47 protein-coding genes and 1 pseudogene (1 of these 48 only partly in view) are annotated in these 57,671 nt (G+C 33.7%); 15 read left to right on the top strand and 33 right to left on the bottom strand.

All coding sequences use genetic code 11. The features are described 5' to 3' along the window. Positions 1–175: 175 nt before the first annotated feature. Positions 176–1,519 (bottom strand): hypothetical protein, encoded by a 1,344-nt coding sequence (locus B2C77_RS00700; RefSeq protein WP_077701868.1) that lies wholly within the window; start codon positions 1,517–1,519, stop codon positions 176–178. A gap of 105 nt (positions 1,520–1,624) precedes the next feature. After that, positions 1,625–2,689, bottom strand: a complete 1,065-nt coding sequence (locus tag B2C77_RS00705) for a hypothetical protein (protein WP_077701869.1) — start codon at positions 2,687–2,689, stop codon at positions 1,625–1,627. A gap of 547 nt (positions 2,690–3,236) precedes the next feature. On the opposite strand from B2C77_RS00705, the gene B2C77_RS00710 reads away from it, so the two are divergent. The 4 genes from B2C77_RS00710 to B2C77_RS21915 all read left to right on the top strand — a co-directional run bounded on the left by B2C77_RS00710 (position 3,237) and on the right by B2C77_RS21915 (position 5,226). After that, the gene (locus B2C77_RS00710; RefSeq protein WP_077701870.1) at positions 3,237–3,611 is read left to right on the top strand and encodes a hypothetical protein; all 375 of its coding nucleotides are present in this window, start codon (positions 3,237–3,239) and stop codon (positions 3,609–3,611) included. A gap of 46 nt (positions 3,612–3,657) precedes the next feature. Next, entirely contained in the window at positions 3,658–4,245 is a 588-nt protein-coding gene (locus B2C77_RS00715) for an LURP-one-related family protein (protein WP_077701871.1), read from the top strand. 369 nt (positions 4,246–4,614) lie between these two features. Continuing rightward, positions 4,615–4,764 (top strand): TetR/AcrR family transcriptional regulator, encoded by a 150-nt coding sequence (locus B2C77_RS21910; protein ID WP_237342815.1) that lies wholly within the window; start codon positions 4,615–4,617, stop codon positions 4,762–4,764. Between the two features lie 108 nt (positions 4,765–4,872). Then, a complete protein-coding gene (locus tag B2C77_RS21915; RefSeq protein ID WP_254843909.1) occupies positions 4,873–5,226 on the top strand; it encodes a TetR-like C-terminal domain-containing protein in 354 nt (117 codons plus the stop codon). An 81-nt stretch (positions 5,227–5,307) separates the two neighbouring features. Here B2C77_RS21915 and B2C77_RS00725 read toward each other — a convergent pair whose 3' ends face one another. Then, a complete protein-coding gene (locus B2C77_RS00725; RefSeq protein ID WP_077701872.1) occupies positions 5,308–6,333 on the bottom strand; it encodes a restriction endonuclease in 1,026 nt (341 codons plus the stop codon). A gap of 177 nt (positions 6,334–6,510) precedes the next feature. On the opposite strand from B2C77_RS00725, the gene B2C77_RS00730 reads away from it, so the two are divergent. After that, on the top strand, positions 6,511–6,759 hold the full coding sequence (locus tag B2C77_RS00730) for a hypothetical protein (RefSeq protein WP_077701873.1): 249 nt from the start codon (positions 6,511–6,513) through the stop codon (positions 6,757–6,759). Between the two features lie 85 nt (positions 6,760–6,844). After that, positions 6,845–7,546: an aspartate/glutamate racemase family protein gene (locus B2C77_RS00735; protein WP_077701874.1), complete on the top strand. Its 702-nt coding sequence runs from the start codon at positions 6,845–6,847 to the stop codon at positions 7,544–7,546. A 515-nt stretch (positions 7,547–8,061) separates the two neighbouring features. Here the strand turns inward: B2C77_RS00735 and B2C77_RS00740 are convergent. The 5 genes from B2C77_RS00740 to B2C77_RS00760 all read right to left on the bottom strand — a co-directional run bounded on the left by B2C77_RS00740 (position 8,062) and on the right by B2C77_RS00760 (position 13,022). After that, on the bottom strand, positions 8,062–8,493 hold the full coding sequence (locus B2C77_RS00740) for a hypothetical protein (protein WP_077701875.1): 432 nt from the start codon (positions 8,491–8,493) through the stop codon (positions 8,062–8,064). Between the two features lie 7 nt (positions 8,494–8,500). Further along, positions 8,501–9,040 carry a LytTR family DNA-binding domain-containing protein gene (locus tag B2C77_RS00745; protein ID WP_077701876.1) on the bottom strand — a complete coding sequence of 180 codons (540 nt, stop codon included), beginning with the start codon at positions 9,038–9,040 and terminating at the stop codon, positions 8,501–8,503. A 12-nt stretch (positions 9,041–9,052) separates the two neighbouring features. Beyond that, the gene (locus tag B2C77_RS00750; protein ID WP_077701877.1) at positions 9,053–10,516 is read right to left on the bottom strand and encodes a nitrilase-related carbon-nitrogen hydrolase; all 1,464 of its coding nucleotides are present in this window, start codon (positions 10,514–10,516) and stop codon (positions 9,053–9,055) included. A 225-nt stretch (positions 10,517–10,741) separates the two neighbouring features. Continuing rightward, positions 10,742–11,965 carry an MFS transporter gene (locus tag B2C77_RS00755; protein WP_077701878.1) on the bottom strand — a complete coding sequence of 408 codons (1,224 nt, stop codon included), beginning with the start codon at positions 11,963–11,965 and terminating at the stop codon, positions 10,742–10,744. A 13-nt stretch (positions 11,966–11,978) separates the two neighbouring features. After that, positions 11,979–13,022: an ArsR/SmtB family transcription factor gene (locus B2C77_RS00760; RefSeq protein WP_077701879.1), complete on the bottom strand. Its 1,044-nt coding sequence runs from the start codon at positions 13,020–13,022 to the stop codon at positions 11,979–11,981. Positions 13,023–13,937: 915 nt separating this feature from the next. Here B2C77_RS00760 and B2C77_RS00765 point away from each other — a divergent pair. The 3 genes from B2C77_RS00765 to B2C77_RS22425 all read left to right on the top strand — a co-directional run bounded on the left by B2C77_RS00765 (position 13,938) and on the right by B2C77_RS22425 (position 17,383). Then, positions 13,938–14,705, top strand: a complete 768-nt coding sequence (locus B2C77_RS00765) for a DUF2599 domain-containing protein (RefSeq protein ID WP_077701880.1) — start codon at positions 13,938–13,940, stop codon at positions 14,703–14,705. A gap of 1,104 nt (positions 14,706–15,809) precedes the next feature. Continuing rightward, positions 15,810–16,655, top strand: coding sequence for an ABC transporter ATP-binding protein (locus B2C77_RS00775; protein ID WP_077701882.1), 846 nt, complete (start codon positions 15,810–15,812; stop codon positions 16,653–16,655). After that, a complete protein-coding gene (locus B2C77_RS22425) occupies positions 16,652–17,383 on the top strand; it encodes an ABC transporter permease (protein ID WP_077701883.1) in 732 nt (243 codons plus the stop codon). The genes B2C77_RS00775 and B2C77_RS22425 overlap by 4 nt, the downstream gene beginning before the upstream one ends. 97 nt (positions 17,384–17,480) lie before the next feature. Here B2C77_RS22425 and B2C77_RS00785 read toward each other — a convergent pair whose 3' ends face one another. From B2C77_RS00785 to B2C77_RS00795, 3 genes are all read right to left on the bottom strand, one after another. Next, positions 17,481–19,571: a peptidase domain-containing ABC transporter gene (locus tag B2C77_RS00785; protein WP_077701884.1), complete on the bottom strand. Its 2,091-nt coding sequence runs from the start codon at positions 19,569–19,571 to the stop codon at positions 17,481–17,483. Positions 19,572–19,585: 14 nt separating this feature from the next. After that, on the bottom strand, positions 19,586–22,603 hold the full coding sequence (locus B2C77_RS00790; protein ID WP_077701885.1) for a type 2 lanthipeptide synthetase LanM family protein: 3,018 nt from the start codon (positions 22,601–22,603) through the stop codon (positions 19,586–19,588). Between the two features lie 66 nt (positions 22,604–22,669). Next, positions 22,670–22,858, bottom strand: coding sequence for a plantaricin C family lantibiotic (locus B2C77_RS00795; protein WP_077701886.1), 189 nt, complete (start codon positions 22,856–22,858; stop codon positions 22,670–22,672). 150 nt (positions 22,859–23,008) lie between these two features. On the opposite strand from B2C77_RS00795, the gene B2C77_RS21505 reads away from it, so the two are divergent. Next, the gene (locus B2C77_RS21505) at positions 23,009–23,176 is read left to right on the top strand and encodes a class II lanthipeptide, LchA2/BrtA2 family (RefSeq protein ID WP_164085413.1); all 168 of its coding nucleotides are present in this window, start codon (positions 23,009–23,011) and stop codon (positions 23,174–23,176) included. Positions 23,177–23,247: 71 nt separating this feature from the next. Then, entirely contained in the window at positions 23,248–25,938 is a 2,691-nt protein-coding gene (locus tag B2C77_RS00800; protein WP_077701887.1) for a type 2 lanthipeptide synthetase LanM family protein, read from the top strand. On the opposite strand, the gene B2C77_RS00805 is transcribed toward B2C77_RS00800, so the two are convergent. The 3 genes from B2C77_RS00805 to B2C77_RS00815 form a co-directional block, all read right to left on the bottom strand. Next, positions 25,921–26,928, bottom strand: a complete 1,008-nt coding sequence (locus tag B2C77_RS00805) for a sensor histidine kinase (RefSeq protein ID WP_077701888.1) — start codon at positions 26,926–26,928, stop codon at positions 25,921–25,923. The two genes, B2C77_RS00800 and B2C77_RS00805, sit on opposite strands and share 18 nt — an antisense overlap. A gap of 9 nt (positions 26,929–26,937) precedes the next feature. Beyond that, on the bottom strand, positions 26,938–27,612 hold the full coding sequence (locus tag B2C77_RS00810) for a response regulator transcription factor (RefSeq protein WP_077701889.1): 675 nt from the start codon (positions 27,610–27,612) through the stop codon (positions 26,938–26,940). A gap of 676 nt (positions 27,613–28,288) precedes the next feature. Next, positions 28,289–29,404: an IS4 family transposase gene (locus tag B2C77_RS00815; protein WP_077701890.1), complete on the bottom strand. Its 1,116-nt coding sequence runs from the start codon at positions 29,402–29,404 to the stop codon at positions 28,289–28,291. Between the two features lie 333 nt (positions 29,405–29,737). Between B2C77_RS00815 and B2C77_RS00820 the strand changes: the two are divergent. After that, positions 29,738–30,485: pseudogene (locus tag B2C77_RS00820) on the top strand (class I SAM-dependent methyltransferase). 175 nt (positions 30,486–30,660) lie between these two features. Here the strand turns inward: B2C77_RS00820 and B2C77_RS00825 are convergent. The 3 genes from B2C77_RS00825 to B2C77_RS00835 all read right to left on the bottom strand — a co-directional run bounded on the left by B2C77_RS00825 (position 30,661) and on the right by B2C77_RS00835 (position 33,278). Continuing rightward, positions 30,661–31,725, bottom strand: coding sequence for an alpha/beta hydrolase (locus tag B2C77_RS00825; protein WP_077701891.1), 1,065 nt, complete (start codon positions 31,723–31,725; stop codon positions 30,661–30,663). 124 nt (positions 31,726–31,849) lie between these two features. Next, positions 31,850–32,200, bottom strand: a complete 351-nt coding sequence (locus B2C77_RS00830; RefSeq protein ID WP_077702141.1) for a DUF2200 domain-containing protein — start codon at positions 32,198–32,200, stop codon at positions 31,850–31,852. A gap of 112 nt (positions 32,201–32,312) precedes the next feature. Beyond that, complete coding sequence (locus B2C77_RS00835; protein ID WP_077701892.1) at positions 32,313–33,278, bottom strand: helix-turn-helix transcriptional regulator; 966 nt, start codon at positions 33,276–33,278, stop codon at positions 32,313–32,315. Positions 33,279–33,383: 105 nt separating this feature from the next. Between B2C77_RS00835 and B2C77_RS00840 the strand changes: the two genes are divergently transcribed. After that, positions 33,384–33,917, top strand: coding sequence for a dihydrofolate reductase family protein (locus B2C77_RS00840; RefSeq protein ID WP_101933167.1), 534 nt, complete (start codon positions 33,384–33,386; stop codon positions 33,915–33,917). Between the two features lie 6 nt (positions 33,918–33,923). Here the strand turns inward: B2C77_RS00840 and B2C77_RS00845 are convergent, their stop codons facing one another. The 3 genes from B2C77_RS00845 to B2C77_RS22275 all read right to left on the bottom strand — a co-directional run bounded on the left by B2C77_RS00845 (position 33,924) and on the right by B2C77_RS22275 (position 34,867). Further along, on the bottom strand, positions 33,924–34,124 hold the full coding sequence (locus B2C77_RS00845; protein ID WP_077701894.1) for a hypothetical protein: 201 nt from the start codon (positions 34,122–34,124) through the stop codon (positions 33,924–33,926). A gap of 75 nt (positions 34,125–34,199) precedes the next feature. Next, positions 34,200–34,403 carry a DUF2651 family protein gene (locus B2C77_RS22655; protein ID WP_497012653.1) on the bottom strand — a complete coding sequence of 68 codons (204 nt, stop codon included), beginning with the start codon at positions 34,401–34,403 and terminating at the stop codon, positions 34,200–34,202. A gap of 341 nt (positions 34,404–34,744) precedes the next feature. Then, the gene (locus tag B2C77_RS22275; protein ID WP_303046171.1) at positions 34,745–34,867 is read right to left on the bottom strand and encodes a hypothetical protein; all 123 of its coding nucleotides are present in this window, start codon (positions 34,865–34,867) and stop codon (positions 34,745–34,747) included. Here B2C77_RS22275 and B2C77_RS00855 point away from each other — a divergent pair. Together B2C77_RS00855 and B2C77_RS00860 are read left to right on the top strand one after the other, a co-directional pair. After that, on the top strand, positions 34,866–36,359 hold the full coding sequence (locus B2C77_RS00855; protein WP_077701896.1) for an aldehyde dehydrogenase family protein: 1,494 nt from the start codon (positions 34,866–34,868) through the stop codon (positions 36,357–36,359). The genes B2C77_RS22275 and B2C77_RS00855 overlap by 2 nt on opposite strands. A 522-nt stretch (positions 36,360–36,881) precedes the next feature. Continuing rightward, positions 36,882–38,072, top strand: coding sequence for a coenzyme F420-0:L-glutamate ligase (locus tag B2C77_RS00860; protein WP_077701897.1), 1,191 nt, complete (start codon positions 36,882–36,884; stop codon positions 38,070–38,072). Positions 38,073–38,557: 485 nt separating this feature from the next. Here B2C77_RS00860 and B2C77_RS00865 read toward each other — a convergent pair whose 3' ends face one another. The 13 genes from B2C77_RS00865 to B2C77_RS00925 all read right to left on the bottom strand — a co-directional run. Continuing rightward, positions 38,558–39,028, bottom strand: coding sequence for a DUF1648 domain-containing protein (locus B2C77_RS00865; protein ID WP_077701898.1), 471 nt, complete (start codon positions 39,026–39,028; stop codon positions 38,558–38,560). 257 nt (positions 39,029–39,285) lie between these two features. Next, positions 39,286–39,456, bottom strand: a complete 171-nt coding sequence (locus B2C77_RS00870; protein ID WP_077701899.1) for a FeoB-associated Cys-rich membrane protein — start codon at positions 39,454–39,456, stop codon at positions 39,286–39,288. 17 nt (positions 39,457–39,473) lie between these two features. Beyond that, positions 39,474–41,486 (bottom strand): ferrous iron transport protein B, encoded by a 2,013-nt coding sequence (gene feoB, locus B2C77_RS00875; RefSeq protein ID WP_077701900.1) that lies wholly within the window; start codon positions 41,484–41,486, stop codon positions 39,474–39,476. A 3-nt stretch (positions 41,487–41,489) separates the two neighbouring features. Then, positions 41,490–41,711 carry a FeoA family protein gene (locus B2C77_RS00880; protein ID WP_077701901.1) on the bottom strand — a complete coding sequence of 74 codons (222 nt, stop codon included), beginning with the start codon at positions 41,709–41,711 and terminating at the stop codon, positions 41,490–41,492. Between the two features lie 429 nt (positions 41,712–42,140). Further along, complete coding sequence (locus B2C77_RS00885) at positions 42,141–45,329, bottom strand: DEAD/DEAH box helicase (RefSeq protein WP_077701902.1); 3,189 nt, start codon at positions 45,327–45,329, stop codon at positions 42,141–42,143. Positions 45,330–45,331: 2 nt separating this feature from the next. After that, positions 45,332–46,132: a hypothetical protein gene (locus B2C77_RS00890; protein WP_077701903.1), complete on the bottom strand. Its 801-nt coding sequence runs from the start codon at positions 46,130–46,132 to the stop codon at positions 45,332–45,334. 251 nt (positions 46,133–46,383) lie between these two features. Continuing rightward, positions 46,384–49,725, bottom strand: coding sequence for a DEAD/DEAH box helicase family protein (locus tag B2C77_RS00895; RefSeq protein WP_077701904.1), 3,342 nt, complete (start codon positions 49,723–49,725; stop codon positions 46,384–46,386). 9 nt (positions 49,726–49,734) lie between these two features. Next, the gene (locus B2C77_RS00900; protein ID WP_077701905.1) at positions 49,735–50,871 is read right to left on the bottom strand and encodes a restriction endonuclease subunit S; all 1,137 of its coding nucleotides are present in this window, start codon (positions 50,869–50,871) and stop codon (positions 49,735–49,737) included. Beyond that, positions 50,868–52,334 (bottom strand): type I restriction-modification system subunit M, encoded by a 1,467-nt coding sequence (locus B2C77_RS00905; protein WP_077701906.1) that lies wholly within the window; start codon positions 52,332–52,334, stop codon positions 50,868–50,870. Before B2C77_RS00905 ends, B2C77_RS00900 begins: the two co-directional genes overlap by 4 nt. 659 nt (positions 52,335–52,993) lie before the next feature. Then, the gene (locus tag B2C77_RS00910) at positions 52,994–53,665 is read right to left on the bottom strand and encodes a restriction endonuclease (protein ID WP_077701907.1); all 672 of its coding nucleotides are present in this window, start codon (positions 53,663–53,665) and stop codon (positions 52,994–52,996) included. 282 nt (positions 53,666–53,947) lie between these two features. After that, positions 53,948–55,141 (bottom strand): IS256 family transposase, encoded by a 1,194-nt coding sequence (locus B2C77_RS00915; protein ID WP_077701822.1) that lies wholly within the window; start codon positions 55,139–55,141, stop codon positions 53,948–53,950. Between the two features lie 452 nt (positions 55,142–55,593). Continuing rightward, positions 55,594–56,118, bottom strand: a complete 525-nt coding sequence (locus tag B2C77_RS00920) for a hypothetical protein (protein WP_176087249.1) — start codon at positions 56,116–56,118, stop codon at positions 55,594–55,596. Positions 56,119–56,273: 155 nt separating this feature from the next. Beyond that, on the bottom strand, positions 56,274–57,671 hold the 3' portion of the coding sequence (locus B2C77_RS00925; RefSeq protein ID WP_077701909.1) for a DEAD/DEAH box helicase. Its footprint extends 1,500 nt past the window's final position; the window shows 1,398 of its 2,898 coding nt (coding positions 1,501–2,898); its start codon lies beyond the right edge, outside the window; the stop codon is at positions 56,274–56,276.

The raw sequence follows: 57,671 nt of genomic DNA on the forward strand, positions 1-57,671 counted from the left end.
CCAGCGTCTTTTTGTCAGTTGAATTATGATAAACACTTATTCATTTTGTATATTTTACAGTTGTAATTTACAGAGCATTACGCTACACAAAACGTTACAATATCGAATAAAAAGGATTTACTTTGAAAAGAGTAATGCAAATTATTGCACTTCCATCTTTAAAAATTATCAAATTTTATATTGTAATATCTACATAAGATGGGTTTTCTTCTAATAAATATGTCCGCATAGAATCTCTTGGCAAAATATGTTCAACAAAGCGGTTCCAATCTACTATATAGTTACTTTTATTCCAGGAGTTATGATATTCATGATATCGCGACAACTTACTCGTTTCCGTATTTTTTGTGTGATTTATATACCCCTGCAAAATGGCAGACATGTCCTTCTGAAAAGATCCGTTCACATCTACAGCATCTAAGTTACCAACGAGGGAAGCCATGATGTCTTGAACAAGTTGGTCATTCCAATCCATACGATATGCTTCCTCATTCCTTACAAACGGATCATTTCGCATACGCTTGATATAATCTGCCGCTTTTTCATTTTGCTTGTCTACAAATTCCTGAAATACCATATCGAGTTTCGATTGGAGCCCGTCCCGCATTTCATAGTTGTCTTTGATGAGGGCATATTTCATAGCTTGAAACCCAAGCTCAACACCAAATTCCTCTTCCGATTTATGCTTGTTTCCACCTAATGGACGAGACCTATAATCAACATACTGCATTTCTTTCACCAATGTCCCAATAGCCATTAACTCATCCATATTATATCCGCTTTCCTTTGTTGATGTATTATTCGAAAGCTTCTCTCTATAAGAAGACTGCAATTGTTGAGCCATATACGTATTATCTGCTACCAACCACTCATTCGGGGTCCCTTTTATACCAGCAAAATCTTCATTTTTTTGTATAAACGTTGTATATTGCTCTTTGCGCTGTTGAAATAAATCTTTAATACTAGCACTGATCATTTCAGCTTCCTCATTCACACCATGCTCACTCAAAAAGCTACCCGTCATACGTGAAAATTGTTTCGCATAACTATCCACATGATTATTGATAATAGAATCAAGTTTTTTCAAATATTCTTCCCGTTCAGACCCAGTAAAACTCTGTTTTATTCGGAACTGGCTATAAGCATATTGGGAGGCAATATGATCCATATCTTTAACTAATCGATCTAATGTAGCATAACTAGGAGTTCGATTGGTTAGATCCATCTGTAAACGATCCCAATTTATATCCACATTGTTTAAATCGTCTTCGGTTAATGCTAAAACATCTTCTCGATTACGCTGTATTCTATCTCCTGTTATCTTGCCGTCACTTGTTCGAGATAGGTTCACTAAAATGGGGGACATCAACCTTCGTAATGCATGCTCCTTCGCTTCGTCTGTCGTAGTTTTATATGCTTCCAATTTGCTTATACCAAAGGGGTTCGTATTAAATGGTTTTTTCTGTTCAGCCACTATACTGTTGTTGCTGTATACATTTAAAAAATGATTGATTTGCATGGACCTTTCCACCTTTTTAGTGAATTAGCAATTCTAAATATACATGAACGTCACAATATTTATTGTTAAAACTCCTTGCCCTTTACTTCATTAAATGGTTATGTTTTAATTCAAAAATTCTATCGTAGGAATAGACTCAACACCACTTGCATAGTAAAAATTTAGAGCACTGAAAAAATCGATAGAACGTCCCTTGTTTACATCGAAAACGATTATATGATCCCCCCAATTAATGAGATCATCATCATCTAACCTTCTAGGAGTTGTTTTTCCAATTGTATCAACAAATGAGTCTTCATATTGTGTTGGCGGGCCTGATCTAAAGGATGAAACATGGTGCATAAATAAAGTTTCTTTATCTAAATATACTAATATTGCGTTATCAGAGCTAGCATAATCTGATTGGTAACTGACAGGACCTGCAATTGATTTAACTTTTGCATCAGAAACGCTGTGTGTCCGTTGATTATAATTTCCATCCCAACTAAAATAATATTCACGTTCCCAATCCAAATGTGAATTACTTCCATCAACAGTAAGAACATAATTACCATTTGAATAAACTTCTCTATTTGGATAAAGTAATATTGCTTGCAACAATGAAGGAGAAGTAGAAATTATACTTGTTGCACCTGATGGATTAGTTGCATTCATCTTAATTGTATAATTATCCCCCATTGTTTCAGTAGAATAGACTCTTAGCGCCCAATCACCAGCTATTAATTGACTATTGGCTACTATATTTCCCGGCGAACCGCTTATAGAAGTAGGGTATGCTGTTTCTGTTTCCCAATCAACTTTATAGAGTTCCACAACGTAATCTGGATTATCCGTCTCTATTTCAAAAAGTATACTTCTATCATCAGAAACATTAAAAAACCAAAAGTCATCTGGGTCCGTTTCCACTAAGGAATCATTAAAGAACATTCGGTCCCCCGAAATATTATAATTAGATTTAATAGACGCAGGTTTCTTTACAGGAACTCCCTTTGTTTTATCCAATACTGGCACTTTATCATTAAACTCCACATGTTGATTGCTCAAGTGTGGTTTTACATTAAAAGCTTTAAAATCCACTTCTGCTCCATAAGTCGTTAATGATAAAGAAAATAAACCCACCATTAAAGTAATTATAAAAACAATGATGGAGGACTTTCGTTTTATACTCATATCGGAACTCCTTTCTAATAATATATTAATATTTATATCGGTATAATTTATTCAAAATTAAATATTTTATTTAACATTTTTAAATATTGAAATTTATTTACAAATCGTTTAAACTATTTTTCACCTATATTTAAATAATATCTCTTTGCTAAATTGAACTGCCGCTCCTTTCAAAGGTTGCTTTGTTCCTAATTGATTAGGAGCTAAATTTTCCCATGTGAAATCATTTCCATTTGAAGTGATAGACGAGTTTCGCAACAGGGAAGGAACGTTTTGTGTGAGGGTGAGACAAATTCGCACGGAGGATGCGGATTTTCCTGCGAGTGAGCGAATTTCTCACGAAGGTGAGCAATTTTCATTTTTAAATTTGAGGCGATTGTAGCGTTGACGGAACTCTTTTATAATATTTTCTACCTAATTATATATGGTATATCCAGTTTTAGGTGTTATCATTCCATAAAATATTCCTATATAACCAAATATAGTGTATTATTTTTACTATCAAACTGTACGCTTTGAATAATCGAAACGGAAAGGTGTGTGAAATATGAAAAAGAGAAAAATATTTATGTTACTATTTACAATAAGTATCAGCTTAAATGTATATCTAGTAGGAAAATCATTCGTAATGAAACAATTAATTGAACCTACTGCTGAGGAAGAAGTTACATTAAGTGAAATGGTACAAAAAACAGTAGAAAGTGAAGATTATAAACAATTGGCAAAGAAAGAAGATATTATAGCTATTCAAGCAGGCGTAGATAAATTTAAAGGCGGTGCATTTCCTTATACTCTAGAAGTGAGCGTTAAAACAGACAAACAGGCTTATCTATTCTATTGTACGGATGACAGATGTTCACAGGTAGAAAATGGCGGATGGACATATTCTATATATCAAGATGAAAAACCGAGGCTACCTTAAACAAAAAACAATATAGAAATGCGTATTTTCACATTGGAGGGTTCACATGTTTTTGCATTATAGTACGTTTTTCCTGCAAAAAACAACGCTATATAAGCTACAACGAAAAATCTATACAATAAGCGCAAACGACCAATTAATCGGCAAAATCGAAGAAACTCCGGCTTCCCATAAGAAAATAACGAACCAACTAGTAAAACTGGTCGCTTACCAATTCATAAGCTTTGATTTACAGGTTTTAGATAGTAACGGTCATATTTTAGGCTGGATTACTAAAAAACAGAAAGGAATAACAACCGATTTTCACCTCCTTTCCAATGAAGGAGAGCTTTTAGCAACGGTTCAACCAAAGCTAAAACTATCTACTGCAACGATGACGGTCATTGACAAAGAAAATAAGCAGCTCATACAAGCTAAAGGTGATTTTGGTGCCATTCATTACACTGTGAAAGCATGTAAAAACAACACTACGATCGCTTCTATTCAGAAACGGTCGCTTGTATACGATTCCATTCAAGATAGTATCCATCAACATGATGGTTATTATCTAACAATGGAAAAGACGGATGCCCTCACCAAGCTTGCCTTGTTAGCAATTGGCATCATGATAGATGTATATATCTATCATGTATAATACTTCTTTTTAAATCTCTCTATTAGGGAAAGATAAGTAGAGAGAGAGTTTACACGGAGGGGTATAATGAGAAGAAAACCAAAGGTAATGAGCTATATCAACGTAGCGTCGATCATTACCTTTGGTTTTCCCAGCTTACTAATTGTCTTGATGCGAAGATTAAATCTGCCAGGGATTTACATTACTAAAATTGTAAACAGGGACATAAACTAGTAAATTTTCTACTCGAAAAACCCAGAGCACTATGCAATTTTGCTCTGGGAATTAAGGTAGCAATATTCAAAAAAGCTATTCTGTTGCTAAATCAACAGATAAGTTTGCAAGCGTATGCTATCGCATTAAAAACGAACAGATGGGTGGTAAATTGTTATGAAAGTAGATCGCAGAGTTCGTAAGTCAAAAGATGCGTTAAAAACAACTCTCATACAGCTTATGAAAGAAAAGGATTTACAACAAATCACAATTACTGACATTGTTAAAGTCGCTGACTTAAATCAAGGAACGTTCTATAAGCACTAATCTATTTTAGAAGATTTGATAGAAGAGCTGATTCAAGATGTCATATCAAACCTCATACACTCGTTTCGAGCCCCATACCATAATAAAGAAACTTTCATCCTTGAAGAGATGAAGGCTTCCACCATCAAGATATTTGATCATGTCGCTCGATTCTCAGAATTTTATCCAACCATCATTCACCATGAATCTATTATGCCAGGCTTTCAAACTAAATTATGTAATGTGATTAAAGAATTAGCCTTGAAAGATTTACAGGGTGCGGAAGAAAATCATACAATCAATAAAGACTTACAGGCAAGCTATCAATCCTATGCCCTGCTAGGAATGATTATTGAATGGGTGAAAAGTGATTTTAAATACTCCACCAAATATATGGCGGAACAATTAATTTATATTCTATCGTGCAAACCTATTTCAAAAGTTTATCAAACTTCATTTACAACAGAAACAGAACAAGCGTAAAAAGACCTTCTAGTAAAATTAGGAGGTCTTTATGCTTAAGCGTTATGAAGTGCGCATGAGATGAACCAATCCTTTTTGATGCTATTCGTTATCCTCGACGTTCAACATCCATACTCTTTTTAAAGGTATTTCTGTTTTTATATCATCACTAAGTAAATCATACGTTTCAAGTAATTGCTCTATAATTTTAGCAGAATCCCATAAGCGTAATTTAAAAAACTGCTTTGGTACCTCATTTAACACGGACACTTTAAATCCGCTCCATGATACTAGTAATCCATAATCAGCGTTTACATTACTCATCGTTCCTAACAATTGATCCATCGTTGGACGACCGACTGGCGTACCATTCGTCTTCACTTGCACGCAAATTTTCGGCGAACCAAACCCTAGGGTATTAGAAGAAGCTAAAATATCAATTCCATGATCTGCTCCTTCTGGGCTACGATATGTCGTAAAACCTTTTGCCTTTAGAATCTCTTCAATTAACGCCTCCATCTTGTGTCCTTTAAACTTACGAATAATATGCTCAGAAATTTTATCCTGAATAAACTCCTCTAAGTTAACGGCCGATTCCTCTTCCGTTTCATCAATACGTGTTGTAATCGATTTCTGAACAACTTGCCAATTGTTCTTATACATTTCTTGCAATCGTTCTTCTGCATTATTTTTATGTATCTTACAAACAGTCATGAAAGCCCCTAACGAGTATAGAATGTCCTGATCAAACCTATCTCTCGGAACATCTAAAGCAAACCAACGGACATCGCGATAATGAAAGTAGGGGGATTCTGCATTCGGATCAAAACAATAATCGCCTTTAATTTCCCCAAAATGAATGGTCCGATTTAACTTGCTTGGTAACACAACCCAATCTTCTACTTTCATTCGATTTGCAATCGGGTATATTTGTGACGCCCAATTGATCGCTGTTTTTTCTTTTTCCAAACGATATTTTTTTATTAGCAAATCATATAGATCTTCTTTATTTGGATAATCTTTCAAGTTTATGTCCAAGTCTTCCCATGTTAAGTAAACACGATTATCATTTAAAAATTTATTCTCAAACTCCCCTTGAGAACCAGCTCGAAATAACCAAATACTCAATTGGTTCAACTCCTTATCTAAGTGGATGTAATAAAGCTTTTTAGAAACAAGGGCTTAGCATACACAGTTAGTAAATCAATCTATACATTAAACACCCCCACCTTCTTCAATAACCAGTACACTATCGCTCCATTATTGTAATATACTTCATTTATAAATTACTAGGGGGGGGATTTTATGAAATACGTTTACCTTGTAGTCGTGCATGTTATGAATTTGCTTCTGTTAATCACGGTTGGATTACTTGGCGTTGGTATGTTTGTAGATATTAGTGAACCTGATCATATACCAACCTTTAACCCGATTCATATAGGGCTTTTTATTTCCCTATTATTACTGTTGGTAATGAATGACGCGTACCAACTCAAGAAGAGAAAATGGATTATGTTGCTATTTGGCTCATATTCTCTTTGGGTAAAACGATAAAATTAATACTTGACGCATCCGTTTATAGATTATACGCTAAGTAAAATTCACTAACACGTATGCCCATTGGAATGGAGGAAATGGAATGAAAACTATTGGACTTATAGGCGGAATGAGTTGGGAATCTTCAGCAGAGTATTATCGAATAATGAATGAAGAAGTAAAAGAAAAGCTAGGTGGATTACATTCAGCAAAATGTTTATTATATAGTGTTGATTTTGACGAAATTGAACGTTACCAAGCGGAAGGCGATTGGGAAAGTGCGGGCGAGGCATTAGGTAAAGCAGCATTATCTTTAGAAAAAGCAGGTGCAGCATTCATAGTAATATGTACAAATACGATGCATAAAGTAATTGATTCCATTGAAAAAAGGGTAACCATTCCTGTTTTACATATTGCTGATGCAACGGCAAACCAAATACAACAATCCAATATAAAAACCGTTGGATTACTTGGAACTAAATATACGATGGAGCAAAAATTTTACAAAGCTAGAATTGAAGCGAATGGTATGAAAGTGATCGTTCCAAATGAGAAAGCACGTAACGATATCCATAGAGTTATCTATGAAGAATTATGTGTAGGGAAAATACAGCAATCATCGAAGGACTATTATAAGAATGTCATCCAACAGCTAGTTAATCATGGAGCTGAAGGAATCATTTTAGGTTGTACAGAAATTGGTTTATTAATTAAGCCTGAAGATTCAGAAGTTCCATTGTTTGATACAACCGTTATCCATGCAATTGAAGCAGTGCATGAAGCTTTAAAAAAAGAAAACTCTTAGCATAAAACTTGCTCTCTTACGCTCTGGTACCTAGCGATTTTATATACTACTAATTAAGGATAAATTGTAGTAAAAAAGGTATCAAACATATTGTGAAATTTATAACAAATAAGAAGTAATCCTGATTTTTCCCAGAAATATGTTAAAAATGTTATAAAACACAGTAAATAAGAGCAATTATAGGTCCTGTTATGAATAAATTTATCCTAAAAACTATAAGTGATAAAACCGAACTAAGAAGATAATGTGACAAAATAACCCAAAGAACGTTGGTTACCCCCAAAAGTTAGATTTTTTACTCTAACTTTCGGGGGTCGGTACCAACTTGGGTTATTTTGTATTTCCTTCACATTCAACAACTTCATCTAGCTTTAAAAATTTTCACTAGTTCTTATCTTCAATTGTTTTATATTAATTTTAAAAGTCCTCCTATAAAACTCATTATTATTTTCTTAATAGGAGATAGCTCGCCCAATAAGAGATTTCCTATACTTTAAAAAAAACCGCCAGATTACTTATTTCACATATACACGCTCCGCATGTTGTGATTTTTTCAGCTGTAAAAAGTCATTAAATCTTATCATCCGCTTGTTAAAGTAATAAATCAAAGGTAAGGAGACGAGCACGATAGCGACAGCATAGCCATAGAATTCCCATTCATACACAACAGCCAATCCTCCAAAATAAAGGTTGCCAATGACGTAAATCACTATAATTAGCATCGATGAGATCAAATATTTCGTAACAAAAGAATAGCGGTTGCTTGTTAGCACTTTGACATGAACGGCAAACGAAAGCGTGCAGGAAATGATGGCAATGAGCACACTAAACAAATAACCTTCTATATGAGTTACAAGCGATTGTCCAGTAAACAACAGCGCGAATGCCCGTATGAAGATCCCAATAAATACTGAAACAACAAGGGCTTCGATATAAAATTTTTTCATACTAATTCTACCTCATTCCTAAAAACGCTTTGAAATGTCCGACATAATTTTTCGATACTTCCACTTCTTTTTTTGAACGCTCGAATTTAAGCAATAAACGTCGGTTAAACCACGGAATAATTCGTGTAACGGCATCAATATGAACAATGAATGATCGGCTTACCTTAATAAATCGATCACTCGGCAACCGTTCCTCTAATTGATATAGCTTTTCCTTTAACCGATATACATCGGTGGCTGTATGACAAAGCACCCCTGCATCCAGCGCTTCAAAATAAAGAATGCTCGCATGATTGATAACATGGTACGCTTCATCTTTAAAACCGACAATCTTGGAAGTGGCGCTCGTTGTCGCAAATACTTGGAGCATTTCCCATAACTCATCTAACTGCTCGGGATGAAAGACGATACAGGGCAGGAAACCTGTATGAAGCCCTTCTTCCACGACATACAGGTCTGCCTTACGATATACTTCAATACCTAAAGACTGGAACTTTTCCAATACGTTATCACGTATATTATTGTTGCATACTAGTCCTAATTTCATGTGGGCTCCTTTTTATGATTCCATCTTTTTTCTACCAACAAAACGGATATACACCGTGGAAATAATTAAGATTATTATTATATAACCCGCAAAATATTTACCCCACTTTGCGTACATGGTTTCCTTACCTTCTATTGGCACTTGTCCTCGCATGACCCATTGGTCGGTGGTGAAATGATCCATTTGCGCTAATGTTTGTCCCTTATAATCCGAAATCATGGACATACCATTTACCGTTTGTGTCACCACATTGGCACCATTTTCAACCCCTCTAAAATTACCGACAATCGTATGGTACGGAGAAATCTCTTTCCAATCTGCAGATGGGATGAACAACATATCGACGTTCTTTTCACCTGCTTGATTAAGGATAGATGGGAAATCTTTATCCCAACAGATTATCCCTGACAAACGCCCGTAATCTGTATTGACATATTTAATTTCCTTGTCTCCTTCTACCGTCTTCTCAATGATATTGCCGCCATATTTAAAGTGTTCAAACGCAACCTCCCCAGACGGTTCGATCATATATAAGACATTTTCATTGGGCGAACCTTCCTCTGTAAAAACATAAGGCACCGTAACAATATAGACGCCCCATTCCTTAGCAACCTCTCGGAGACTGTCCAAGTAATCTGCTTTTTGCGTCTCATCCAGCACAGCAACCCCTTCCGAATGGTGAATAATCTTCGCTCCCGCTTTTGCCTCCGTAATCGTCATGGCGATTAATTGTTCCAGGTTTTCTTCCGTTTTCTGTAAAAAATCACTGTTTTCTTGTTCATGTAGATTAAAAATCTCTAACACATCCGAATCCGTCCGATCCAGTGTATGAATACCAGATACGGTCACTGTTTCCGTATTTGCATTGGTTACGACACGTAAACCACCTAACGTAACGATAAGCAAAAGCACTGCAGTAGTTAGTATTGCCACATTTCGCTTCTTTGCTTTCATATTATCTAAACGTAGCCAATACACAATAGATGCTGTCCACATAATCAAAAAGGTGATTCCGGTAACACCGACTACAGAGGCCACTTGCATAACTGGCAAAAACCCGTGCTGCGAGTAACCAAGAATACCAAATGTTCCAAAAGGGTTAAAATATACATTGCTAAAATCCAATAACGCATACGTACATGGTAAGATCAATGTCGCAACAAAGGAGTTCGTTTTGCGAAAGCTAAGTTGTTGTAGTACAAATGGTAAAGCATAAAGTGAACCCGCCATTGCTGGAATGTAGCTAAACATCGGGATGTCCAAACTCGGTAGCATATTATGAAAGCTCAACTGATTACTCACTGCCGTTACCACCAACAAGACAGGCAAAGCTTTTTTCCAAGACATCTTCTCAATGGCAAACAAAAATAATACCGGAAATATCCAAGCAGCTGGCGCCATTAAAAATTTGCCATTGCTCAGCACCATAAATAATCCACCTAATAACAATAGTAAAATACGCATATATATTTTCATTTTCTTCGCTCCCCTCACATGTTACTGTAAGTATAAGAACAAATCAGGAGCTAAGCATCGCAATTTCCGTAACAGGGACGAATAATACAGCGAAGCGGACAAATTGGACGGTTACAGATGAGAAAGTAATAAGACAAACTGCACGAGGTAACCAAACGCCGAAAAAAACAAATATTTAGATGATTGTTGGACAAAGATTGGAACCAAAATTCGCTCATCCTCGTTTTATGAAGCAGCCCTTTCCTCAGCATGATAGTGATTAATAAACTTGAAATACGGAAGCAGGATTCCTAATAACGAAACAACGGAAATAATCGAACCTATCCATAAATATAAAGGGCGAATTCCCCACGCATCGCTCAGAAAGCCACCAGCGATAACACCTAAAGGCATCACCCCTCTAATAATGAATAACCTTACAGAAAAAACCTTCCCCATTACATCGTGTGGTATCACTTTTTGGCATATTGTCGTATTATGAATACTAAAAATAGCCATAACCATCCCTCCTACTATTTCCGTTGCTATACCTAAGGCAATGCTCGTATTAAAAAACAAGGCGATAAATGTCAGTCCACCAATAAATAAGCTACCAAGCATGACGAGGCGACGGTTTTTCGATGTTATCTTGCCAACAAACATTGCACCTAATATGTAGCCAATGGGAAACCCAGCCATAAAATATCCGTACTCTGCATAACTTCCATTTAATTCCGCTGTGATATAAGGAAGTGTGGTAACCATCGTTACACCCACTCCAAACTGTACAACTGCCAAAAACACGCCCAACCATACTATGATTGGATTTGTAAAGAAATAAGCGACCCCTTCTAAAAACTCTTTTACCCAAGTCTTTCTCATTCCTTGATTCTTTCTAGCTTCTTGGATAAACAACAAGGCGAATCCGCTTCCAATCAATAAAACTGTTACGAAAGAAAGCGTTCGTGTTACTCCAATATACTCAATGACGAGTCCCCCTACTATCGGTGCCATGAAAGTCATAAGTCTAACTGTTCCATCTATGTAGGCATTCGCTTTCTCTAACTGCTCTTTCGTCACAATGGTAGGTAAAATTGCTTGATTTGCAGGCACATATAATGGAGTGATTAAACCAACCACCACCTGCACCATGTATACATGCCAAGGCAAAAGCGTCTCTGTCAGGATTGCAAAAAGCGGAACTAAAAAAATCATCCCTCTAATCCATTGCGAAAAGATCATCACCCATTTGCGACTCCAACGATCAATAAAAGGACCAATAAATAATTGAAGAAGCAGCGAAGGAATAAAGTATAATACCCACATACTACTTAATGCTAATGTCGAACCCGTTAATTGGTAGATTAAAACCGAATTACAAAAGGTGCCAAAAGCTCCCCCTAATTCAGATATACCATTTCCAAGCCATACAGAAACAAAAGACCGATTCCTTAAAACAGATGACTGCATGTCACTCCTCCCCTTATTTTTCTAAATATACTTCTAACTCCTTACATAGCAGCTGTATGGCGTCTTTTTTTAAACCATATTTTGCATGCAATATCTCTACTAGCTTTGCCGCTCTAAGAATTTTGAGGTGGTGGTGAATGGTAGATTTCCCAATATTTAATTGGTCTGTTAAGTCCTGTAATGTACGATTTTCTTCTGATAACAGCTTAACAATTCGAAGTCGCACCTCATCACCTAACGCTTTATGCTTCAGCACTAAGAAATTATTTGGCGTATATTTGTCATAAGGAGTAATACTTTCATTGGAAACCGGATAATAAAAAACTTTCGTTCTTTCTATATCTGCTTCAATATTCCATGGACGATAAATATATTGTGGAATTAATAAAACTTGATGCACACTTGGTTCAGGCGTGTATGTCACTCCACCAGTCGCCCACTGAACAAGTTCTTCTGGTGCTAATTTTTCTCTCATTTGCTTTTTAGCTTCATAATCATTTTTTAAAATGGTGCTTATCTCTGTCCCGTCTCGTTCTAAAACCTCTTTATACCAGCCACGCATTACATGAATAAGATGCTCCTTTAAGAATCTAATGTCGCACTTTGTCATGAATTCGATATAAGTCGGAAAAAAGGGATTATCAGCCGTTGCTTGAACCATTTTTTCCACGGAGCTCCTTTCTCCTTGAGCTGCTTTCTCTCTGTAGATTTGATAATCATTTCCGATAAACGGCAGGCATATGAACCGTAGTTCCGTTTCATCGATTGTATTAACATACGTGGTGAATTCGGATAAATCGGCAAACTCCCGTTGATGAAGTATTTGTAACAACGACTTCCATGTATTATTTTGTTCAACGAATTTGAGGTGGTCCAATAGTTCATCCGTTATAGAGTTTTTTATTTCATCCCAATATTTTTCTGGTCTTTCTAATGTCTGTAATAGTTTACTATTTGTAATTGCGGCAATACCTAAAGCGCTTTCCCAAAGAAGAGAATACGTTAATTGAACATGGTATGTCTCCCTTTTTCGACTAGTCAGTTGTAAAATATCCACTTCTCTACCTCCCACTATTATTTGGGATAGTATAACATTCATTCTGTATTTATGAAATTCTTTATTCGATGAATATTAAATAAAAAATTTACCCTATAGGAAAATAGTCCCCACCTATTCACTAGACAGAGACGTGTTATTAATTGTTTAGCTTTAGTAGGGGATCGGCATTTTCTCCCTAATCGTCTATGACCAAAAAGCTGACCTAAGTTTTTTTCGTGTAATCCATGTTGAGAAATCCCTCAAATAAATATTCCACATATTGAATTGGGTTGAATGGTCTCCAGAAGAATAAATTATCAATTTTAAGATTTCTTTAATATTTATATTATAAAGTATAAACATAATAGCCTTATTCTAATTGGCAGCGTAAAAAGTTCTATGAAAACTAGCTTAAAATAATACCTTACCGATTATTAGAGATAGAATCACAGCACCATCGCTCTTGACAAACACGAACACACTTTGCATTGGTACTGTCCTTTACCACCATTATTCGCAAAACATAAAAATTATAGGCACCATAACTTCACTATTCTTACAGCGAGCAACTGGTTTAAGCACTTTACCGTGTTCCACTTGATATTCAATGAGAAGCTTTTTTATAGTCTAGCTTTTCGAGGTTTTCAATAACAGGCATGTCGTCCCTTCAAACATACGATAAGGTTTATTGTAGGTTCATCAAATTGGGCTTTAGCAACCGATTTGCCAACTAGAATTCCTATTAATGCAAAAATTATTTTCTCTTGTAACTTGACATAATCAAGCAAATAGGAGAGAAATTGTGGTAACCTCAAATATCCTTAAAAATCAGGGGGTGTGAGTTTTTGAATTTAAATACTAGTAAATGAAGGTTTTTACAAGTTATTACTATAAAACTTTTGACAATACGTATATTATACGAGGAGGATAAGAATGACAAAAAACAAAACTTTGATAATCAGGACTTTATCACTCTTATTTTTAATTACTCTATTTATATCAAGTGACCCCACTCAAGCCCAAAATAATAATGTTATAAATTATTTCAAAGAACCGACTTCTAAAAATTTAACCAGAGCCGTTAAAGATGTAAAAGATAATGAGATTAAGGAAACAATAACTCTTGTAAAACTAGCTCAAGATAGTAGTGAAAAATTAAATTTTGTAATTCCTTTTAATCCGGAAAATGGAGAATATATTAAAATTAATAAAGGTGAAGAAGGAATCCAAGTAAACTCAGCTAATATATATAGCTCTAATGGAAACTCTATTGGCATAATTGCATTTGAAAATAAAGAAAATATAGATTTGTCCAAAGTAGATGGACATCTAGAAATACAAGTTAGTTCCCGCGAGAACACTATAGATGTAAGTTATTTAATAGCTTCTTATACCTACGAAGATTATTTTAATTCTAGTAATTGGATTGTAAGAGATAACATAACATCCTTAAGTATTAACCCTAAACCCTTACTATGGGATTCAGGAATCTTAGAGTGGACCTCTATTCGAAACGATAGTTGGGAAAAACTCCTGGATAAACATATTGATGATAGCAAATTTAGTAATCAAAATGGGATGAAAGATCAGTATTATTGTCATTTCGATTTTGCAAAGGGCAACAAAATTCCGTGGAATATAGAACCAAGTAGACCAGATGTCGGCTATATAAAAACTGTTTTGAAAGCATGCAACCCCTAATACAAAACAATAAACTGGTAAAAACGGATTTTAATACCCAATTTATTATTCAAACATTCAAACATTCAAACATTCTTATTATAAGGAGCTGTAGCCAGATACATGATATGCATTTGACTACAGCTTTTTTCTATAATTGGCTGTTCATCGTGAAATTAGTTATTTATTCATGGTAATAACAGGAAAAGATAACGGTTTTTAACCCTTAAATAAGCCTCCTTTTTCTGATTTCTTAGATGTTTTTCACGAATGATAGTACAGATTCAAGTGATCAGTTTGGATTTTCGTATGTATTTTATTGGAATTATAACCAAATGCCAGAATTAATAAATCATTTCGTACATTGCTTTTTCCTCGCGTATGAAACTTCTTCAGATAATAACTTTCTTCAGCACACCACAGTTCCTTCTACTTGAATGGAACGATTTATACGATACGTAAGCGTAAATAGTCCCCACCTATTCATTAGATGGGGGGGCGAGTGCAATCATTTATTTAGCTTTGCTAGGGACTCTGCATTTCTCTGGAATAGTTGATGATCAAGGCAATAGCTGATCTAAGTTTTCTCTATTCGTAATCAAAATCTCCACTATATCAATTTTTTTGCTGGAGAACCCACTTATCAAAGTCCAATGGAGTCAGCTCGTATTCTTGATAAATTCACTTCTTGCGTACCTAAATGGTGCAGTTTGACAATTTGTTCTTTCTTTTGAGAATGTCCCTCTTTTTCTTTTGGAAATTATTATTTTTCCTCTGATTTATTATTAAATCCAGTCTTTATAAATTTAATAAATCTGTCCAACTAAGTGTAACCTATCCAATCGAGGAATAAATTATCAATTTTAAGATTCCTTTAATATTTATATTATAAAGTATAACATAACAATCTTATTCAAATTAAAGGGGGATTTTTATGTTATTTATGGAAAAATTATTTATAACAATAACAATTATTACGTTTGTATTATCCGTTTCGTTGTTTATTATAGAAATTGTAAAAAATGGTTTTAAGCTAAGTAATTTTAAATTAGCTGCAACTCTCTTTTTTATTTACATTATAAGTATGGTTGGTTTTTTAATTATACGTAACTAGGGGGGAAATTCATGATACTTATAAAAGATGTTTCTTATCATGTTGATGGGAAATCCATTTTAAAAAAAGTAAATCTAAAATTGAATAAGGGGAAAGTGTATGGAATACTAGGACCCAACGGAGCAGGAAAAACAACGTTGTTTAAAGCACTGTTAGGTGCAATAAAGTATGAGGGGAAGGTAATTAATGATGATAGTAATACATTAATTGGGAAACTAATAGAATATCCAGCTTTTTACCCTAACCTAAGTTGTTTTGAAAATTTAAAATTACATGCATCTTATGCTCAATTAGATGACTATCAAGATATTGACAGCTTATTAAAGCTTGTAGGAATATTCAATGCTAAAAATAAAAAGTTTAAAAGTCTATCTATGGGGATGAAACAAAGATTGGGTGTTGCAAAAGCCCTAATGGGAAATCCAAATATTTTATTATTAGATGAACCCACTAATGGTTTAGACCCTATGGGAATTAAGGAAATGCGAAATCTAATAGAAAAAGAAATAAGAAGCAAAGATAGAATTGTTATGATATCCAGTCATAATTTAAATGAGATTTCCCATATAACAGATACTCTCATTTTTATAAACAACGGAAAAATAATATTAGAAATAGAAAATGAAGATAATGTTTATATTATTGGGAAACTTAAAGAAATTTCAAGTGAGCAACAGGAGGAGATAACTTTATTAAAAAACGATAAGAATGAAAATATAGCTATTTTAAGCAAAAAAAAATTTGAAGAAATGAGTCAAAATAAGACTATTTTAATTGAAGAAATTCAATATGTAGATTTAGAAAAGCTATATATTGAATTAATGTCGCTAGCCGTAACAGAGGTGAAAACGATATGATTCAGCTAATTAAAAATGAATTAATTAAAATAAGAAGTGAAAAATATATTAAATTTATTTTTATCTTAAATCTCATTCCTTTAGTATTAAATTTTGCGAATTTTACTTTAAACAAAAGAAATATGAATTTAGATAGTGGCTTTTACTTCACATTCTATAATCAATATTTTATGTTGCTTCCTATTATTACCAGTATTATCATTTCATCTATATTTTATATAGAATACAAAAATAATACTTATTTAGATTGGATAACATACAATATTTCGAGAATACAATTATTTTTTTCAAAATTGTTTGTATCGCTACTCATTATGTTAGTAATTTTTCTGTGTAATCTAGTAATTCTTTTGGTCTTTTATGGTGTAATAGATGGAGATTTTTCTAATCTATACAAAATAGTTTTATCTTTCACTACGTTACATTTAATTGTTGTCATTAGCGTTTCTCTAATCTTTTCTGTAATCATCCAACTTACAAGAAACATTGTAATAAGTATTTCCATTGGAATAGGAAGTTCCCTTATTTCTATGGTCTTAATGGCGGCCCCATTTTCATACATGATACCAATTACTTTCGGATATAGAGCTGGTTTATACTTTGTCGATAATGAATTTTATTATGAAGATCCTTTATTTTCTACCTTTGTGGGAAATGGATTAACCGGGTTACTAACATTATTTATGTTACTACTGAGTTTAAAATTAATAAATAAGAAAACCATTTGACTTTCTACGTAAGCGTAAAATAGCTCCTCTATGTAAGAAAATGGGCTATTTTACGCTTATAACTATACGCACATCACCAAGCTCATTTAAAATTAATTTAATTTAAATCAGTAACCTTTATGGTTCTCTCAGTAAAATCAACTTTTTTATTTACTCCTGGAATATAACTATGCCTATGAGTAATAAAAATAATTGTTTTATCTAACTGGAACAAATTATCTATTATAGTTTGTTCAGTTACCTCGTCCAAATTACTAGTCCCCTCATCAATTAGCAACAAATCAGAAGTACTTGATATGGCTCTTGCAATAGATAACCTTTGTTTTTGCCCCCCTGACAAGTTTGTACCATTTTCTCCAAGTAAGGTGTCGAACCCCATAGGAAAGTTCATAACATCATCATATATACAGGCTATTTTACTGCTATTTATAATAACTTCCTCATCTAATGCCTCATTAAAAAAACTAATATTTTCCTTAACTGTACCAGAAAGCAATGAAACATCTTGGGTGACCATCCCTATATTCTCTCTATAACTGCTAATATCGTATTCATCTAACTTATTTCCATTAATTAGAATTTCTCCTTTTGTTGGAAAATGAAGAGAGGCAATTATTTTTAATAATGTGGTTTTACCTTTACCGCTGCTTCCATTTATTAGGATTTTATCACCATAATTAATTTGAAGGTTTATATTCTCTAAAACATTTCTTTCTCCATAACCAAATGAGATATTCTTTAATTCTATGACCCCTTTTAAATTACTTAATTTTTTACTTCTATTTAATAATTCGCTCTCATCGTCTTCCAAAAGGATCTTATTAATTCTATTGAAAATTTCTTCAACATATTTAAAAGATTGTATACTATTAAATATAGATGAAAAAGGAGTTAAAAATCTTACAGCAATTGTGGAAAAAGCTATAGTTTCTCCTGTACTAAGACCCACAAAATCTACTTGAAAAACTCCCAAATAAATTATGAGTAATGGCAGAGCTACAGAAATTGTATAAGATGTTCCGCCTAATATTGCAGAAGTAATCATTTTTCTCTTATAGTTTGCTAGTTGCTCATAAAAAGGGTTAATAGTCCTATTATAAATTACTTTATTATTTCCTAAAGTCTTTATATAATCTATGGATTGGAGAACTGATAGGAAGTTTGTTTGAAATAGAGTTTGATTAGCCACCTCTTGATTTGTGTATAGAGTTATTCTAGGTATAACCAGTTTGGTTACCATCAATTGAATAATAACAGCTATAAAAACGATACTCGTAAGAATCGGCGAATAATATAACATAGTAATTGAAAAAATAAATATCAATGCTACGTCTAACAGTAAGCTCGTCATAACATTTGAAAGAATTTCTCTTATTACAGTTATATTATTAATTCGTGTTGATAAATCTCCTGAAGTATTTTTTTCAAAAAAACCAAAAGGTAATTTGAAAATTTTCTTTATCGTTCCATCTGTCAGGTAATTATTAATTCTAATCTGTAAGTTAACTACAAAAAAAGTCCTTGCAATATGTAAAAAAAAGACACTTAAACCCACTATCACTATTAATATTAACAAAGTGTTAGATAATAAACTATTGTGTAAAGCTCCATTATAATCTACTACATATTGAGTAAGTAGAGGTAATATTAAATTTAAAATTTGGAATAACACAGATAAAAATATAATAGCAATAATATTTTTTTTATAAGGTGTTACTATCTTTATAAGATCCTTTAAATAGCTTGTTTTTTTTAAGAAGATATTTTTATTTCTATCTTTCTTATAAATAAAAAAAACTACATTTGAAAAATTTTTGTAAAAATCCTTTTCACTAAAACTTTTTTCTCCAGTACCTGGATCAATAATATAAAAAGTACCGTTTTTTATTTTTCTAAGAATTACATAATGATTATTTTTCCAATATAACATTAATGGTTGTTTAATTTTACCTTTAATAACAAAATCCTCAATATCAGAGACCTGAAAAGCATAAAAATCTGCTTTATGCTTTTCAGTAATTATTTTAAGTTGTTGAGCTGAAATACCGTCTCGGCCAACATTATAACTATAATTAAACATATTAGTATTTACTTTACTATCTTTCCAGCTAAAAAGCATTGATAAACAAGCTAGACCACATTCGTATTGATGATTTTGTAATATAATTGGAATTTTAAAATTATACATGTTAATTACCTTTCTTACAATTCTAATTTTAATATATTAGGTAAATGAGGATTTGTAATATATAAAAGACCATAAGCAATTCCAGCTAAACCTATCATTAAATCTGGGGTCTGTATATTATTAATACCTAAACCACTTTTTATATCATTAACTTCTTTATTTTTTATAATATTATAGATAATATTTATTGGAATTGCATACTTTTCTTGCTGCTCATAGACAGTATAAAAGTCTTTTAAAATCATAGCTGTTCCTAAATCCCCGTGGCACAGACATTGAGTTCTTGAAAATCCATTTTTTAAAATTTCACTTTTTATCTTTTGGTTATCTTCAAATTCTCTTTTTTTTGAGGATATTCTATTTAAAAGAATTCCCGGGGAGCCATGACACCATGCATAAGGCGTATCTTCGTAATCATGAGATCCTCCAAGCCATTTATTTCCTAATCGCAATTTTTCTTCAAATTCATTTGCTTGCTTTATAATCTCTTTAACCTTAACATCATTCGAATTTATATCTTCAACGTATTTATTTAAAGAATAACAAATACCTGAGTTCCCGTGAGCAAATCCTGTTAAGTATTGATCAGATATACATTTCCAACTTACTGTTCCATCTACTTGGTGCTCAGCATTATTAATTAATGTATCTTTACAAATTTCTATCAAATTCTTTATTCTATAATCCTTTGTTAAATTATACAGATTGATTAACACTAGCATAACACCAGATGAACCGCTTATAATATCATTTGTTTTGTCTTTTTTAATATTTTCCTTAATACCCAAACTTATTTCAATAGCCTTTTCCTTATACTTGTTTACTTTTGTAGTTTTGTAAAAATAAACAAGTATATATATTAATGAAGAAATACCATCAAATGCTCCAATGGGATATTTATAAGGTAATCCATAGGCTGCCAATATATCATCAATTATCTGCTGAGCCTTATCAATGTATTTCTTGTTTTTTGTTACAGAATACTTTGATATATATAAAAAAGCCATCCCTGATAATCCATCATATAACTTTCCATCCATAACTAAAAGGTTCGATTTCCTTGTTCCTATATCCCCTCTTACTACTGAAGTGTACCAACTAAATGTATTATTAAATTTAGTTTGTTGTTTACTAATTTCTTCTTCTATATGAAATGCAAAGTTATATAGATAGTTTTCCTTGTCAATAATATTATTAAGAGATAAATTGGAAAAATCTTTTACAAATTGCTTATTCTTTTTTTCTGTTAATTCTTTCTCATCATCAACTAGCGAGTTAGAAATTAACTCTAATTGAAATGAAAGGTCTTCCTCAGATAGATTTTCTATTTTTTTAACAGCAAAATCAAGAGGAGTATTTTTAAAAAAATTTTTTAGGACACAACTATTATGTATTATTTCTTTGCTTGATAAACGATATTTAAAATAGGGTATATCCCCTTCTGCTAAGTCAGCAGCTTCTAACTTCGATAAATTATCGCCTTCCTCAATAAACGGTTTAATTAATAGTAGATCTCTTACTGCCCTGTTTTCCAAAAAAACTGGATGATGACTTATATTTAAAATATTTGCATAATAAATTGTTGGCTTATTTATGTATCTTAATTCTATTTCATCTTGCATCTTTTTAATAGTATTAACAATATGTTGTTTATGTTCACTAATATATTTATATCCTATTGTGAAACCTTCTTTTAGAGGTTCTATATATTCTAATTCATTAACATGTTGATTTTTATACTTCGGATGATTTTGTGAAGCTTGCAAGGTTTTATGCTCTGAAATTACTTTAACATTAGATGTTCTCTCATTTTTTATAGTTGGAACTTTTATAAAAGTCTGAGTATCTCCGCGCCTTCCTATTCCACTTATGTCAGATTTTTCATTTCCAAAAACAAAGGGCAGCACTCCTGTTGATTTTACAGAATGAGCCAATCTGTGCCGATTAATATCAGTTGCGTTTTGAAATTCATCTAATGAGCTTTTTACGTTAAATAAGCTTTCCAAATCAATAAGGACTGGACATTTACCATTAGCTATCAAATTCTCCGAATGAAAGTCTACTGCATTAAACACATATAGAAAGGATAGATGTATACCTAGCTCTGAGTAAAAGTGAGATATATCTTTTTGATTTTCAATCTCATAATAATCAATAGATTCCGACCAAAAATAGTCAAACTTATAAATATTTTTTGGGTACTTAAGAGAGTAATAATTCGAAAATTGATTGAAATGTTTTAACATTTCCTCATAAAATAAATCAATTTTTCCATTTCTTGGTTTGTAATATATTTTTTTGCCATTTAATTCAAAAGACACAACACTTTTCCCTTTATTATGTGTATCTCCTTTGTTTATTGTAATTTTTGATAAAAACACATTTTCTTGGCTTTCTTTAACGTTATAATAGTCTATTATTTCTTCTATATCATTGATAAGGTTACGTAAAAATTCATCTATATAATTTGATATTAATGTTACTTTATGTTTCATAATTGAAGTTAAACTATCATTTTCTTTTAGAATTCTTATAAATTTATTTTGTTTTGATAGGTAGTCCTCAATATATTCATTATATTGTTCTTCTTCATTATCACTTTTGAAGTCCTTTAAAATTCTTTTTTTATTAATATCGTAAATTAATGTCCTATGAGCAACAGACATTAGTAAATGTGAGATCTGCTCTGTTAAATTTTTTTCTTCATCACAAAAATCAAAGTCAACAAATTCTTTAAGTACATTGAATTTCTTAGTGAAATCGGGTCGATATAGTTCCACAAATAAATCAGTAAAAAGGAGGAGATTTTTATTATTTTCCTGAGATTCTATCTTTCTTAGCTTTAAATTATTACAATCAAACTTATCATAGTCATTATTTGGAAGATTAGATATTATGGATCTATTTTTAGAGTAATAATGTTTATATAAATATTGTAAATTAGAAATATTTAATTCCTTAAGTGCATTTTTCATGTTATTTACCGAAATACCTTTATATAAGTTATCTATAAAATAATTTAACTTTTCCATTAAAATCCCCCTTTACTTATCATTTATATTTAAGTGGTGATGGGGAGACCCCCACCACCACTATTCTTAACACCAACAGGTATGTGTCGGACAGATAGAGCATTCCCAAGTTACGGTACACCACTTTCCGTCATTACCTTGAGATATCCCCATAGGTTCCGCTGCACCACCAGAAATATTCTCTAAAGAGGCTTCTTCTAGTTCACTCAGGAAATCACCAGCAGTATTGTACAATTGTAAATCTTTTTCTTTCATAGATTAACCTCCTCTCAATTATTTGAATTTTTGTTTTTTTATGTTATTATAAAAATGCGAATAATATGTTATGAGGAAATAATACAATAATTTATTCGTTTTTGCAAATTTTGTTTTATTTCCCAATTAAAGAGAAGGGAGGGTTTTTAAATGGAAAATAAAGTAACGGCTTACAAAAAAATAAGTGTTAATGATTTAAAAGAAATTTCAGGTGGATCAAGTGAACCACAAGGAACTCCTGCTACAATCATTCCGGTTTCTCTAGCAATTTGTCCAACAACTAAATGTGCATCCGTTGTCAAACCTTGTAATGACTAACATACAATATTCAATAATAGATCGCCCCCTATTCAGGGGGCATCTATTATTTTTTTAGGAGGATTCAATTTATGAGTAACATTATTAGTATAAGAATTTATGAACAGCTTTTTTCTGAAAAGATAGATAGATACATCGAAGAAACAGAAAAAAAATTCAGTCATATACTATTAAGTAATTTTAGTAAAGATACAAAAGATATGGTCGTAGAAAAAATCGAAGTCCTAAGTGGTAAATTTATGCTCGAAGATTTTCACGAAAATTTCAAAAACAAAAAAGAAAATAATGAATGCAAAGATGCCAAAATCAATGATTACGTAAATAAATTAGACATACAATCAGATAAATTTAAAAACTTAAGATGTATCCTAGATAATAACATTACAAACCTTATGGAATTTTACAATAATATACTGAAAAATTATTGTAATAATAGAGAAGATATATTTCCTAATCAAGATGTTAAAATAAACTACATTGCTGTTGACAAGGGAGATACTCACAATAATGGAAAAACCGTAGTAGTATTGTTTTTAAATAACGGTACAAAACTTGTTTATAAACCAAGAAACCTAGAAAGCGATATCTTTTATTATAAACTATTAAAAAAATTTAATTATGATAATAACAGTAAGTTAAAAACACCTAAAATATTTAATTATAATTCCCATGCGTGGCAAGAGTTTATAGATTATACAAATTGTAATACCACCAAAGAAATTGAATCGTATTATTATCATTTGGGAATTCATATTTTCTACACATATATGTTAAGATCCAATGACATTCATTATGAAAACATAATAAGTACTTCTAATAATCCCGTTATTATTGACCTAGAAACGATTATGCAAGGTACTATCAACTTCGATCATAATCACGTAATAAAAAATAATCCCTTCTTTTTAAACGATAGCATCTTGCAAAGTTTGTTGTTTGACTACGCTACTTCTTTTAATGGAGAAGGTATAACATTTTTAGGCGGTACTACAAATCAAACATTAGCACCTAAAACCGAAGAAATTCTAGTTGATAAAAACACGGATACTATGCGTTATGTTTATAAAGAATATTTTACAAATAAAAGCATAAATATACCCAAATATAAAGAGAAATTTATGGAAATTTATTCTTTCAAAGAAGAAGTTTTGAGAGGATTTAATACAGCATATTTGTATACAGTTAAAAATAAACAAGAATTCAAAGAAATACTGTCCATTTATCCAACTTTTAATGTAAGATATGTTCTTAAGCCAACATATACCTATGCTACATATATAGAATTTTTAAAACAAAGCCATTCAAAAAGTAGCACTGAACTTTACAGTATACTTCAGAATTCAAATGTTCATTATAAATCCAAAGATATTATAACTAATTTAGAATATAAAAGCCTTTTAAACTATGATATACCTTACTTTACTGTAAATATAGATGAAAAAAGCATTAAAAGTCCAACTTCTAATGAGAAAGTAGTTTTGGATTTTTTTGATAAAACACCTAGAGAAGAGACTTCATTAAGAATAAATAAATTATCACTTATGGACTTGAAAGAGCAGTCCAATTTATTAGATTTAGCCATAGATGCATATAAAGAGAATAGTTTAAATAAAGTTGAGGTTCATTCACTTAAAAAGCTGCCTGATAAAAAAGATATTAACCATGAAATCAAAAAAATAGTTTCAAATACGGATAATTTTTCATTACTATTTAGCCTTCGCCATAATAGTAATGGGGAAGCAATTATTAGCCCTATTAGCTACAATTTATATGACGGTTTAGGAGGCATAGCGTTATTACTTAATTATTGGATAGTAAAAAATAAGAAAGATTATTTATACAGCTTAAAGGAAATAAATAAATCTATTGAAAATCTATATAAAATAGATAAAACCAAGAATTTTTCAATTTACCATGGAAAATTTTCCTATTTTAAGTATATATATATTCTTAATGAAATTTCTGAAGAAGATCTAATAAACGAAAATGTCAAAAATTTGTTAGAACTAATAAAGGAATATAATACACATATAGCTAATAGCTGGTACCCCATAGATTATATAAGCGGTCTGACTGGGATTATATCACTATTAATTGACTATTATACTTCTACCGGGCATAAAGAAATATTATATGCAATAGAAGATTTTAAAGATTTATTACTATCCAAATCTAAAGTGTCTAATGATGAGATATTTTGGAATCAGGATGCTAAAGATTTGAAAATGAATCCAGGCTTAGCTCATGGCACTTCAGGTATAGCATTAACTTTAGCAAAATATGTCCACTTCATTCATAAAGATGAACAAATTATTAATACAGTAGAAAAAATTTTAATTTATGAAGATAAAGCTTTAAGTTTTAAAGAATCCACTATTTGGTGTAACGGTCTCTCTGGCATATTACTAGCAAGAATGTTAATTCAACACTATATTCCATCTCTTAAAATAACCTACATGGAAGAACTAACAGAAATCCTCTGTCAAGACGTATCTAATTTAAATAACAGAAAAAGCGTATGTCATGGCATACATGGAAACATGCTAGTGTTAAAGGCCATAGAATTTCTTAGAGAAAATTCTTTTCCTGATATTGAACAGTGGAACAAAGGATTGCGTATACATACAATGAGCTATTCTTGGGATTCTGGCTTTTCATATCCAAATAGTAATACAGGTTTCTTTCTTGGAAAAAGTGGACAATTATTTGACATTATTCTAAATGTAAAGGATTACAAATTAGCTTTATATATTATGAGTTAAGGTTATTCTAGTACCAAACTTATCACTATTTATTGAGATTCCAAGTTCTAATAAACTGGGAATCTCCTTAATTATGGTTAGCCCTTTGCCATTAGAAAGATCTTTCTCTGGATAATCAAACCCTATACCATTATCTACAATAATCAAACGCTCGTATTTTTTCTCCTTTATCGCTTTTATTTCTACAGCACTCGCTTTTGAATGGTAAAGAACATTTTGTAATATATTATCAAACAATCTTTCAAACCATATTTTATCTAAAACCCAAATAATACTTGAATCAATATTCATATTACACTGTATTTGCTTATGATTGAAGGCATTGTTCCATTTCTGTAAAATCTGATGTAAAAAATCAGTTAAAACGACAGGCTCTTTTTTAATAATTATAGAATCAGAATTCAAATAATTTTTATGATAAATCCTATCACTAAGTGTTGAGATAATATTTACATTTTTGGTTATTTCTTCTATTGCTTTATTTATATTTTTGCCTGTCTGAATATAGTATAAGTTAATATTAATAATTGAAAGGGGCGTCTTAATATCATGAGAAAGCTGATCTAAGTATTTTTTTCTTATTTCTTCTGATTCATTATACTTTTTTTGATTGTATTGTAATTTTTCTATTAATATATTAATTGACTCACTTAAATATCTAATTTCATCAAATTTTAAACTTGAAATGGAAACAAAGTCTGAAATATCTTGCTCTTCAGCTATATCTCGTATTAGTTTTGAAAGATTAGTAATTTCAAGCGATATATTTTTAAGAGTCTTGGAAAGGAAATATACGTATAATAAAATCAATATAAAAAAAAGAGAAAATATATATATATAGTTCTCATCAGATTTAAAAGGCGTATCCGTACCGCTCATAAAATTGTACAATACATGTATTCCATATACCGTGTAGTTAGAAACTATAAAAGCAAAAGGGAAAAACAAAATAGAAATTAATGTTATTAAATATACTTTTTTGTAAAACATATTTACTCCTTAATGAGTTGACATTTTATAACCATATCCGTAAATTGTATGAATAATGTCCCCATTGATATCTACTTTATTTCTTAAATTATTTATATAAACATTTAGAGAATTTGCTTTATCATTATAATCAATCCCCCAAATATGTTCAATGATCTGTTCTTTAGATAAACAAAGACCTATATTATTATATAAATAAAAAAAAAGCTTTTTTTCTGTGTTGCTTAACTTAATCTCTTTCCTTTTTTTACTATCCAAAACGCTTTGTATAGATTTATTAACCAGCAGACCGTTTAAATAATAATATTCACTATATTTATTACTCAATAAATTCTCTAATCGAGCTATAAGTTCTAAAGGCTCAAATGGTTTAGGTATAAATTCCTCCCCTAATTCCAATCCTCTAATTTTATCCTCTAATTGGCTGTGAGCGGTTAAAAACACTACTGGTTTTTGAGGAAATAACAATTTTATCTTTTTACAAATTTCATATCCATTGTCAAAAGGAATTTCAATATCTAATAAAAAAATGTCTATATGTTCTAATTTGGAGTAAGTAAATCGGTTATCGGTTTGAATAAAAACATTAGCAAAATACTCACTTAAAAATTCACGCAGAAATTCAGATATGTATTTATCGTCTTCTAGTACAAAAATATTTAATGCTTTCGTTATATTTTTCATAAGCCTAATCTTCCTCCGTAAACTTATTTCTTTTAATTAAAAAAATCGTATGTACAGAGAGGTTACACTAGGTGAAGCATCAAAGTAACCCATCATATAAAGAGAAATTAAACAAATATCTTTACGCGGAGAAGTTGACATGATACTTTATTTCAAAGTATTTTAAAACCTGAAAAACCCTGAATTTTATATAATTAAATTATTGAGAAAATAAAACGTTTTCATTAATATAATAGCAAATAATAACAGAGATAATCAACTGCCAAAACATTAAAAGCCGTATTTAATGAATAGGGAATCGTAGGCGTTTTCTTCCACTAGCTGTTGTTCCTTGTCTTCTAATAAAGAGCCTAACTCTGCAACACTTCTGCTTTTTCGAATTTCCTGGATGCTTATAATTTCCACATCTATTTCTCAATAAAATAATAAAGATGCTCTTATACAATCATTAAAAGAAAGAGAAAGAAATTAACAGGAGAAAAAGCAACTAAAAAGAACTAGTGAAATTGGCTTGAGAAAGAGTGAAGATCACTAGCATTGCATAAATATGGTTTGAAAATTCAGTAAACATCTTTGCAGGATTTTTTGCCAAAAAGACAAAGGCTAAACAAAGGTGGTCTGTCCATTTAGAAAAATTATACAATTAAACTATTAGCAACAACGACACTGTATGTATTTACGGAATAGATCTATCGTCAAATCTGCGAATCCAGATGTACGCAGGTTTCCACAGCGCTTTATTTAACCAGCGGCTAATTCGGAGTAAGGACTTCTTACTCCTCATCTCTAACTGGATAAGTACATGTAAACAGTAAGCAATAAGTGCAAGGAAAATTTGATTTTGAATGGCAGTTTCGCTCATGCCATAAAAGTGTTTGATCTCTACATGCTGTTTGAGCCACTTGAAAAATAGCTCAATGGTCCATCGTTGACGGTAAATTTCACTAATCTCTTCGGAGTCTAGATCGAAACGGTTAGTAATTAATCGTAGAATGTTTCCCTTTGTATCCACTACTTCAAGTAGGCGGAATACATTCTCTGTACGATTTTGCGTCGAACCGATGTAAACCATCTTGTCGGATAAAACCGTAGAATCTTTAGGTATAGAAAATGATTCTACTTCACGAGTGATGGCGTTTTTCTTCAGTCTTGATACGAAAAAATAGCCTTCATCTGTCATTCGATCAAATCGTTCATAATCAACGTATCCACGGTCAAACACATACATGGCTTCTTTGTCGTCTACGAGAACTTCCAGTTGATTTCTGTCATGTTCTTTGGCTGTTGTAATCACTGCTTTTTCAGGATAGACGGTGTCTTTATTCATAAATACAAGTCGTAAATGTAGCTTAACTCCTGCTTTTGTTTTACGGAACTTTGCCCACTTATGATTCGTTAAGTTTAATGGAAGCGTGCTAGAATCAATGATTTTCAATGGCATGTATTTCCCGTTTTTAAATTGGATGCCTTTTATTTTGTAAACAAGGTCCAAGAATAAATGGGAAAGGATCATTGGATTCATTTCATTATTCTTCCTTGATAGCTGAGATGTACTAATTGATTCAAACCCCAGTGCTTTTTGAAGTCCATCATCTATTAGGGCATCGCTCATTTCTTCCAAGCTCTCGAAGCCTTGCAGTTGGGCAAGTAACATGAGCTTTATATACGCTGCAGTTGTTAGTTTTTTTGTGTAGTAATCTTGTTTATTTTCTTCTACTTGTTCAAATAGTTTTTTCGTATTTATAGGTGAAACCCATTTACCAAATGATGATTTTAGTGTATTCTTGTCCATACGGATTATCCTTTACTTTTGGATTTGGACAGGAACCACCTGTACTTCCATTGTAAAGGATTTTTTTGTATCATGAACACGTAATTATTGAACATTTTCAGTATTTTGAATCATCAGGTTTAATTAATGCAATGCTAGTGAGTGAAGATATAAGAATTGAAAACGTCGTAATCTATTCTTTCAACAAAAGGATATTTAAATGAGTAAAGAAATAAGGGTCGATAAATATGAATTATGACTTTGTATTAAAAAATAGCATTTTTAATTATATTTAATTCTAGATATAATTATTTTAGACAGAAAGCTGGGAAGGTTTCGAGAGGATGACTGCTAATGGGGATTAACTTTCATAACCAAAGAAATCGTATTACTTATACAACACGGAGAGCTGACAATTCATGGATTAGAACAATAAACAAACTTATATCCATCAGAGAGATTTCAAAGGCTGCAGATATTGGATGCGGTGGAGGAATTTATTCTAAGGCAATGGCGGACATTGGTATAAGCTCTGTCACTGGTGTAGATTTTTCCAAGGCCATGCTTGAAGGGGCTAGAGAAAATTGTAAGGAATACAATAATATTTCATTTCAGTATGGCAATGCTTTAGAAACAGGTTTAGATACTAACAGCTTTGACTTCGTTCTTGAAAGAGCACTCATACATCATATTAAAGACTTGCAAAGTTGTTTTAAAGAAGCTTACAGGGTTCTGAAAGATAACGGTTTTTATATTATTCAAGATCGCACCCCTGAAGATTGTTTGCTTGAAGGTAATGATAACCATATTAGAGGATATTTCTTTGAATGCTTTCCAAAACTAACCAAAAAGGAAATTAATCGTAGGCACAACAGCCAAGTTGTAATTAGTATGTTAAAGGCAACAGGTTTTAAGGATATCAAGCAAGTGAAGTTCTGGGAAATAAGAAAAATGCATGAAAATTAGAACAGGAAGAAGCATTTTACATGAACTAAACAACAAAGAATTGAAGTATTTAACAAAATATATTAATACGTTAATAACAACAGATAAAAGCATCGTTGAAAAAGATAGATGGGCAGTTTGGAGGGCATTGAAATAGTCAGTAGATTAATTTGTGGAAAAGGTATGACCGTATTTGACGAAATAAACGCACAACATTGCATCGGCCCTTTCGACGAGTCAGGGTCAGGGCCAATGCTGCTTGTATGAAAAGCTTATATAATGCTTTTCAGAGTAAATCCTGTAAAAACTAGCTGAATCATTATCCTATCCATTTATTCCGCTTCTTCTAAGATAAACTTCACGGACTCTTTTAGACAATCGTCTGCTTGGACATAGTCACCGACCTTATCCATAAATGCGTGAATCATTCCGTTATAGCGTAGGCAATACACATCTGCGCCTGCTTGTTTTGCTTTTTCATAAAACGCGTCTCCTTGAAGGCGTAGTGCGTCATATTCCCCAGCAATATATAAAGTTCGTGGCATGTTTTTTAGTAAATTTCCCTCCACATTATACGGTGAAATCATCCAGCTTTCTGCATCCGCACCTTGAATATACCATTGATCAATAAAATGAAAGAAATGCATAAATCCTTTTATATGCTTATGCACCAAGTCTTTATGTTCATGTGCATGAATTGCAGATAAGTCATAAAAACGATTTAATAACGCTTCATTTTTCCCTTGATATACAACGGGATATATGGAAACGGCATAGTTAATATAGTTCGTACCATATAATCGATCTAATAAGGAAACGACATACGTTAAATTTCCCCCAGCTGAATCGCCCATGACGTTGATATGATTTGCATTTACTTTTAATTCCTCGTGGTGATGATGAATATAAACGACTGATTGATGTGCGTTTATAACAGCTTCTGGGTAGGGGTGTTCTGGTGCTAAGCCATATTCTACAGAGAAAACACGTACCTCCGCCAAATCTGCTAACCGTCTACATGGTAAATCAACATTATTTAAAGAACCACCAAAAAAACCTCCCCCATGATAGAAAATGATGGCTGGTAATACGTCATTTGCTATATCTTTTTTTACATATGTTCGAACAGGGATACCCGCAAATTCCGTGTCTTCTATCATTAATTCATTTGTAGTAATATCTTTGGCGTTGGACCATCCGATTCCAGCACGCATCATCTCGACTGTAGGTTCACTCGTTTTTTCTTCTGAAGACGATTCCTCTCCAGTCATACTTAGCTCTTCAAGCGTACGTGGGTCGATATGACCTGACTCGTCTTTTCCCGGCACAGGCTTTACTTGCATTCGCGTATCATCTGTGTTCACAGTCTTCATTAGCTGATCTGTGGTTACATTCATGATAATCTTCCTTTCAAATAAATGGATTTGTTACTAAGAAACCGCTTTAATGAATGGAGTAATTGTTTTAAATAAGTATTTATGTTTAGGAATTAGGTTTTGCTCAAATTTCCATTACACCTCATTATTTACGCAATATTTTCTCCATCGCTTTTCCCTTGGCTAATTCATCAATCAGTTTATCCAAATAGCGAATTTCCTGCATCGTCGGTTCTTCAATGTCCTCCACTCGAACGCCACAAATAACTCCTTTAATGAAAACTCGTGAAGGATTTAATTGCGGAGCTTGCGCAAAAAAGGTCTCAAAATCAGTCTGTTTTTCCAGTTGTGCCTCTAACTCTTCTTGGTTATATCCTGTTAACCACCGAATGACCTCATCAACTTCTGCTTTACTACGTCCTTTTTTCTCTGCTTTCGTTACATAATGCGGATAAACACTGGCGAAACGCATCGTATAAATCTTATGTTTCGTCATCATCATACACGCCCTTATTTTTATATTTGCCTCATTTTAACACGAAAAATAGTCAAAAATCACCTAACACAGTAATCGTTACCCTCATTCTTGAACAATCCATAGAGCAAACCTATTCGACACTTTGATAGTATTCAATAACAGACTTAGCAAGCGCTACGATTTTATTTGGAAGGTCCTTTGGCGAAATCACCTTCAGTTTATTTCCAAACCCTAATAGAAATTCAATCGCCTCTTGCTCATCATGAAAACGTACAGTCGCTGCTATCTGTTGACCATCACGTTGATGCTCAGTTTCTATAACTTGAACAAACTTACCTGTAAACTGAAGCCGCTTCATTATTTCTGGGTCTACTTTTACTTGCACATCATACTTAGGTAGGTTTTGAATAAAATCTGTTTTTGACTGTTCCCAATATGCCGCTAAGTTAAAATCCTGTGGTCTATCAAAAGCTTCCTCTTCCACCTTCGCATGGTGTATGCGTGAAATCCTATAATTACGTAGCTCTCCATTTCTTAATGCGACTAGATACCAGTTACTCCCTTTCGCCACCAACCCTAATGGCTCAACTAATCTTTCTTTTCGTTCACCATTAGCTTGTTCATAATGCATGCGTAACTTTTTACTTTCCCAAACAGCTTGTTGAACAATTTTAAGAGCGCCCACTTTTCCCTCGGATTGTCGCCAAGTGCTCGCATCGATGTGAATTCTTTCCCACATGGTTTGCGCTTCGTTACGATACGTATTTGGTATGGCTGCAAATAATTTTTCCCTCGTATCTAATGCTTGGCTATTTAACCCTAAATCCTCAAGTAATTTTCCTGAAGGGAAGAGAAATAGGGATTTCATGTCATCTATATGTAAGCCACTTAAGGTACTGCGAAAGTTATCTAACAGACGCCATCCTCCCTCCTTCCCCTTTTCCGATACAACAGGAATCCCCGCAGTACTTAATGCGTCCATATCTCTTAGAATCGTTCTAACGGAAACTTCTAATTCACTAGCTAAATCCCTCGCCGTCATTTTCCCTCTATTTTGCAACAAAATCATAATCGTCATTAATCGATCTGCTCGCATGACATCAGTCCCTTAGGTTAAAAAACAATTTATAATATAAATATGACAAAAGATGTCATACTTAAAGTATATACTTAATCTACAGCTACGGAAAGGAGAATGAATGTGAAGCAGCATCGAAATGTCGTATTATTTATCGCCGCAAGCTTAGATGGATACATTGCCACGAAAGACGATTCTCTGGAGTGGTTATTTCAAGTAGATGGTGAAGGAGATAACGGATTTGCGGCGTTTTATGAAACCGTTGATACCGTTTTAATGGGGAAAAGAACCTATGATTGGATTATGGAACAAGGCATGCAAGAATTTCCGTATAAGAATAAGCAAAGCTATGTATTTACGAGGTCTTCTGTTACGGATATGGACAACGTGAAGTTTGTGTCTGACGATGTGTCTGATTTTATTCAGCACTTAAAACACGGAGAAGGAAAAGACGTTTGGATTGTGGGTGGAGGAGAATTATTGCATACTTTTCTACAAGAAAAACTGCTAGACGAACTTATCCTAACCGTTGCCCCAACTATTTTAGGTAATGGAATTCCATTATTTAAAAAAGGCGATTACCAATTAGATCTTTTCTTGAAAAAAACGAAGCGATTTAATCAATTTGTTGAATTGCATTATGAAGTGAAAAGGTGAATAGAATTAGAAAAAGGGATGATGTAAGGCAACAGCTCTTCTATTAGAGCTGTTTTTTCTTGGCGTGCCTTTAAAACCAATGCCACTGAAAAGGATATATCCATTTTTTTCAATGTAATGATCCACCCAATGAATAACCTCCTCCACAGTAAAAAAGTGAATGAGTAATCCAAGTCTATAAACTTCAGCAATTAATTTTTGATCCATTGCAACACCTACTTATATATAATTTTGCACACATACAGTAATAAGTTACCATGCATCCATTGCGTCTTTTCTATTTCATTCCCTACGTTTCATGATTAGAAGTAAGGAAATAATTAGTGTGACTATAGGAAAAATAATATTCCAGCTAGATAAATTAGCTCCATATAGTATCAACTCCAATAAAATGTTTGCTAATAATGTAGTAATAACTCCTAGCATAATTTTTTTAGTTATCCATGCCACTAATAGCCCCAGGGATATAACAATAAAAGGTATGATGACTAGTTATAATAAAAACGGGTCCATTCCTTCATATACCATCAAATAGGAACCTCTCTTTCCTCCATGACAATTAGGTGCTACTGTCTTTTTAAATATACAACATTTTCCAACAGAAAACATTCCTTAGACCAACTTGGCTGTCAGCTTTTGTTTTTTCCCATACTATAATTCATAAAACCTTTATGCTTTCTTATAGAGAATTGGATAATTAAATATAAGAGGGATATATGGACGAATTGCCCTTTTTTTCATTCTTTTCTTTGGCAATACGCTTGTTTTATCACACTGCGCCCTATATTTTATACGAGTTTAAAACTCCATTCCGCATAGAGAGGGCATTACCCCATATTATATCTATCACTTTCTTTCTCGTAAGCTGTTTCTTTGTAAACCGTTTCAATCCCAAGTACAATAGCTAATATAAGTAAGTATTTTACAAGAGAGAGGGAGTAAGCAGTCATGAACAGCAAAGTGAACACAAAACAACTTATTGATCCATCTTATAAATTATATATTGATGGCAAGTGGACAGAAGGCACCGAGGGAAGAAAACTAGCAAGCTATAGTCCTAGTACAGGCGAAAAACTCTCTGAAATTGTTGATGCAACACACGCCGATGTCGATGCAGCAGTAGAAGCAGCGACAAGAGCATTTCAATCTTGGAAAACCATTAGCATTGAAGAAAGAAGCAAATTACTTCTACAAATTGCTGATTTGATAGACAAAAACGCAGACCATCTAGCCATGGTGGAGACATTAGATAATGGTAAACCAATTAGAGAATCACGCGGTGCTGATGTTCCATTATGCGCTGACCATTTCCGCTATTTCGCTGGCGTTATTCGTTCTGAAGAAGGAACTGCGAAAGAGCTAGATAATGATACATTAACGTTAACACTAAAAGAACCAATTGGAGTCGTAGGCCAAATTATCCCATGGAACTTCCCATTACTAATGGCGGCTTGGAAAATTGCGCCAGCTATTGCTGCAGGGAACACGGTCATTATTCATCCGTCTTCCTCTACGTCACTTAGTTTATTAGAATTGGCGAAGTTACTAGACCAAGTGTTACCAGCAGGCGTCGTCAATGTGATTACAGGTAGAGGTGCTGATTCGGGTGATTATATGCTACACCACGAAGGTATTAGCAAATTAGCCTTTACAGGATCAACAGAAGTTGGATATACCGTAGCCAAAGCAGCCGCTGACCGTTTAGTGCCATCGACATTAGAGCTAGGTGGAAAGTCGGCCAATATTTTCTTTAATGATGCGCCATGGGAACGAGCCATTGAAGGGGCACAATCCGGCATTTTATTTAACCAAGGACAAGTATGTAGCGCTGGATCTCGTATTTTCGTTCAAGAAGGCATTTATGATAAATTTGTCAGTGAATTAAAAGAAGCATTTGAAAATATTAAAGTTGGACTACCTTGGGAAGATGGCGTGCAAATGGGCGCACAAATCAACCAAAAACAGCTAGATAAAATTTTACAATATGTTGAAATTGGCCAGCAAGAAGGTGCTAAACTCATTACAGGTGGTTACCAAATAAAAGAGAATGGTATGGAAAATGGCGTTTTCATGGCACCAACTATTCTTACTGATGCAGATAACAATATGCGTATCTCCCAAGAGGAAATCTTTGGACCTGTTGCTACAGTGATTAAATTTAAAACCGAAGAAGAAGCGATCCGTTTAGCCAATGACTCCGAATACGGTCTTGGTGGCGGCGTATGGACAAGAGATTTAAATACTGCCTTGCGTGTATCTCGTAAAGTAGAGACAGGTCGCATGTGGGTGAACCAATATACGAACTTCTCCGCTGGCGCTCCATTTGGCGGTTATAAAAAATCAGGTATTGGTCGTGAAACATATAAAAGTATACTCGACGCATATACCCAAACCAAAAATATTTTCATTAGCATGAAAGAAGAAAAAGACGGACTCTATTAATCTTTTGAAAGCTGTGGCAATAAGCAGCCTGCTTATTAGCTGCAGCTTTTTTGCACTATAGTTTGGTTTATAGTGTAAAAAGATGAAGACTTTATTCATAAGAATTGGAGAGAACCAATTTTTTCTTACTATAGGATCTAACATAAAAGAAAAAATAAAGATTTAACCATAAGCCCCCACATCTTTAGCCTGTAATAGCCAAAATAACTCATACATACAAAACAAACACCTATAAGATGGTTTTACAACAATGCTTCAAGTACAAAAAACGAGCTTTCGCCATAAAAACTGGCACTTGCGACAAATTAAGCTTTTCTAGCATGAACTTACAGATTTTCCAAACAAAACACTCATTCCTTTCGAAAGCAGATTGGCAATAAACACGATCATTCTAGCATTTTTTCTGTTTAACATTCGCTTTTTAACAAACCTTTCTATACATTTGTTTTACTTCTTACCCTTTATTCATGTATATTACTAATAGAATGTTTTATTTTAGTTATTCTTTAAGGAGCGATTAAATTGGAAAGAGTAGTCGGAACAGTTGTTAGAGGACTTCGTTGCCCCATTATAAATGAAGGAGACAATATTGAAGAAATTGTTGTCGATAGCGTATTGAACGCCTCCGAAGTGGAAGGTTTTCCAATAAATGACAAGGACATCGTTACAGTTACGGAATCCGTCGTAGCACGTGCGCAAGGGAATTATGCGTCAATCGACCATATTGCTACAGATATTCAAGTCAAATTTGGCGACGAGACCATTGGCGTTATATTTCCTATTTTAAGCAGAAATCGTTTTGCTATTTGTCTACGTGGTATTGCCAAAGGCGCTAAAAAAATTGTCTTAATGCTGAACTACCCTTCTGATGAAGTAGGAAACCATTTAGTAGATCTCGATATGCTGGATGAAAAAGGGGTAAATCCTTGGACAGATGTGTTAACAGAAGAACAATTCCGCGACCTTTTTGGTCAGCAAAAGCACACATTTACTGGTATTGACTATATCGATTATTATAAATCCATTGTGGAAGAGTATGGCATTGAATGTGAAGTTATTTTCGCCAATGATCCAAAAACCATTTTAGATTATACGAAAAGTGTACTCAGCTGTGATATTCATTCACGATGTAGAACGAAAAGAATTTTAACAGCTCATGGTGCTGACAAAGTTTACAGTCTGGATGACATCTTAAAAAATTCTATCGATGGCAGTGGCTATAATGAAGCATATGGACTATTAGGGTCTAATAAATCTACTGAAGATACCGTTAAGCTTTTCCCTAGAAATTGTCAACCTGTAGTCGATAAAATTCAACAGATGCTTAAGGAGAAGACTGGGAAAAATGTAGAAGTGATGGTATACGGAGATGGTGCATTTAAAGATCCTGTAGGGAAAATTTGGGAGCTTGCTGACCCTGTCGTCTCACCTGCTTATACATCTGGACTTGAAGGTACGCCAAACGAGGTGAAATTAAAATATCTTGCGGATAATAATTTTGCCGACTTAAAAGGAGAAGCACTTCAAGAAGCGATTAACAACTATATTGAAAATAAAGGCGAAGATCTTGTTGGTTCCATGGAAACACAAGGAACAACGCCGAGAAAGCTGACAGACTTAATCGGGTCCTTATCTGACTTAACATCAGGTAGCGGTGACAAAGGAACACCGATTATTTACATCCAAGGCTATTTTGATAATTATACGAAATAAGGGAGATACCAGCCAGGTACCAATGGTTTTTGTTGGTATCTGGATTTATTTGTTTAGGAGGATATAGCTGAAAGAGTAATCTTTCCGAATAAAATTCTAATAACTCCTTCTGTTTTTTTATTATTATACTATTAGGGGATGTTTAGGAGAAGATTATGATGAGCAAACTACTGCAAAAGCAAAACAGATAACAGAAAGCTACCTAAGAAACAATTTCAAAAACATTCAATCCATAGAACTGGAAAAACTATTTCAAAGTGATATGGGGGCTTAAACTATAGAAGGCATTGCAAATAACAAAGCAGGCTTCCATGTAACTCTCAATGGTGAATTGAAAATCCCTCAATTAGTGAATGGTTTCCTGAGAGAAAAGAGGAGTGCAGAGAAAAAGCATGCGATTATTAAATTTGTCTGATGTATATTGTTGCTAACAGCGCTTTTTTGCTTAAAAGGTATTATCTTAAAAACGCCTGAAGGAAACAATACTACTCTTTTAATGTTGCCGCCCAAATTAGATTGAAAAAAAGGGATATCAAAATTACTGCTAATAAAAATAGAGATAAGAAAATAAATACACCATTTTCCATTCCTGCTGCATATCTCAAAAGAGACTCATTAGCGAATATGGAGATTATAAACAATAAATTCTGCATTAGAATCATTATTTCCTTCGCCATAGTATATTGTTTCTCTCGGTTTTTCTCCGTTAAATTAATATAATTTAATTTTTCAGGATGCTTCGTTAGTAAACCGATTAACCACCATAAAAATAATCCTATTAACGGAATGACTAGTAAAAAGTATTTCAAACCCCAATTATCTGGTTCCCCTTTTGTGAAATGAATCGCTATACGTTCTGGAATTTCTGGCCAAAAAATAAACATATTTATCAAATGATAAACCAAAATGAGCACAGAGATAGAAGTAAGTAGGTACTTAAATGACTTTACTTTCATTCCAAATCTAATCCTCCTTCCTATTTATATTTTATAATAAGCAAAAAACAAACATTAATTATAGAGTTACAAGCATTATAGCAAAAATAATGGTGGAGAAGCACTAAGACAATCATAGATTTTACACCAAAAAGCCCTCATCTTAGATAAGGACTTTTTTTCACTATATTCTTTTGACAGCAGCAGAACATTTCTGAACTGTTCATTCCACTTTTTACTATATGCATGTAAAAACGTTACGCTCACCAAAAGGGGAGCTAGTTCTTCTCCGTCATAGAAGTAGATTCCGTTTCAGAGCAAGAACCGCTACATGACTTATTGAGCGGACAAGCTGCACACTTTCCTTGTTTGCTTTTTTTAATGTGGCGAAACATCATCCAACCCGCATAACCAAATATAATTAAACCAAGGAAGATATTTACAATCATGAATTGCGCCTCCTTTTTTAAAAGAATAGTCCTCCAATTTGATAGATGACAAGGGAAATGATATATGCAATAACCAAGGAATAGATCACGGAAACATAGGTCCACTTTTTAGAAGCCGTTTCTTTTCTAATCGTAGCTACCGTCGCTAAGCACGGGATATACAGCAATATAAATGACATGAAACTCAATGCAGATAGCGCAGAATATTGCGTGCTTAATACGCCTGTTAGTGACGCTGTATCCGGCGCGTGATACATAATATTCATCGTGGACACAACGACTTCTTTGGCTAGAAATCCTGTCAGTAAGGAAGCCGCTGCTTGCCATGTTCCAAATCCTAATGGTTCAAAAATAGGTGCTAACACACCACCAATGAATGCCAGAAAACTATCATCCATTTCCACATTCAATCCGTGCGGTCCTGCATAAGTTAGTACCCATATTAAAACCGACCCAGCAAAAATAAACGTCCCTGCTTTACGGATAAATCCTTTCCCTTTTTCCCATGTACTTCTCCATAACGTTAAAGCCTGTGGTACACGGTACGGAGGCAACTCAATAACGAACACACTCTTCTCCTTTTGTAAAAATAAAAAAGAAAATATTCTTGCCATTACCATAGCTACGACAATGCCAAGCACATATAAAGAAAAGACCACTAATGCTCGATGATTCACAAAAAAAGCACCAACGAATAAAGCATATACAGGGAGCCGCGCTGAGCAAGACATTAAAGGAGTTAGCAAAATGGTTAACAGCCTTTCTTTTGGTTGTTCAATGGTACGTGCTGCCATAATTCCCGGAACATTACATCCGAAGCCGATGATCATTGGAATAAAAGCTTTTCCGTTCAGTCCAATCGATTCCATGATGCGATCCATTACCATAGCGACCCGAGCCATGTAACCAGAATCCTCTAAAAAAGAAATCAGGAAAAACATGATAAAAATTTGCGGAACAAACACGAGCACTCCGCCGACACCAGCAATAATTCCATTTAGTATTAAATCCTTTATAAAGTTAGAAGCACCAATAGCATGCAAGCCATTCTCCGTCCAAGTGGTTAATGGACCAGACATAAAGCCATCTAATACATCCGAAAGCGGTGTTCCTAGCCAATCAAACGTCAACATGAACACGACATACATAAAGAATAAGAAAATAGGCAAACCAAGAAATTTGTTTGTTACAATTCGATCAATCATATCCGTCGTAGTCGTTTTCGTTGACGAGGTGACTGTTGTAGTTTGTTCCAATAGATGCGTAATGTTTTGGTCTCGCATATGATAGATGAATTGTCTTAAAGAGTGAGCATATCCGCGGTTTACCAGTTCTTCTTCCACTTCTTGCTTTATCTGTTCCAGCAAAGCTGTATTGGGCATATACTGCGATAAATAGGATATGAAACGTTTATTGCCCTCTAAATATTGCACAGCCATCCATCTTTTGTTCAAGTTCACATCGTCTGGAAGAAGCTCGCTCATTTGCTCAATGATTTCTTCTAAAAACCCATAGTCTACTTTAAAAGTAGGAGTACCCGGCGATTTTTTCCTTGTATCGCTCGTTAGTTCCTTTGTTAAAAGATCACAGCCCTTACCAGTTCGAGCAATTATTGGAACTACACGAACACCCAATATATCGCTTAGCTTCTTTTCATTGATTTGAATCCCTCGCGTTTGCGCGACATCTACCATATTCAGTCCTACGATAAGTGGCTTGCCAAATTCGATTAATTGTATCGTTAGCTGTAGATTTCGTTTTAGTTGCGAGGCATCAACAATATTTAATATTTTTTCAAATTCATCTGTTAATAAAAATTCTGTCACCACTTCTTCATCTTTAGAAAGCGGATTTAAAGAGTATATGCCAGGCAAGTCAACAAGCAAATCTGTTTGGTGGCGAAGCTTTCCTACCTTTTTTTCAATCGTTACACCGCTCCAGTTCCCTACATATGCATAAGAACCTGTTAAATGATTAAACAAGGACGTTTTACCTGTATTCGGGTTTCCTAGTAATGCAAACTGTGACATATGTTAGCTCACCCCTATACGTGATGCCTCTTTGCGGCGTAAACCGAGACATTGTCCACATACTTCAACCATGACAGGTCCTCCGAACGGCATGGTGCATTTCAAACAAATCTCTTGTCCTTCCACGAGCCCCATATCAATTAAGCGTTGTTTTACTATATCATTTAATTTTGTAACATCTGATACGACAGCTGTTTTACCTTGCTGTAAATCTGTGAGATTCATGATGTCGTCCTCCTATTACGCACACTATTAATAATGATAATTATTCTCAATTAATTGTATCATATAATTGAAGAGAAAAGAGGAGATATTTATTACAATTTTGTTGCTTTGTGTAGAGAATGTCTAGAATTAGTGAGGGGACGTGAGGTATTTATTCTGTTGCCTGGGGTAAAAGCGCTAGCTATTTAACAAATAACTTTGTCTGTTATATTAAGAAGTTTTTAAAATTAAATTTTTTAGTACTAATGATAATGGGGCGATTACCAAACATAGCCATACTATTCGTATAAAGCCAGCGATTTCATAACTACACCTGCTTTAAAAACCACTTCAATTGAATGAATAGTTCGAGGAATTTCTGCCGTGGTATAGTATATAGGTAGCCATCTTAAGGATGTGATGACTACCCCTTTTTCATCTAATCTTCTTTTAACCATTTAAGATCTGCCAAATATCCTTGTATTCTTGTCCCGTGAGTTTCTTACCTTTAGAAACTTTATCCCATTCTTCATCTTCAAGACTAGCTATCCAGTTAGTTGCACTTGTAGATGAAGCCTCCGTTAATTTGTTGGTTTCCATATACATTCTCCCCATATCTGTTGCTATACTTCTTGGCACATTCGTAGATCGCATTAATACAGCTTCACTTGAATTTACTCCATAATATATCATGGCAGGTAAGTTTTTAACTTGTAACTTTTCCTCTTCACTTAAATGATCAAATTCTATTCCGTTCGTTGGGAGTTTTAATAAAGACGAAATACCCCATGATGCGGCATTAACAATTTTGGAATAAACTGCGCGGCAGCATTCTGTAATCATTTCTTCGTTTGAAGAGCCAAAATATTTACTAGAAATATCATCAAGCGTATTACCGGAAACCCAATCATTTATCATATCTGATAAAAACCTACCATCTGTAAATCCACCAGGACTTATGTCATTTAAACTACTTTTAATTTCAGGTATTGTTAACATGACTCCCATTAAATCTTTTAGGTTACCATTACTAGAAAATATATTACTGTTACTCCATGCATCTCTAGTTAAATTTAATTCATTAACAGCTCCGATTGCTCTACTAACAGCCTCTGGTGAAAAACCTGTACTATCAGATAAAGTGGAGATCCCTTTGTTTTTATCTAACTTTTCCGCATACTTTCGCACCTGATGAAGTAGCATTCTACGTTTATTAGGTTCAATAGAATGAAACCCAAAGGTTCTTCTTAAAAAGAGCTCCACATTTGCATTAAAGCTGCCTAACTCTTTTGATTGATTATACATGTGGGCAAGATATTGTAAAAAAGAAGACCATCTGGAATCAACATAAATCAAACTACCTAAATCATCATCTTCTCCTAATCTTTCCAGATCATTAACCATTTCAACCAAAGTAGATACCAAATCTTCTGTAGATTTTTGTAAGTATGCCTTTAATAAAGTGAGTTCTTTCTCTTTTTCTCTCTTATTATTCCCTATAACAATGCCTACTAACCCTAGTGTACCTTGATCGGCTCTACCTGAACGACCAACTAAATTCCAGAAATCTTTTGTCGGCATTTTTTTATAGGGATAGGCGTAAGACGCCATGATAACAGTAGATACTGGAAAGTTAATTCCTTGTGCAATGGTAGTCGTTGCTACTAATACTTTTAACTTTCCTTTTTCCATTAGAGATTCCATTAAGAATCTTATTTCATCAGGTATACCGGAATGATGTACTCCGATACCTTTATCGATTAAACCACTTAAAACAAAGCTTTCCCCTAATTCTGCCTCAATGAACTTTTTTACTAAACGTAACTCTTTATCAAGGTCAATATTTGGAAGATAATTAGATAGTTCTTTAGCTACATTCCAACAATATCTTGGTTGTTGACATATTACTAGAATCCCATTTCTATCTATAAGTTGTTTTGTCGCTGCGACAGCTAGCTTTGATTTTGTTAATTTACTCCTCGTTTCATTAATAGGAGTGCCTTTTCCGATTTCCATAACTTCCTCTATCTTTATTCTTTCTCTCTCCGTAATTAATGTTTGATATTTATTTTTCCACGCTCGCCTCTCTCCTTCAGGATATATTGCTCCAATCAATCGATCATTGGGTTGCCAAGAAATACCTACACTTATATCATTTGGACTATCTGGATCTAACCATGATGCGATTTCGGCACTATTAGGTATAAATGGAGTTAACAATAAAAAGTTTGCTCTCGGGCAATCATTTTTAATATTTGCCATTAAAATTTCATAATTCATTCCCCTATTTTCATCTTCTAAATTATGAGCTTCATCAACAACTGCTAGCGCTAAAGGTCTCTGTAGATCTTCTTCCATTCCATTTCTAATCAATAAATTTAGTTTTTCAGCAGTTGTAACTAAGACATCGAAGCTATTGGAATGCTGTTTTATTAAATTATTTTCAAATAAGTCAACATCTAATGAACCACTCACTTTATCTACTCTTACTCCAATAGGGTTTAGATCTCGTCTTAGCCTATTAGTTATTTGGTTTACAAGAGCTCTTGTTGGTACAATATAAGCTACCCATCCATTCTCATCCGTAAATTGGTTTAATGCTTGAAGAATTCTAAACTCAGCTAAAGCCGTTTTCCCACTAGAAGTAGGCATATCTACAATAACAGCCTTATGAGCAGGATCTAAAAGACCTTTTTCTAAAATAGCAGCCCTTTGCGGATATAAAAGCTCAAAAATAGGGTTATTAGACTTCGTTATTGTTTCAATAAACTTACTTACACGAGAATTAACTCTTTGCGTAACCATCCAAATCGAGTTAGATATCATTTGTTGAAGCATGCTTTTTAATAAGACTAATATTACATTCATCTCCATATTAGAACTTGCTTCAGCTGATTCCAAAGCTTTATCAAAATGAAAATCTATTTGTTCCCTAATTTGCATTGGTTTACCATTAATCATAAATGTTGCAGTTAAATCAACAGCCTTTGCTAAATGGTATAAACCGATTAATTCAAATGCACTACCCTTTAGATACTCAGGTTCAACTTCATTTAAATAACTCTTTTCAAACCTTTTTTGTTCTTCCCTAAGTTCAACAATTATAGTACTTGCTTTATGTAAGTCTTGCCAATTTAACTTTCTAATAAGATACAAGAATGCAGTATATATTTTCTTAAAAAGCCTTAAATCCCATTTAATTTCATCTTCATTCACTGACCAAGCTTGCTCATTTTCTATTAAGAATCTTCTCCCATCTTGCCATCTCTGCCCAAGATAAGAATATGTTATGAGCTTATAAATATATTTAATCTTATCAATATCCAATTCTGGCATCGGAAGTGCCCTTAATAGTATAAATGAAATCTGGCATATTTTGTGAAACGTATTTTTCTCTTCATCACTAGTTAATTGTTCATTTTGTAGTTCAATCACCGCTAATTCCAAAACGTCAAGAACATGTTGTATTAAAGTAGTTTCAGACTCAGATAAAGCGCTACTATCATCGGAATTTATAGAAACAAAACTATTTGCTAATGAAGCACTAACCAGTTGCCGATCTGCTATTTCAATAGCTTTATTACATTCATCATTTGATAAAGTTTTTAAAAGCCAATGATTTGGCACTTGTCTACTCATAGTTAATCACTCCGATTTAACGCATTTATCCAATTATTATTATCCATTTTATACCCACTATAAATACCAATCAATTCTATATCCATTTCATTCGGTATATTTTTATTAATAGTCTTAGCCCTAGTCTGTAAATCTTTCTCGGATACCTCCGTATCTCTTACCAATACGCCAACTAATTTTACTTTCTCTCTTTTACTTTGGTGATAATTATGTAGAGCTGCAATACACCGTTGTTTAAATTCACCTTTTATCATGGTTGCTTTTCCCCAAATCCATTTAACTAAATCATTTCGTTTTTCTTCTTTATCCCTTAACGTTTCTAATTGATAAATCATCCCAGTCTTACCATATACTACGTTCGGTGGTCTTCTTTTATCACTAGATGTTTTCACTTCACCAAATAAAAAAACAGTTTCCCCATCTACATCACAAATACCAACAAGATCCGCCCCAGTATCATTTCCCATTGGATTTTTAGCATCTCTAGAGTGATTATAATAAAATTTTGCACCGCGTCGATCTTCGAGTACACTTTCTGCTAAGTATTCTCCTATTCGCCAGCTATTTTCAACTTCTCTACTTGTAAAAATATCTATCAAATTCTCTGCGGTAAACCCAGTGTCCATTAGGCCCTTTTCAGCTTCTTCTGCCAATCCTTTCACCCAGTCCGTATCAGCAAATTTATGTTTAACTCTGGTTGCAATATATTCCTGAAACTTCCCTTCAAAGAACAGTAACCCTCGATATGTTACATTTATTTCACCAAAAGGTTTATAATATACTTCTTGCATATATTCGTCCATTTGCAAAACCCCTACATTCCCCATTTTATCTTTATTATACTAGATTGTAAGTTTTATTGTTAGTTTTCACTCTATTCAAAAATTTACCTCCTCCCTATATTCTCGTCTAAAATGGTACTACCGTTTACTGTTCCGCAACTTGAATTCCCAAAAACAAAAAAGGAGTTGAAATTAAAACATTTTGCTCTTTTAATAACAACTCCTAATCATGGACCATATACAATTGCGACTTTATTTGAAATCTCCTTCGACTAAGCACCTTCCGTAAAGTTACTATTTGCATTAATGCTATCGATCACGTTAATGATTCCTTTCGCATCTTCCATTTTATCTTCAAAAATTTCTGTAATGCTACCAAGGGATCGAAATGGATCTTCTCGTAACACTTTCTTCTCCAGATAACCATTAGCAACAATATAGTCAATAATTTGATGAACAAATTTTATTTGGTTGCTATTCAATCTCTCTTCTGATAAAAAGGATGAAAAAGCTTCTAAAGCTGAACGGCGATTGAGCCCAACTGTCTGACGAACTAATTTAGTAATTGGTGTCTCGCCAAACTCTTTTTCATAATCTTCTTTGGTACCTAGCTCTTTCCATAAAATATGCTCTAACTGCTCGACATCTTGCTTCGTAAGTGGTTTATTATGATGTAATTTATAAATAGCCATTTGATCTTGATGTTCTTTTAAATATTGGCTCACTTTTTTACGATAGTTTTGTAAATTATTCGTACTGTAAAAATTACCTTTTCCTTCTGCGATGATTTGAAATTCATCTGTGAAATTCGTATAGTAATCTTTACGATGTTCTTTTTCTAAGAATTTTACTAAATCTCTCATAATTAGTCGTACTTCATCCAAATCCACCATATTTGCTTCTTGCCAAAATTCATCCGACTGTACTTGTTGTAACGTTTCTCGATTTTCTTTAATTTGTGGAATTGTACCTAACTCACTTAATCTTTCTGCTGTATTTATAACTCGGTTAATGGGTTTCGTTGCTGGGCTTGCAGTAACATACGCCAACATAATCATATACATGACTAAATCAAAGCGCTTCGCCATTTCTTCCTCCTCATTTGCTAAAATGAGTGGTGCGATATGTTCTTTTATATCGTTTACATTTTGCACAGTTAACGAATCCCAATTCGCTTTATTTTTAAATTGATGGATATATCGAAGCTGCATGCGTACTTGAAAATGCTCTTCATTTAACAAAGCAATTTCTTTTTGAAGTTCTTCTACTAATGCTTGGCGAAACGACATATACGGTTCTTCTTGGAAGTCCATATGTTGTAAATGTCTTACTATATCAAGCTTCGTCTCAAATAATCGTTGCGTTAGACTAACAACAACGGAACCTTCCACTCCCTTTGCATTTTCACGGAAAAACTCAAAATTGCGTAAGTAATCAAAGATGATAAAGTATTCCTTATCTTTACCTGGACCAAACAAATCTGGACACAACCGAGTTCCCCGACCAATCATTTGCCAGAACTTAGACTTGGAGCGTACTTTTTTGAAAAAGACTAGATTAACTATTTCGGGTATATCGATGCCTGTGTCCAACATATCAACAGATACAGCAATATATGGTGGCTTATCTTTGGTAGCAAAATCATCAATTAACGTATCGACATAATTCACACTGTAATCGATTTGTTTACAGTAACTGCCACTATATTGCGGATAAAGCTTGTTAAACCTTTCCACGATATGTTTCGCATGTTTGGAATTTTTAGCAAAGATGATCGTTTTTCCTATTCGATCTCCACCTTCCACTTTAACTCCTTTTTCCATCAAATCGGTGAGCACATGGTCAACGGTTTGATTATTAAACAACCATTTATTAATCGCATCACTACTAATATAGTCCCCTACTTCATCATCAAATGTTTCCTCAAATGCTTCTTTTTCTTCTTCTGATAGATCGTCATAACGCAAACCATCATCCATCATTTTCGAAGAGACTTCAATAGAATAGTAATCAACAAGGTAACCATCATCCACTGCTTGTTTTAATTCATAGGCGTAGGTAGGGTTACCTGTTTCTAAACCGAATATATCGTATGTATTCTTATCGATTTCATCTTTCGGTGTTGCCGTTAAACCAATTAACAGACTGTCAAAATAGTCGAAGATTGCTTTATATTTTCGATAGATACTGCGATGGCTTTCATCAATGATGATCAGATCAAAATGACCAACTGTGAACAGTCGATGACCATCTCTTTTTTTTATATTATCAATCGCATTCATCATGGTTGGATATGTAGAAAACACCATTCGACTTAACGCTGGATCTTCTTTGTTGTCTAGCAAATTACATAGACTTAGAGAAGGCAGCAATTCGTTAAAAGCTTTTTTCGCCTGTTTAACAAGCGCCGTCCTGTCAGCTAAGAAGAGAATGTTCTTCACCCAATTATGACGGATAAGTACATCAACAATGGAAATAGCTGTCCGTGTTTTTCCTGAACCAGTTGCCATCACTAGTAATGCTTCTCGTTCTTTATTGTTAATTGCCTCTACGACATTCGTTATTGCCTCTTTCTGATATGCTCGATTCGTAATATTGTCATTGATATTAATATTTTTTAACGGGCGTTTTAGCTCTCTTCTCGATATCAACACTTCTACATCTTCTTTTGTATAAAAGCCAGACACTTTACGTTCAGGATATTCTGTGTCATCCCATATACGTGTGTCAAATCCATTGGTAAAGAAAATGATTGGTCGTTGTCCGTGCATTACTTCCACACAGTCGGCATATAATTTCGCTTGTTGTTTTCCTCGATATATATCCACCGATGTTTTTTTCGCTTCCACAATGGCAATTGGTTTCCCATTATCGCCTAATAAAGCGTAATCAATCGAACCAGCTTGAGCTACGTTAGGCATTCCCGTAACCGGATATTCTTCAATAACATTTTTGCCAAACTCCCAACCAGCAAGTTTTAACTCTACGTCGATAAATAGTTTACGCGTTTTATGCTCGGATAGTTGATCGACTTGATAATCATAGTTTTCTGTGTTCGCTTTTCGTTTTTCTGTTAATTCTTTACGCAAGGCTAGATTTTGTTGGATCATTTCTTCCAACTTTTGATCTTTGGAGCTTAATTTATCGTATAAATTTTGATACTCTTCCGGCCGTTTTCTTGGTTGATTTCCAACATAAAGATTCGTCTCATCAAATACTTTCTCTTGATGGTTGAATGAATAGCAATAGCTAATCCAATCGATAAATTGATGAAGATTCCGCAGAGAAGTAACCGCTTCCTCACGGCTGATTTTGGAATTGGTATGCACCGCCACATTTCCTAATTTAATAATATATTTCAACAATGGAAATAAATCTTGATCAATTATATCTCGAAATGACCGCGCGTGAATCAAGCTTGATAAGTTATCTTGATAAGGCATATGCAACTCCTCATCGGATTTATATAACCATTTCACAGCTAATTCTAACGCACGGCGACTTAAAATAGCACACGTAGCAGGGCTAACTTGGAGGCTCTTCTCCGCCTCCAAGCAAGCTGCAGTAAATTCGTTAAATTGTTTTTCACTTTCTAAAAAAGCAAAGTTGGACATTCAATCACCTCATCTACAGTTGGTGTCTTCGTCTTGGAATAGTTCCCCTTTGAACGCTTTTTGCATGAGAGAGTTGTAAAGATTTTCATAGTGTTTTAGACTGTTTTTCATTACTTCAATCCTTATGATAATTTCTTTTAATTTATTTTCGTATTCATCTTGTAACTTTTTTGGTGGAATTATTATAGGTATTGATTGCAATTCTTTAGCATTAATGTTTGCCATGCCAACAATATTTTTAGCCATATTAAACAAATAACGCTTTCCATAATTAGAATTTAAATATCCAGATATAAAATGAGCATTAGCTAAGTTATTTGGAACTAACTTTACTAAGTATCCAGCATATGCAACTGGGTCATTTTTATCATAAACTGCAGTTTTCCCAACTAATTCCTTACTATTTGTTCGATTGAAAAGAAGGTCACCTTTAGAAACTAGATATTTGGTCTTTTCTTTTTCATCTAAGTCAATAAACTTTAAATTATCCAGTACTAATTCCCCTTCATAGGTGATATTATTCATTCTTAATATAGGATATTGTCCTTCTGTTTCACTAGCTTTTTTACTTGAACCATATTGTGTAAATGCAGTTAAATCACGTATTCTTCCTTTCTTCCATTTCTTTGTATTAAGTTGTGGGTCACCAAACATATCATAAAAAATACTTTGCTTTAAGTTTGATAATGCTGTGATTTGTTGTTGTCTTAATTTTCCTAATTTGTTAGCTGTTTCAAGGGCTTTAATAATTTGCAACTGTTCTTTTTTACTTACCAGTGGAATAATAGCATTTGTGAGATTACCTAATTTTATATATTTTATAACACCACCTATAGACTCACTGCGTAATTGATTCACATACTGCTTTAAAAAATAGTATAAATACTTATTATCTAGAATATTAGTATTCAATGATTCAATAATATAGGTACGTTGATAAGCATCAAATTTCCCATTGTAATACTTAACATTCAAATCACCATTACCAGCAACCAATACACATTCACAATCATATGAATAGCTGTTTATTGTTAAAGTGTTATTTGAACAAGTAAAAAACGGATACTCTCCCTGATCTATAGCTGCATTTGCATTTAATTTTCCCGTTTTTATTTTTGTTAAATCACCTAATTTTTTAAATTTCATTTCAAGTGCTCCTCTAGAGTTGCAATATCATCTTGAATTTGAGCTTCATGCTTTTTAATTATTTTCAATATCTCTTCCGGCTCTTCATATTCTACTTCTTCATACTCGATCTCTTTATACTTATTAATCGATAAGTCATATTCATTTTCCCGAATTTCGTCTGCTGGTACGAAGAAAGATTGGTCTGTTCTTTTTCTTTCGGCTTCTTTATCCAAATGTTCAAATCGCTCGACGAGGTCTGGAATATCATTTTCTGCAATTGGTGCGCGTTTATCATCCAATGAATAGCCGTCTGCTTGCATATCATAAAACCAAACCTTGTCTGTTCCACCTGCTCCTGTTTTCGTAAAGATAAGGACGGCAGTAGAAACTCCAGCGTACGGTTTGAATACACCACTAGGCATTTTAATAACAGCTTCTAATTTATGATGGTCAATGATTTCTTTTCGGATTGCTTTATGCGCATTCGAACTTCCAAACAAAATACCATCTGGTACAATGGCTGCTGCTCGACCGCCTTTTTTTAACAGCTGTAAAAACAAACTTAAAAATAAAATCTCTGTCTTTTTCGTTTTCGTTATCCGCAATAGGTCATCGGATACTGAATCATAGTCTAACGAACCTTTAAATGGAGGATTAGCTAAAACCATCGTGTACTTTTCACGATCTTTATTTTGCTCCGAAAGACTATCACGATAGCTAATATTGGGATGATCGACTTCGTGCAACATCATATTCATAGCACCTATCCGAAGCATTGTATTGTCTATTTCAAAGCCGTGGAACATATGCTTATTAAAATGCTCACGCAACCCTTGTACATAGAACATATCATTATAATTTTCTCGTAAATATTGACTTGCAGAGACGAGAAAACCAGCTGAACCTGCTGCTGGATCAACAATAATGTCTTCAGGTGTTGGCTTCATCAACCTTACAATCATATCAATAATATGGCGAGGCGTACGGAACTGACCATTTGTCCCAGAAGTACTTAATTTAGAAAGTAAATACTCATATAAATCACCAAGTGTATCATTCTGCTCTTTACTTGATGTATTATCAGGTAGTGCATTAATTCCAGCAACGACTCTAGATAACAACGAAGCTGTTGGAATAACAAAAACAGCATCCTTTAAATACTTTGCGTAGGCTGAATTCTTGCCGCCCATATTTTTAATAAAAGGAAATACTTCCTGTGATACCACTTGATACATTTCTTCTGACCCCATATTAGAAAAATGAGACCAGCGTAACTGTGGCTTGTCTTTTGGAAAGATACCTTCTTCTTCTATGCCTAGAAATTCATTATCCTTCTCTCGTTTCATTTCACGGTCATCCAGACCTTTTATATAAAGTAAATATGTAAATTGTTCGATAACGGTTAATGGGTTCGTAATACCACCTGTCCAAAATGTTTCCCATATTTTATCGACTTTGTTGCGAAGTTCTCCTGTAATCATGTTAAAAGTGACACCTCATATTATTTTTATTTTTACTATTCCACTACAAATGAACTGCAGATAAACGATTATAAGCTCTGATACATCATTCCACACGACACAAAATCTTTTTAAGACTTTTGATCCATTTACTCTTCTATTATGAATGCAGCGTCTCTATAATTACTTTTTATTGCTATCTTTTATTTTAGCCGATAATGCCAGGCAATTACAATAAAGTAAATCTTCAATCAGTAGGAACTCTTCCTACTCCACACAGATTGTTTCTTCGTTCAGAGGCAAGACCAAAGACCTCTTTTGCTTTTAAAAAAACGATGATCATTGACTGGAAACATCGGAATACAGTTAGGATATTGTTATGCTTAAAATATAATCTGGCTCTATAGCTTTTAAAGCAAATGAACATGATACAAATCTTTAGCGAGTATGTAAACACTGTCTTTGTAAAGCCACGAATAGTATAGAAGTACCCCTTTGTTACACTTCTAGTGATGGAATAAAACTTCACAAGAAAAAAAGGGCACAAGAATGCAACCTGATCTTTTGACGTAGACACAAAGCAGCCTTATGGGAAAATAATTAAAATCTATCATTAAGATTTTTAGCATCAAAAAAGCGGAGAACCCTTCCGTGCCACGTAATTCCTAGCCATCCCTCTTTTAACTAGAATTCTTTGCTAACTCTGATTTCCGCCATTTTTCTATTCGACTTCTCACCCAATCAATATGATCGCATCGAATATTATATTTATCTGCTTCCATTAACGCCTGACAAGTATAACCAGAGCTAGTAATAAACCTTGCCAATACACAATTATAATTCCTCTTTGCTGAGTTAAGTTCTCTCATTTCTCTTACAGTAATTTGATTATTAGATAATAAATAATGTTTGATTTGAACTGCTTCATTAGCTTGATGGTGGCGATTGTAAATAATTAAATCAACGCCACCATCTGCTCCATTAGCTGTTTGCCTTGGCTTATATCCTCGTGCCTTAAAATATAAATAACAAATTCGTTCAAACTCTCGCCAAGAAAGTTCTTCTAATGGAGATTCTATTATTTCCTTATCGCTTCTTAACTGATGAAAGACTTTTTTGCTTTTATGCCCTTTGGAATTATTTTTACGCGAAGAACTTACCCGTTTTTTGCCCTTCCCTTTTACCGGCAGTACTTTATACATGATTCCATTAATGATAGGGGTGGCGATTAATATTCCCAGAAAACTATACATATTTGTACCATGAAAAACATTCCAATACAGATATAAGCTTATCATTAAGAAGAGTCCTGAAATAACATTAGCCAATGATTTTCTAACTTGCTTATTCATGTGGGTGTGTCAATAATTTTGTGTAAATCCCCTTTTGTAGATGTTAACTCTGAATAAATAATCAGGAAATCTCTATAGCCACAGCGTTAGCTGCTTGTCCTTGACCTTGTGCCTCTTCTTTGTGATTCGCTGTGTTGGGCATAGGGGACCCTGCCAGCGAGAGTATAGAAGAGTACGGTCGTGGTACCATAAAAAAGCGGGTGGAGCCTTATGTGGCTATATTTTCTGCACCCGCCAGTAGATATACACCACGACCGTAAACAAGGTCAAGGATGGCGGGTTCTAAGTCCCATTTTCCAGAGATTCGAACAAGGCAACTAATTCAGATTTTGCCTGATCAAAGCCTCGATGGCAGCGCATGCTGAATTTATGATTATACTCTAGAAATCGCGTGACAAGAAAACGTTCTAAAGCCTCCTTGTTTGGAAACTGCTCTTTTCGTTTGACGTATCTCTTTATTTCTTTATTGAAGGCTTCAATTAAATTTGTCGAATAGATACTCCGTCGAATAGAGGCAGGGAACTCATAAAATGTTAATAATTGTTCATTTTTTACAACTGCGTCAATGACACGTGGATATGTCTTTTCCCATTTGCTTTGAAACTGTTCTAACGCTTGTAGGGCTTCTTTTTTGTCTATGGCATGATAAACCGTTTTAAAGTCACTAAGTATCTCTGCACGGTCTTTGACACGAACCTTCTTAGCAATATTGCGGGCAACATGGACACAGCACACCTGATGCTTTGCTTTAGGATAGACACGGTGAATAGCATCTGTCATGCCAGTTAGACCGTCTGAGATGAAGAGCAGAACGTCTGCAACACCACGCTGATATAGTTCCTGCATCAATTCTTCCCATACGTGTGCGGATTCTGTTGGTGCAATAGTAAAGTCTAATACTTCTTTTATGCCGTCTTCCGTGATCCCAATTGCAATATATACAGACTCTTTCTCTACCGTGTTACGACGGATAGGGATTTGAGTAGCATCTAAGTAAATGCATGCGTAACGGTTTTCTAATTTACGTTCATGAAATGCTTGTACATCTTCTGCTACCAATTTTGTTAAGTTAGATACGGTCTGTTTGGTGTAATGATGTCCGTACATTCGTTCGATTAGATGTGCGATTTCATCTGTTGTGATTCCCTTTTCATAAAGGTGAATAACAAACTGTTCCAGCGTGTCATTAGAACGCTTATATGGAGCCACTGTTTGTTGTTGAAATTCTCCGTTCCTATCCCTTGGTATACGAAGTTGTAGCTCACCGTACTCCGTCTTAAAAGTACGGTCATAAAACCCATTACGAGAGTTACCTGAATGAACTCCCTTGCGTTCATACGGTTCGTAATCCAGAAATACAGTTAATTCATGCTTTAGTAATTGGTTAATAGCTTCTTCTAGATGACGGCGAAAAACTTCTTCAATATCTTGTTTTTTTGCTAGTGCTTCAATTAAATCTGTAGTAAGATGGTTCATAGGGAAGACCTCTTTTCTGTGAATTTTGTGTGCTAACTTTATTCTACAAAAAGGGTCTTCCTTTTTCTATGAACTTGTTTAATTGGTATTTCTATTTACACAAAATATTTTACACTCTCATTCATGTTGAACACATCCTACATCTAAAATATAATGCTTGCATCATTTCTATATATTACCATTATTTAGCATAGGATGTGTATAAAAGATGGATGAACTACACTGAACATTTCCGTTAATTCGTGACTAAATCATTTCATTGTCTTTGTAATTGGTTTAAAAACCATAATACTTCTTCACTTTTTGTTATGGAGCAATTTAAGTGCAATATATTACCTTTTCCAATTGTTAATCTTGGGTATCTTTGTTAAAACGAAGAGGTAAATCTTTGAATATATACCAAAGGTAATATAGTGATAAAAAGCTTTCAGAGAAAAAAATACCTTCTTTACTTATAAGTACTCCATCTGCCCTACTCCTAAATATGTATTGAGATAAGCCAAAATAGAATCCCTTTTCTTTATGTTATTCTTTTTCATTAACGATGCTTTTAGTTTTTCTGAAATATTCTCCTCCAGCAATAAACTAAAGCTCATTTTTTTGCAAATTGAACAACCTTCATAGTTACTAAATGCCTTACAAACGGCTTTTATATTATCAATATTTACAGAAAAAGATCCACTTCCCTCTTTATCGCTTTCAACTTTTTCAAGCGAAGCTGTCTTTATTTCTTCTAACATTTCTATAAAAAGATCATGCGGATAAGAAGTTCCCGTTATATCCAAGGACTTTTTATCATCTAAGTAAAGCACTCCATCTTTCAACTTTACTGATGCCGTATTATTTAATTGTTCCCATGAAAAGATCCCTTTCCCTCGACCAATTAGTCTCCAGTAAGCCCCCTTATGGGTAAAACACACTCCACTCTTCTTAGGAAAACAACTTAAAAATGCAATTACACGAACATCAGCAGGCAAATCGAACTTTTTATGGATATGGTTCATAATGCTTGTCCGGAATATAATGATAGAATAGATCAGCTTGCTGATAATTTGCGATTACATCTTCTACATTAACTTGTGCTCCCCTCCAAACCGCCTCTCCCCATTATTCCTGTTAAATTTTAATTTCCCTATGTATCCCCATGTATGATATAACGATACAGCTTATGGTCCATAGCTTTATCTAAAATCATATCCATATGGACAACCGGAATTTGTTTTCCATTTTTATCTATCATGGTGTCCTGCTTAACAGTCTCTTTGTCAGGGAGTGTTCTACCTACGTAGTAAAAGCCCCTACCCTCATCATCATCTTTTTTAATAAACAGGTGCATATCCATATTTGTTTCTTCTGCATGGAGAATCTTTTTCACTTCTTTTGATGCCAAGGTTCTTTTGTTACGAGTATACCACTTCAATACCTTTGGACTTATAAATTCATCCCCATAATTAACGTTGGCTTCTACTGCATGATTTTTGTGATATGTCACGAAAATGGGACATGTGTCGTACTTTGGTTTATACCCATAAACCGTTGCACTCTCATCATTCTTCCAATTCAGTAACTTACATGCATCTCTTCTCGTATATTTTTCATACCTGGTAAAAGGTTCGCCTGGATTATATTTTTTATTTCGTTCTAAACCACTCTTAACCACATCTTTGACTAAATCTTTAAATACAGAGTTAGTCTGTAAACTTTGGTTTATATCATCATTAAATGAATAAGTGCAGCCGTTGTTAAGCTCAATAATCGGTTTGCTTCCATACTTCTTTTGATCTGTTTGCGTAAAAAAGGATAAATCAAAAACGCGTTCCACAGACTCTCTAGTCTGATTATCAACTATACAACCGGCTCCTTTTAATTCCTTCTCAAAATCCTTGAGAGAAACAGTCCCTTGCTCTAATAACAGCTTAAGCAATATAAGCTCATGCTTTCGTTTCCCATCTAACACTTCCAGAGATAACATAGTTACAACAGCGTTTTCATATGCACTTATAGTAGAAATATTTTCTTTCATTTTTAACAAAAACGCATAATGATTTTTAAATTTCCTTGCAATGACTACAGGATCGAGGGAATGATTTATAATAAAATCAAATAAAAATGGCGTTCTACCAATTCGGTTTTTCAGTTCCGCGAATGCTTCTTTGAATACTTTCATTGCTGTTAAATTGCTAGCATTAATGGACTTAAATATCTGTTTCTTAGCAATCTCTTCAAAGTTAACCGTTGAAACGCCCTTAATATAACTTGATTCTGTTGCTTTCCTACGTATATTATCCTTATTTTGCGACCTATCTCCTGAAAGAGCTATTGGTATCAGGTAATTATTTTTATAGTTACCAATGAAATCAATGACAGTCACAAACTCCTTAGATTGATGCTTGCGAAGGCCACGCCCTAATTGCTGTATGAAAATAATACTTGATTGTGTTTGCCTTAACATGACAACTTGATTAACACTCGGAATATCAATACCTTCATTAAAAATATCAACTGTTATAATGTAATCCAAAGAACCATT

Origin of the sequence: Virgibacillus dokdonensis (genome assembly GCF_900166595.1) — a bacterium.
Taxonomy (GTDB): Bacteria; Bacillota; Bacilli; order Bacillales; family Amphibacillaceae; genus Virgibacillus; species Virgibacillus dokdonensis.

Coding starts and splice junctions, on each gene's coding strand:
- B2C77_RS00870 (WP_077701899.1), bottom strand. CDS start 39,456: ATGATTGTAAATATCTTCCTTGGTTTAATTATATTTGGTTATGCGGGT.
- B2C77_RS00710 (WP_077701870.1), top strand. CDS start 3,237: ATGAAAAAGAGAAAAATATTTATGTTACTATTTACAATAAGTATCAGC.
- B2C77_RS21910 (WP_237342815.1), top strand. CDS start 4,615: ATGAAAGTAGATCGCAGAGTTCGTAAGTCAAAAGATGCGTTAAAAACA.
- B2C77_RS00700 (WP_077701868.1), bottom strand. CDS start 1,519: ATGCAAATCAATCATTTTTTAAATGTATACAGCAACAACAGTATAGTG.
- B2C77_RS00810 (WP_077701889.1), bottom strand. CDS start 27,612: ATGAAAAATATAACGAAAGCATTAAATATTTTTGTACTAGAAGACGAT.
- B2C77_RS00715 (WP_077701871.1), top strand. CDS start 3,658: ATGTTTTTGCATTATAGTACGTTTTTCCTGCAAAAAACAACGCTATAT.
- B2C77_RS00730 (WP_077701873.1), top strand. CDS start 6,511: ATGAAATACGTTTACCTTGTAGTCGTGCATGTTATGAATTTGCTTCTG.
- B2C77_RS00795 (WP_077701886.1), bottom strand. CDS start 22,858: ATGAAAGAAAAAGATTTACAATTGTACAATACTGCTGGTGATTTCCTG.
- B2C77_RS00750 (WP_077701877.1), bottom strand. CDS start 10,516: ATGAAAATATATATGCGTATTTTACTATTGTTATTAGGTGGATTATTT.
- B2C77_RS00880 (WP_077701901.1), bottom strand. CDS start 41,711: ATGAATCTCACAGATTTACAGCAAGGTAAAACAGCTGTCGTATCAGAT.
- B2C77_RS00740 (WP_077701875.1), bottom strand. CDS start 8,493: ATGAAAAAATTTTATATCGAAGCCCTTGTTGTTTCAGTATTTATTGGG.
- B2C77_RS00890 (WP_077701903.1), bottom strand. CDS start 46,132: ATGGACGAATATATGCAAGAAGTATATTATAAACCTTTTGGTGAAATA.
- B2C77_RS00735 (WP_077701874.1), top strand. CDS start 6,845: ATGAAAACTATTGGACTTATAGGCGGAATGAGTTGGGAATCTTCAGCA.
- B2C77_RS00805 (WP_077701888.1), bottom strand. CDS start 26,928: ATGTTTTACAAAAAAGTATATTTAATAACATTAATTTCTATTTTGTTT.
- B2C77_RS00775 (WP_077701882.1), top strand. CDS start 15,810: ATGATACTTATAAAAGATGTTTCTTATCATGTTGATGGGAAATCCATT.
- B2C77_RS00895 (WP_077701904.1), bottom strand. CDS start 49,725: ATGTCCAACTTTGCTTTTTTAGAAAGTGAAAAACAATTTAACGAATTT.
- B2C77_RS21915 (WP_254843909.1), top strand. CDS start 4,873: ATGAAGGCTTCCACCATCAAGATATTTGATCATGTCGCTCGATTCTCA.
- B2C77_RS22275 (WP_303046171.1), bottom strand. CDS start 34,867: ATGACTGCTTACTCCCTCTCTCTTGTAAAATACTTACTTATATTAGCT.
- B2C77_RS00900 (WP_077701905.1), bottom strand. CDS start 50,871: ATGAAATTTAAAAAATTAGGTGATTTAACAAAAATAAAAACGGGAAAA.
- B2C77_RS00815 (WP_077701890.1), bottom strand. CDS start 29,404: ATGGACAAGAATACACTAAAATCATCATTTGGTAAATGGGTTTCACCT.
- B2C77_RS00790 (WP_077701885.1), bottom strand. CDS start 22,603: ATGGAAAAGTTAAATTATTTTATAGATAACTTATATAAAGGTATTTCG.
- B2C77_RS00705 (WP_077701869.1), bottom strand. CDS start 2,689: ATGAGTATAAAACGAAAGTCCTCCATCATTGTTTTTATAATTACTTTA.
- B2C77_RS00855 (WP_077701896.1), top strand. CDS start 34,866: ATGAACAGCAAAGTGAACACAAAACAACTTATTGATCCATCTTATAAA.
- B2C77_RS00755 (WP_077701878.1), bottom strand. CDS start 11,965: ATGCAGTCATCTGTTTTAAGGAATCGGTCTTTTGTTTCTGTATGGCTT.
- B2C77_RS00905 (WP_077701906.1), bottom strand. CDS start 52,334: ATGATTACAGGAGAACTTCGCAACAAAGTCGATAAAATATGGGAAACA.
- B2C77_RS00835 (WP_077701892.1), bottom strand. CDS start 33,278: ATGCGAGCAGATCGATTAATGACGATTATGATTTTGTTGCAAAATAGA.
- B2C77_RS00785 (WP_077701884.1), bottom strand. CDS start 19,571: ATGTATAATTTTAAAATTCCAATTATATTACAAAATCATCAATACGAA.
- B2C77_RS21505 (WP_164085413.1), top strand. CDS start 23,009: ATGGAAAATAAAGTAACGGCTTACAAAAAAATAAGTGTTAATGATTTA.
- B2C77_RS00800 (WP_077701887.1), top strand. CDS start 23,248: ATGAGTAACATTATTAGTATAAGAATTTATGAACAGCTTTTTTCTGAA.
- B2C77_RS00915 (WP_077701822.1), bottom strand. CDS start 55,141: ATGAACCATCTTACTACAGATTTAATTGAAGCACTAGCAAAAAAACAA.
- B2C77_RS00745 (WP_077701876.1), bottom strand. CDS start 9,040: ATGAAATTAGGACTAGTATGCAACAATAATATACGTGATAACGTATTG.
- B2C77_RS00910 (WP_077701907.1), bottom strand. CDS start 53,665: ATGAATAAGCAAGTTAGAAAATCATTGGCTAATGTTATTTCAGGACTC.
- B2C77_RS00845 (WP_077701894.1), bottom strand. CDS start 34,124: ATGGATCAAAAATTAATTGCTGAAGTTTATAGACTTGGATTACTCATT.
- feoB (WP_077701900.1), bottom strand. CDS start 41,486: ATGTCACAGTTTGCATTACTAGGAAACCCGAATACAGGTAAAACGTCC.
- B2C77_RS00825 (WP_077701891.1), bottom strand. CDS start 31,725: ATGAATGTAACCACAGATCAGCTAATGAAGACTGTGAACACAGATGAT.
- B2C77_RS00885 (WP_077701902.1), bottom strand. CDS start 45,329: ATGAGTAGACAAGTGCCAAATCATTGGCTTTTAAAAACTTTATCAAAT.
- B2C77_RS00765 (WP_077701880.1), top strand. CDS start 13,938: ATGACAAAAAACAAAACTTTGATAATCAGGACTTTATCACTCTTATTT.
- B2C77_RS00830 (WP_077702141.1), bottom strand. CDS start 32,200: ATGACGAAACATAAGATTTATACGATGCGTTTCGCCAGTGTTTATCCG.
- B2C77_RS00865 (WP_077701898.1), bottom strand. CDS start 39,028: ATGAAAGTAAAGTCATTTAAGTACCTACTTACTTCTATCTCTGTGCTC.
- B2C77_RS22425 (WP_077701883.1), top strand. CDS start 16,652: ATGATTCAGCTAATTAAAAATGAATTAATTAAAATAAGAAGTGAAAAA.